The sequence below is a fragment of the Proteus sp. G2675 genome, from assembly GCF_963886535.1.
GTDB classification, from domain to species: domain Bacteria; phylum Pseudomonadota; class Gammaproteobacteria; order Enterobacterales; family Enterobacteriaceae; genus Proteus; species Proteus mirabilis.
Genome location: NZ_CAWPCB010000036.1, coordinates 115343 through 173013 on the forward strand (window position 1 = coordinate 115343; position 57671 = coordinate 173013).

52 protein-coding genes and 1 other RNA gene (2 of these 53 running past the window's edge) are annotated in these 57671 nt (G+C 37.7%); 27 read left to right on the forward strand and 26 right to left on the reverse strand.

Going from position 1 to position 57671, the window contains the following annotated elements:
* Positions 1-1306 carry the 5' portion of a bifunctional glutathionylspermidine amidase/synthase gene (gss, locus tag AACQ49_RS11535; protein WP_012367498.1) on the reverse strand. It extends 572 nt beyond the left edge of the window, so 1306 of the gene's 1878 nt are visible here — the first part of the coding sequence; the start codon lies at positions 1304-1306; its stop codon lies beyond the left edge, outside the window.
* A 590-nt stretch (positions 1307-1896) separates the two neighbouring features.
* Here gss and AACQ49_RS11540 point away from each other — a divergent pair.
* From AACQ49_RS11540 to efeB, 6 genes are all read left to right on the forward strand, one after another.
* Positions 1897-2193, forward strand: coding sequence for a helix-turn-helix domain-containing protein (locus AACQ49_RS11540; RefSeq protein ID WP_004245017.1), 297 nt, complete (start codon positions 1897-1899; stop codon positions 2191-2193).
* 305 nt (positions 2194-2498) lie between these two features.
* Positions 2499-3056, forward strand: coding sequence for an iron transporter (locus tag AACQ49_RS11545; protein ID WP_004245023.1), 558 nt, complete (start codon positions 2499-2501; stop codon positions 3054-3056).
* A 65-nt stretch (positions 3057-3121) separates the two neighbouring features.
* Positions 3122-3469 carry a cupredoxin domain-containing protein gene (locus AACQ49_RS11550; protein ID WP_004245024.1) on the forward strand — a complete coding sequence of 116 codons (348 nt, stop codon included), beginning with the start codon at positions 3122-3124 and terminating at the stop codon, positions 3467-3469.
* Between the two features lie 2 nt (positions 3470-3471).
* A complete protein-coding gene (locus AACQ49_RS11555; protein WP_074561597.1) occupies positions 3472-4308 on the forward strand; it encodes an FTR1 family iron permease in 837 nt (278 codons plus the stop codon).
* The gene (locus AACQ49_RS11560; RefSeq protein ID WP_004245026.1) at positions 4298-5221 is read left to right on the forward strand and encodes an EfeM/EfeO family lipoprotein; all 924 of its coding nucleotides are present in this window, start codon (positions 4298-4300) and stop codon (positions 5219-5221) included. Before AACQ49_RS11555 ends, AACQ49_RS11560 begins: the two co-directional genes overlap by 11 nt.
* The gene (efeB, locus tag AACQ49_RS11565) at positions 5208-6476 is read left to right on the forward strand and encodes an iron uptake transporter deferrochelatase/peroxidase subunit (RefSeq protein ID WP_004252520.1); all 1269 of its coding nucleotides are present in this window, start codon (positions 5208-5210) and stop codon (positions 6474-6476) included. The genes AACQ49_RS11560 and efeB overlap by 14 nt, the downstream gene beginning before the upstream one ends.
* Positions 6477-6540: 64 nt before the next feature.
* On the opposite strand, the gene AACQ49_RS11570 is transcribed toward efeB, so the two are convergent.
* Positions 6541-7230: a helix-turn-helix domain-containing protein gene (locus tag AACQ49_RS11570; RefSeq protein ID WP_004245028.1), complete on the reverse strand. Its 690-nt coding sequence runs from the start codon at positions 7228-7230 to the stop codon at positions 6541-6543.
* A 230-nt stretch (positions 7231-7460) separates the two neighbouring features.
* Between AACQ49_RS11570 and AACQ49_RS11575 the strand changes: the two genes are divergently transcribed.
* The 5 genes from AACQ49_RS11575 (at position 7461) to htpX (ending at position 12975) form a co-directional block, all read left to right on the forward strand.
* On the forward strand, positions 7461-9797 hold the full coding sequence (locus AACQ49_RS11575; RefSeq protein WP_036894256.1) for a molybdopterin-containing oxidoreductase family protein: 2337 nt from the start codon (positions 7461-7463) through the stop codon (positions 9795-9797).
* 2 nt (positions 9798-9799) lie between these two features.
* Positions 9800-10351, forward strand: a complete 552-nt coding sequence (locus AACQ49_RS11580) for a 4Fe-4S dicluster domain-containing protein (protein ID WP_161779051.1) — start codon at positions 9800-9802, stop codon at positions 10349-10351.
* A 2-nt stretch (positions 10352-10353) separates the two neighbouring features.
* On the forward strand, positions 10354-11166 hold the full coding sequence (locus AACQ49_RS11585) for a dimethyl sulfoxide reductase anchor subunit family protein (protein ID WP_004245031.1): 813 nt from the start codon (positions 10354-10356) through the stop codon (positions 11164-11166).
* 223 nt (positions 11167-11389) lie between these two features.
* Positions 11390-11950 carry a LemA family protein gene (locus tag AACQ49_RS11590; protein ID WP_004245032.1) on the forward strand — a complete coding sequence of 187 codons (561 nt, stop codon included), beginning with the start codon at positions 11390-11392 and terminating at the stop codon, positions 11948-11950.
* Between the two features lie 59 nt (positions 11951-12009).
* Positions 12010-12975, forward strand: coding sequence for a zinc metalloprotease HtpX (htpX, locus tag AACQ49_RS11595; protein ID WP_036894248.1), 966 nt, complete (start codon positions 12010-12012; stop codon positions 12973-12975).
* Between the two features lie 92 nt (positions 12976-13067).
* Here htpX and AACQ49_RS11600 read toward each other — a convergent pair whose 3' ends face one another.
* The 4 genes from AACQ49_RS11600 to AACQ49_RS11615 all read right to left on the reverse strand — a co-directional run bounded on the left by AACQ49_RS11600 (position 13068) and on the right by AACQ49_RS11615 (position 16465).
* Positions 13068-13250, reverse strand: a complete 183-nt coding sequence (locus AACQ49_RS11600) for a DUF2526 family protein (protein ID WP_004245034.1) — start codon at positions 13248-13250, stop codon at positions 13068-13070.
* An 87-nt stretch (positions 13251-13337) separates the two neighbouring features.
* Positions 13338-14567 carry an MFS transporter gene (locus AACQ49_RS11605; RefSeq protein WP_036894246.1) on the reverse strand — a complete coding sequence of 410 codons (1230 nt, stop codon included), beginning with the start codon at positions 14565-14567 and terminating at the stop codon, positions 13338-13340.
* A gap of 189 nt (positions 14568-14756) precedes the next feature.
* Entirely contained in the window at positions 14757-15527 is a 771-nt protein-coding gene (locus AACQ49_RS11610) for an ABC transporter permease (protein WP_004245036.1), read from the reverse strand.
* Positions 15524-16465: an ABC transporter ATP-binding protein gene (locus AACQ49_RS11615; RefSeq protein WP_004245037.1), complete on the reverse strand. Its 942-nt coding sequence runs from the start codon at positions 16463-16465 to the stop codon at positions 15524-15526. The genes AACQ49_RS11610 and AACQ49_RS11615 overlap by 4 nt, the downstream gene beginning before the upstream one ends.
* Before the next feature lie 848 nt (positions 16466-17313).
* On the opposite strand from AACQ49_RS11615, the gene can reads away from it, so the two are divergent.
* Positions 17314-17967, forward strand: coding sequence for a carbonate dehydratase (gene can / locus AACQ49_RS11620; RefSeq protein ID WP_004245038.1), 654 nt, complete (start codon positions 17314-17316; stop codon positions 17965-17967).
* A 56-nt stretch (positions 17968-18023) separates the two neighbouring features.
* Here the strand turns inward: can and hpt are convergent, their stop codons facing one another.
* Positions 18024-18566: a hypoxanthine phosphoribosyltransferase gene (hpt, locus tag AACQ49_RS11625; protein ID WP_004245039.1), complete on the reverse strand. Its 543-nt coding sequence runs from the start codon at positions 18564-18566 to the stop codon at positions 18024-18026.
* Positions 18567-18724: 158 nt separating this feature from the next.
* Entirely contained in the window at positions 18725-20305 is a 1581-nt protein-coding gene (gene cueO, locus AACQ49_RS11630) for a multicopper oxidase CueO (protein WP_129623421.1), read from the reverse strand.
* A gap of 212 nt (positions 20306-20517) precedes the next feature.
* On the opposite strand from cueO, the gene AACQ49_RS11635 reads away from it, so the two are divergent.
* Positions 20518-20868 carry a YacC family pilotin-like protein gene (locus AACQ49_RS11635; RefSeq protein ID WP_004247264.1) on the forward strand — a complete coding sequence of 117 codons (351 nt, stop codon included), beginning with the start codon at positions 20518-20520 and terminating at the stop codon, positions 20866-20868.
* A gap of 84 nt (positions 20869-20952) precedes the next feature.
* Here the strand turns inward: AACQ49_RS11635 and AACQ49_RS11640 are convergent, their stop codons facing one another.
* A complete protein-coding gene (locus tag AACQ49_RS11640; RefSeq protein ID WP_004245042.1) occupies positions 20953-21993 on the reverse strand; it encodes an AbrB family transcriptional regulator in 1041 nt (346 codons plus the stop codon).
* Positions 21994-22106: 113 nt separating this feature from the next.
* On the opposite strand from AACQ49_RS11640, the gene AACQ49_RS11645 reads away from it, so the two are divergent.
* Positions 22107-22517 (forward strand): GNAT family N-acetyltransferase, encoded by a 411-nt coding sequence (locus tag AACQ49_RS11645; RefSeq protein WP_004245043.1) that lies wholly within the window; start codon positions 22107-22109, stop codon positions 22515-22517.
* Positions 22518-22547: 30 nt separating this feature from the next.
* Here AACQ49_RS11645 and AACQ49_RS11650 read toward each other — a convergent pair whose 3' ends face one another.
* From AACQ49_RS11650 to AACQ49_RS11660, 3 genes are all read right to left on the reverse strand, one after another.
* The gene (locus AACQ49_RS11650) at positions 22548-24341 is read right to left on the reverse strand and encodes a hypothetical protein (protein ID WP_129623420.1); all 1794 of its coding nucleotides are present in this window, start codon (positions 24339-24341) and stop codon (positions 22548-22550) included.
* A gap of 213 nt (positions 24342-24554) precedes the next feature.
* A complete protein-coding gene (locus tag AACQ49_RS11655; RefSeq protein ID WP_004245045.1) occupies positions 24555-25187 on the reverse strand; it encodes a helix-turn-helix transcriptional regulator in 633 nt (210 codons plus the stop codon).
* A gap of 63 nt (positions 25188-25250) precedes the next feature.
* Entirely contained in the window at positions 25251-25886 is a 636-nt protein-coding gene (locus tag AACQ49_RS11660; RefSeq protein WP_004247259.1) for a TetR/AcrR family transcriptional regulator, read from the reverse strand.
* Between the two features lie 235 nt (positions 25887-26121).
* On the opposite strand from AACQ49_RS11660, the gene AACQ49_RS11665 reads away from it, so the two are divergent.
* Positions 26122-27333, forward strand: a complete 1212-nt coding sequence (locus AACQ49_RS11665; RefSeq protein WP_004247258.1) for a Tm-1-like ATP-binding domain-containing protein — start codon at positions 26122-26124, stop codon at positions 27331-27333.
* Positions 27334-27349: 16 nt separating this feature from the next.
* Positions 27350-28177: a phosphoenolpyruvate hydrolase family protein gene (locus AACQ49_RS11670; protein ID WP_004247257.1), complete on the forward strand. Its 828-nt coding sequence runs from the start codon at positions 27350-27352 to the stop codon at positions 28175-28177.
* A gap of 84 nt (positions 28178-28261) precedes the next feature.
* On the opposite strand, the gene AACQ49_RS11675 is transcribed toward AACQ49_RS11670, so the two are convergent.
* Positions 28262-29161, reverse strand: a complete 900-nt coding sequence (locus tag AACQ49_RS11675; RefSeq protein WP_074561592.1) for a diaminopimelate dehydrogenase — start codon at positions 29159-29161, stop codon at positions 28262-28264.
* A gap of 198 nt (positions 29162-29359) precedes the next feature.
* Between AACQ49_RS11675 and AACQ49_RS11680 the strand changes: the two genes are divergently transcribed.
* Positions 29360-30700 carry an MATE family efflux transporter gene (locus tag AACQ49_RS11680; RefSeq protein ID WP_017628280.1) on the forward strand — a complete coding sequence of 447 codons (1341 nt, stop codon included), beginning with the start codon at positions 29360-29362 and terminating at the stop codon, positions 30698-30700.
* A gap of 123 nt (positions 30701-30823) precedes the next feature.
* Here the strand turns inward: AACQ49_RS11680 and AACQ49_RS11685 are convergent, their stop codons facing one another.
* Positions 30824-31465, reverse strand: a complete 642-nt coding sequence (locus AACQ49_RS11685; protein WP_074561590.1) for a hypothetical protein — start codon at positions 31463-31465, stop codon at positions 30824-30826.
* 402 nt (positions 31466-31867) lie between these two features.
* Between AACQ49_RS11685 and pepT the strand changes: the two genes are divergently transcribed.
* The 3 genes from pepT to AACQ49_RS11700 all read left to right on the forward strand — a co-directional run bounded on the left by pepT (position 31868) and on the right by AACQ49_RS11700 (position 36426).
* Entirely contained in the window at positions 31868-33121 is a 1254-nt protein-coding gene (gene pepT, locus AACQ49_RS11690; protein ID WP_049199334.1) for a peptidase T, read from the forward strand.
* Entirely contained in the window at positions 33118-34485 is a 1368-nt protein-coding gene (gene dcuC, locus AACQ49_RS11695) for a C4-dicarboxylate transporter DcuC (protein ID WP_004245054.1), read from the forward strand. The genes pepT and dcuC overlap by 4 nt, the downstream gene beginning before the upstream one ends.
* Before the next feature lie 618 nt (positions 34486-35103).
* On the forward strand, positions 35104-36426 hold the full coding sequence (locus AACQ49_RS11700) for an L-cysteine desulfidase family protein (protein WP_004245055.1): 1323 nt from the start codon (positions 35104-35106) through the stop codon (positions 36424-36426).
* Positions 36427-36591: 165 nt separating this feature from the next.
* Here AACQ49_RS11700 and yjiA read toward each other — a convergent pair whose 3' ends face one another.
* The 7 genes from yjiA to apt form a co-directional block, all read right to left on the reverse strand.
* Positions 36592-37569, reverse strand: a complete 978-nt coding sequence (gene yjiA, locus AACQ49_RS11705) for a GTPase (protein ID WP_004252542.1) — start codon at positions 37567-37569, stop codon at positions 36592-36594.
* Between the two features lie 22 nt (positions 37570-37591).
* Positions 37592-37798 (reverse strand): YbdD/YjiX family protein, encoded by a 207-nt coding sequence (locus tag AACQ49_RS11710; RefSeq protein ID WP_004245057.1) that lies wholly within the window; start codon positions 37796-37798, stop codon positions 37592-37594.
* Positions 37799-37862: 64 nt separating this feature from the next.
* Complete coding sequence (locus AACQ49_RS11715) at positions 37863-40013, reverse strand: carbon starvation CstA family protein (RefSeq protein WP_004245058.1); 2151 nt, start codon at positions 40011-40013, stop codon at positions 37863-37865.
* Positions 40014-40463: 450 nt separating this feature from the next.
* On the reverse strand, positions 40464-41069 hold the full coding sequence (gene recR, locus AACQ49_RS11720) for a recombination mediator RecR (protein ID WP_004245059.1): 606 nt from the start codon (positions 41067-41069) through the stop codon (positions 40464-40466).
* Positions 41069-41398: a YbaB/EbfC family nucleoid-associated protein gene (locus AACQ49_RS11725; protein WP_004245060.1), complete on the reverse strand. Its 330-nt coding sequence runs from the start codon at positions 41396-41398 to the stop codon at positions 41069-41071. The genes recR and AACQ49_RS11725 overlap by 1 nt, the downstream gene beginning before the upstream one ends.
* 54 nt (positions 41399-41452) lie before the next feature.
* The gene (gene dnaX, locus AACQ49_RS11730; protein WP_004247250.1) at positions 41453-43429 is read right to left on the reverse strand and encodes a DNA polymerase III subunit gamma/tau; all 1977 of its coding nucleotides are present in this window, start codon (positions 43427-43429) and stop codon (positions 41453-41455) included.
* A gap of 227 nt (positions 43430-43656) precedes the next feature.
* On the reverse strand, positions 43657-44208 hold the full coding sequence (gene apt, locus AACQ49_RS11735; RefSeq protein WP_012367485.1) for an adenine phosphoribosyltransferase: 552 nt from the start codon (positions 44206-44208) through the stop codon (positions 43657-43659).
* 137 nt (positions 44209-44345) lie between these two features.
* Between apt and priC the strand changes: the two genes are divergently transcribed.
* Entirely contained in the window at positions 44346-44888 is a 543-nt protein-coding gene (priC, locus tag AACQ49_RS11740) for a primosomal replication protein PriC (RefSeq protein WP_004247249.1), read from the forward strand.
* Between the two features lie 11 nt (positions 44889-44899).
* Positions 44900-45055, forward strand: a complete 156-nt coding sequence (gene rsmS, locus AACQ49_RS11745; protein ID WP_004245067.1) for a pleiotropic regulatory protein RsmS — start codon at positions 44900-44902, stop codon at positions 45053-45055.
* Between the two features lie 12 nt (positions 45056-45067).
* Here rsmS and mscK read toward each other — a convergent pair whose 3' ends face one another.
* The 3 genes from mscK to acrR form a co-directional block, all read right to left on the reverse strand.
* Positions 45068-48496, reverse strand: a complete 3429-nt coding sequence (mscK, locus tag AACQ49_RS11750) for a mechanosensitive channel MscK (RefSeq protein ID WP_161779052.1) — start codon at positions 48494-48496, stop codon at positions 45068-45070.
* A 124-nt stretch (positions 48497-48620) separates the two neighbouring features.
* The gene (locus tag AACQ49_RS11755) at positions 48621-48974 is read right to left on the reverse strand and encodes a DsrE/DsrF/TusD sulfur relay family protein (RefSeq protein ID WP_004245069.1); all 354 of its coding nucleotides are present in this window, start codon (positions 48972-48974) and stop codon (positions 48621-48623) included.
* A gap of 28 nt (positions 48975-49002) precedes the next feature.
* Complete coding sequence (acrR, locus tag AACQ49_RS11760; RefSeq protein WP_004245070.1) at positions 49003-49647, reverse strand: multidrug efflux transporter transcriptional repressor AcrR; 645 nt, start codon at positions 49645-49647, stop codon at positions 49003-49005.
* A gap of 125 nt (positions 49648-49772) precedes the next feature.
* Between acrR and AACQ49_RS11765 the strand changes: the two genes are divergently transcribed.
* From AACQ49_RS11765 to AACQ49_RS11780, 4 genes are all read left to right on the forward strand, one after another.
* Positions 49773-50963, forward strand: a complete 1191-nt coding sequence (locus tag AACQ49_RS11765) for an efflux RND transporter periplasmic adaptor subunit (RefSeq protein WP_004247237.1) — start codon at positions 49773-49775, stop codon at positions 50961-50963.
* 14 nt (positions 50964-50977) lie between these two features.
* A complete protein-coding gene (locus AACQ49_RS11770; protein ID WP_004245072.1) occupies positions 50978-54136 on the forward strand; it encodes an efflux RND transporter permease subunit in 3159 nt (1052 codons plus the stop codon).
* A 657-nt stretch (positions 54137-54793) separates the two neighbouring features.
* Complete coding sequence (tomB, locus tag AACQ49_RS11775; RefSeq protein WP_004245073.1) at positions 54794-55156, forward strand: Hha toxicity modulator TomB; 363 nt, start codon at positions 54794-54796, stop codon at positions 55154-55156.
* Positions 55157-55201: 45 nt separating this feature from the next.
* Positions 55202-55405, forward strand: a complete 204-nt coding sequence (locus AACQ49_RS11780) for an HHA domain-containing protein (RefSeq protein ID WP_004245074.1) — start codon at positions 55202-55204, stop codon at positions 55403-55405.
* Between the two features lie 399 nt (positions 55406-55804).
* Here AACQ49_RS11780 and ffs read toward each other — a convergent pair.
* Positions 55805-55901, reverse strand: an RNA gene (gene ffs / locus AACQ49_RS11785) — signal recognition particle sRNA small type.
* A 295-nt stretch (positions 55902-56196) separates the two neighbouring features.
* Here ffs and tesB point away from each other — a divergent pair.
* On the forward strand, positions 56197-57072 hold the full coding sequence (gene tesB, locus AACQ49_RS11790; RefSeq protein ID WP_004245075.1) for an acyl-CoA thioesterase II: 876 nt from the start codon (positions 56197-56199) through the stop codon (positions 57070-57072).
* Between the two features lie 44 nt (positions 57073-57116).
* On the opposite strand, the gene amtB is transcribed toward tesB, so the two are convergent.
* Positions 57117-57671: the 3' portion of an ammonium transporter AmtB gene (amtB, locus tag AACQ49_RS11795; RefSeq protein ID WP_017827765.1), read on the reverse strand. Its footprint extends 744 nt past the window's final position; only the last 555 of its 1299 coding nucleotides appear in the window; its start codon lies off the right edge, out of view; its stop codon occupies positions 57117-57119.

Genomic DNA, 57671 nt, shown 5'->3' on the forward strand with positions numbered 1-57671 from the left:
CAATACGTTTATCACCATCAATTAACTGACCACGACTATTCCAATGCAGCTCTTTTAGTCCACGCAGAATTTTGCTGCTATAACCGGCTTTAGTCAGTGCTTGTTGCATAAAGCGAGCATGATAATCTTCTTCATTATCATCATCTTGAAGAATATGTACAAATGGCTTCGCATCACTGTGTTTCCAAGCATCTGATAACGCATCTAATAGACGTTCACCCGGGTTATAACCTGCTTTAATGCCACCCTGTTTAGCCCATTTTTCAATAATTAATCCGGCTTCAGTATGACAAGATGCAGAATCAGCGTTATATTCATACACCTTGATACCACGCTCATCCATACAAAAATCTAACCGTCCAGTGATCATTTGATGACGTCTATTTTGCCATGATAGGCGGATACGGGGCCATAACACTTCAGGGATCGCAAATAAACGCAGTAAATTATCGTCTTTCAGCACTTTTTCCGTTGCATGCAAATACATCAAATGCATTTCATTACTAGCACGTATAAGTTCATGCTCAGCACTTTCTGAAATGGTGAAATATTCATAGCTGTCTTGATTAATCGTATGACCGTGCTGTGCTAGCACATAGGCTTTTTCTAACGGATCGCTTTCATCTAGCCATTTTCCAGCAAATTGCCCCTTGTTGGCTAATTTGGCCTCATGAATAGCTAACAATTCAGGGGCAACTTTAGGTTGAGGTAAACTGTAGGCATTAGGTTCTGTTTGGATCATCCAACCTAGCAAGGTGGTATTATCAAAGGTATCTTCGATAAAATAGCCATTATCACTCACTTTAAGCGGTAACTCTCGTGTCCATTGTTGACCTCGCGGTAACCTAGTGTGGATCACATTTTGTTCTGCAATACGGATTTTATCTTCTAATACTTCGGTAATAACCGCCACATGACCGGTGACTTTAAACTCTCCCCCTTCTTGCCAAATAAGCAACGCTCCTACCGTCGGTGGCTGTTTGCTGCCATTTGCAAAAGCTTGCAAGGGTAAAATATCGTCATCAATCGTTCTCCGTAAGAAACGTAACGAGAAGATCTCATAGGCCATTCCCACATCAGTAAAAACAACCCCGTAATGTAAATAGAGAAAACGGCGTGCAAATTCAACACATTGCCACTTATGCCCCATATACTCATTACCAATATAACTACGGAATGAATCATTGGCGGCATAATCTTCTTTATCTATACTGCTGTAATCTGAAGAGTAAATCGCAACACCACCTGGTGCATAACCGAGTAATGTTCCAAATGGTTCATGACGAATGATCTCTTTTACATTCATAATCTCGACCTTGACGATAATTAGGTAATGACTCTGTAATACTTATAATCACCATGTATTATAAGTAACCATCTTAACGCTATCGTCTATCTGATGTGAATGTAAATTTATCAATTTAGATAAAGTAAAAATAATCGAGTTGATTCGATGACATAAAGCTGATTGCGGATTTGACCTGACAAAAAAACTCAAAAATAGTCTGTTATAAATAATATATAACGCCTATTTTTGAGTGTAATCAGTCAAAGAGGTGTTTATCATTTGTTATTCTCCTTTCTTATTTACTCCTTCTCAATCATAAATGCGAGTCTATATAAGTAGAAAAATTGCGTTTATACAATATATAGCACTCTCTATCAAAAAAATGCCGTTTTTCATTCTGCCAAAGTAATTTTTTTTAACATAGGATAAAAAATTAATTATCAATAATAATTTTGTGACTATAAATAATTTACTCAACTAACCGATAACAAAAAGTATGAATTTGACTCATTCAAGTAGGAGAGCTTGAGCTCGTTAAAATTCAGCTTAAAAAACATTGATATTTAATGAAATATTATCAGTAGTTGATAGGAGGAAAGAGGTCACCAATGTCAAAAGTTTATCCTATTTCTCAAATTATTGGACATAAAATTCGCCAACAGCGCCAACACTTGCGTTTATCCGCTAAAGCAGTGGCTGAAAGAGTCGGCGTTAGCCAACAGCAATTTTCACGCTATGAGAATGGGCTATGTAAAATTGATGTTGATATGCTCTTCCTTATTGCTAAAGAATTAAATGTTACACCAACCGCTTTTCTTCCTTCACCGCTAAATGAAGATCCTATCGCTTCTTCCAGCGCTGTCACCCAATCTAAGCTATTTTGGAGCGCACAGAGTCAAATTTAATGATCTAATATGGAAATCAGTGATTGCTTATCTTTGTCAGATAGTTAATAAGATTTCCATCCATTCTCTTTAACACTATGATTTTACTTAGTATTAAAAAGCAAACTTATTGAGTATATTTATCTGTCATTTCTTAATAACAAAATTTTTTCTTTTAAAAAAGAGTTAGTTAATCTTATTTTTATCCTTTCCCACTTCAAATTAAACGATATTTTTCTTACATAAGTTTCTGCTATTTTTGCTATAAATCATGTTAATCTTAATAAGAATAATAACAATTATCATTCAATACATAAGGATTAAACATGAACTCTCGTTATGTGCGTGCTCTCACGTTGTTATCATTAATTCCCACTTCTGTCTTCGCTCTTGAGTATCCCGTAGGTCAACCAATCATTAAAAATGGCATGGAAATTCAAGGTGTCTATCTACAACCTATCACGATGGACACAGAGGAAGGCCATCATGCAATGAAGCACCTACCTGCTGATAAAGCTGATATCCATTTAGAAGCAGATATTCATGCTGTTGAAGATAATCCGAATGGTTTTGCTGAAGGTGATTGGATCCCTTATCTCACTGTTGAATATACCGTGACTAAATTAGATGCACCGGAGAAAAAACAGCAGGGAACTTTTATGGCCATGGTCGCCAGTGATGGTCCTCATTATGGTGAAAACCTAAAATTAGATGGCAACGGCCAATATAACGTTACCTATAAAATTTACCCGCCTTCTTACAATAAAGATGTCGTTTTTGGTCGTCATATCGACAAAGAGACGGGGGTAGCCGCTTGGTTCGAGCCTTTTGAAGTGTCATGGGATTTTAACTATAGCGGTACTGGTCGTAAAGGCAGTTACTAATTAGCTTAATTATTGATAGCCCTGTGTATAGGGCTATCTCCTCTGTTTTGTTAAGTGAAATTTCAATGATTAAACATCTCTATCAATACACGCTATTACTGCTATTAATGATAGCAAGCTCTACTTTAGCCGCAGAAAAATACACCGTTGAATTAGAAATGAAAGAGGGGGAACTGATCCCTCGAGTTTTAAATGTTCCTGCTAAAACTCCTATACGGATCAAAATTCGCAATACTGGTAGTAGCCCCGTTGAATTTGAAAGCACTCAATTACGTAAAGAAAAAGTATTAGCGCCTGGGGCGAGTTCTGTCGTTGTGATTGCGCCTCTAAAACCTGGACGTTACACCTTCTTTGATGATTTTCATCTGTCTCACCCTCAAGGTGAAATCGTTGCGACTGAAAAGGCTGAATAAATATGGGACAAGTTCTATTTGTTGTTTGGCGAGAAAGTTTTGAAGCTCTGCTGGTGGTAGGGATCATTTATGCATGGATAAAACGCTCTCCTACCCCTAAACAAGGTATGAAATATCTCTGGGGAGGAGTAATAGTAGGAATACTACTCTCTATTCTTTTAGCTCTTAGCATTTATGGGGTATTTAGCTCCTTAGAAGATATCTGGCAATCTCTGTTTATGGTTATGATGGAAATCATTGCCTGCCTATTAATTGTTCAGATGGTCTATTGGATGAACAAACAAGGTAAATCACTAAAAGCCAATATCGAAAACGAATTGACACAAAAAACGCAACAACAAAGTGTCTGGGGGATTTTACTGATCATCGCCATTGCCATTGCGAGAGAAGGCAGCGAAGTGGTTGTTTTCCTATCAAGCCATATTATGGCTCTCACAGCACAAACCACGTTACCTTTCTTGATTGAAGTATTCATTGGCCTATTGATAGCTGGACTAACTCTATGGTTATTTTTGCTAACATCAAAAATGATTTCTTGGCGTAAATTCTTTGTTATTACCGGATTTTTACTGCTTTTCCTCGCCGTTTCCTTGCTATTAAAAGCAGTAGAAGAGATAGCTAATCTACTTATTGAAATGGATATTGAATTACCTGACTTTTTGATTTATCCACTATGGGATCTTAGCCATATTCTGGATGATTCAAGCATTTTTGGTAATTTCTTAGTTTCATTCTTTGCTTATCGCTCGCAACCCATTGGTTTAAGTGTTGTTACTTTTATTGTGTTTTGGTTGGTGGTCGCACTGTTATTTAAACAAGGGGATCGCCATGCCAAATAGCGCCCTATTGAAAGGTGATCATATTGTCATCTTGCTATTGATATCGCTATGCTCTTTTTCTGTTTCTGCAAAAAAAATCATTCAAGGCATTACTCAAGATAGTGAAAATATTGTTGTTGCTAAAGGGGATATTCCCACTCCTGAAAAATTTACAACCAATATTCTTAACTACCGGCAGAAAGCTGTTGATCAGTTGACCTTCGTTGAAACTGCATTAAAAAATGTCATTGTTAACAGTGAAAAAAATCAACTGACTGATGCCCAGCTCGCCTATCAACAAGCGCATTATCACTATGAGGTGATCCGCCCGATTATTGCATTGTTTGGCGCTACTGAACGCCTATTAAATAATCGGGCTGATTTCTTTCTTGAAAGAGAAAACTCGCCCCGTTTTAGTGGATTTCATTTGGTTGAATATCAACTCTTTAAATTAGAGGATATGCAATCGTCAGCCGAGTCAGCCAAGGCACTGTTAAGAGGCATTAGTGATCTAAAAAAACGCTTAGCGATTGAAGATATTCCCATTGCTAAATTAGTGCAATCTGCAGGTGATAGTTTAGAGCTGATTTTAACCGACAAATTAGCCGGTATTGAAAATCAATATGCAAAAAGTGATCTGGGGGATGGGTATGCCAATTTATACGGTTCACGCCTAATCATTGAGTCTCTATCTAACCATATTCCACTTCAGGAATATCAATCACTACGCAAACAGTATGACACTATTAGCAAACTATTTTTAAAATATCAGCGAGATGAAGAATTATTCCAGCCTTTAGATACGCTTTCTGATAGTGAGAAAGCAGTGCTCTTTGCACAAATAACACAATTAGCGGAGCAAGTTGCACAATTACGTAACGTGCTCAATATTGATGTCTATTATTACTATAAAGAAGCATATGGTGAAAAATAAAACTCTGTTTAAATCACTCCTCACAATCCCCGTTAACCACCATAAACGTACAACGTTAAAATGGTTAGGCGGTAGTTTACTGCTTGCCAGTATGGGCGCAAATGCCATCGAAAAAAGCAAGTGTTCACCAACACTTCGTTATCAACGTGCTATTAACTACTTAGGAAAACATCAAGCTGGGGTTATCACGCCAGAACAAAAGCATGCTTCATTTATTGCACTTGATTTAACAGTAACAACCCCTGAGGAAGTAGAAAAAATTTTCCGAACCTTAACACAGCGGATTGCTTTTTTAACACAATCTCGTGAACTTAAAGAAAGTCATAATCCTCACCTTCCCCCCGCAGGATCCGGTATTCTAGGTAGCCAATTATACCCTGATGAATTAACCATCACAGTGGCGTTAGGGGATAGTTTTTTTGATAATCGGTTTGGTTTTCAAGCTCATAAACCCAAACGCCTTGAAGCAATGAAACCCTTTCCCAACGATCGCTTAGATCCTAAATGGTGTGGCGGTGATCTGTTACTTCAGCTTTGTGCCAATAGTCAAGAAAGTATCATTTATGCATTAAGAGATATTTTAAAATATCTTTCTGGGCAAGTGCATGCACGATGGAAAATAGATGGTTTTCTACCTGCTCGTGATATTGATAATCAACAAACGCCAATTAATTTATTTGGTTTTAAAGATGGCACAGGTAATGCCCCTGCCACTGACACTCATTTAATGGATGATTTAGTGTGGATCACCGATAAACAAAATGAACCGCAGTGGTGCTTAGGAGGTAGCTATCAAGCGGTGAGACTTATTCGTTTTGCCTTGGAATTTTGGGATAGAACACCTCTTGAAGATCAGGAGAATAACTTTGGTCGTCATCGTGCAACAGGCGCGCCGATAGGAATGAAGCAAGAAATGGACTCACCTGAATTTGAGCAAGATCCTCATGGCGACAGGATACTCTTTGATTCCCATATGAGACGAGCAGAGCCCAGAACCCCCGAACGTTATAGTGCCAAACTGCGTCGTCGCAGTTATAGCTACTCATTAGGGCTAACACCGTCAGGGCAATTAGATATGGGGCTTGTCTTTGTCTCATTTCAGAATAACCTTAAAAAAGGCTTTATTGATACGCAAAAGCGTTTAAATGGTGAACCGTTAGAGCGCTATATAAAACCTTTTGGTGGGGGTTATTACTTCGTATTACCCGGCGTCACACAAGCAAGCGATATATTAGCTAAAGGACTATTTACTTAATTTTTGCTATTTTCAAATACGTTTACTTTTCCAGTAAACGTATTTGATAAAAATATTCGCAATATTAAGATAAAACATGGCGAATTTTTGCTTTTAATGCATTACCTAATTCTATTTGGTTTTCAGGTTTAATAAATCCCATGGTCAATGCAGCTGCGACCATTTCACCTTTCCTATTAAATACAGGACATGCAATAGATTGAGCCCCAGGAATACCTTCAGCGGGTTGTTGGCGAATAGCAAAACCTTGTTGATGTATACTGTTTTTTTGCTGTATTGATAAATCAGCATCAATTTCTAAATGACTAAAGACTGCATAAGTCGCGCCTGCCGCACTCAATTTATGTGGAACGGGTGTATTTGGCAGAAAATCAATATCGACATGTTTAAAACTACGATTATATCTCACTAAATAGAGCTTCTTACCTTGAGCAATAACAAGTCCTGTTGACATATTATGCTCATCTCTAAATTCACAAAGTCTTTGATTAATTTCATCAACTAAAGAGAGGTTTGTGTGTGTTGCCTCAGCTAGCATTATAATTTTGCTACCTAAACAATACTGCCCTCCTTCACTCTCTTGATAGAGCATGTCACTACGGCAAAGAGACACTAAATATTTATGTAGACGACTTTTTGATAGTGAGCATGCCTTAGCTATCTCAGAAGAGCGTGCAGCACCTCCTTGAGATGCTAAAAACTCTAAAATAGTCACTGCGATATCAACAGAGTTAACCCCTTGAGAATTCTGCATTTATTTCTCCACGCCTAAGCCGTTATTTATCTTTATTTATGACGATATTTGTTTGTTCTTTTTTTATTCATTTTTATAGTTATTCACACTAAAAATTTTATGAAAAATAAGAATATAAATCATTTTCTGTTGATTATCTTCTTTATTTATCCTTGAATGATCTAACTCAAATTTATTATTAATGAACTGAGTTTATATATAGTTAACATTGTTATGTGTGAGAATGTCCTATGTATAAAAATAAACAGTGGGAATTAGATAGAAGAACGCTATTAAAAGGAATGGGAGCTATTGGTTTGGCAGCTCTTTCCCCTAATGCGTTTAGCCTAGCTAATGAAAATAAACCCATATTTAACCAGAAAACTCGGATAAAATTATCTGAATATCAAACTTTTCAATCCACCTGTGCAATGGAATGTCTCCATTGTAACCTAACCGCTTTTACTCATCAGGGAAAACTAATCAAAATTGAAGCTACAGAAGGCTTTAATGTCAAATGTTGTTTACGAGGAATTAGCCGAACTAAATGGGTATATCATAAGGATAGACTCACTACACCTTTGCTACGTGTTGGCGAAAAAGGTAAGGCTGAGTTTAAACCTATTAGCTGGAATGACGCTTTAGATCTTATCGAAAAAAATATTCGAGAAACTATCGATAAATATGGCAACGAAGGGCTTTTTATTTCTACTCACGCTGGAAATATGGATTCCATCAAAAACGATATGGGTAAAGCCTTTTTCGACTATTTAGGCGGTTCTACAAAACAAGCCGGCTCTTTATGTTGCTCTGCGGTTACTGCAGCTATGATCCCTATGGTTGGCCTACGCTATGCAGATACGCGTGATACGGTAAAAGATAGCCGTTATATTCTATGTTGGGGCAATAACCCAGCAGTAACTATGCACGCCTACTTTAAAAATTATAATCAGGCTCGCCGTAATGGTGCCAGAATGGTAGTCATTGATCCGCGTTTTAATGAAACCGCAGCCAAAGCTGATGAGTGGATCCCCATTATTCCGGGTACCGATACCGCCCTTGCATTAGGAATGATCAAATTAATCATTGAAGAAAATCTTACAGATAAACCTTTTTTGCGTGCCCATACCGGAGCGGTGTATTTAGTCGATGAACAACAAAAACTACTACGTGATTCAGCTAATGATAAAGATAGCTATTTAGTCTTTGATACCCTAACTCAGCAAATTGTTCGCCATGATACCCCCAATATTGTACCGGCGTTAACTCATGATGAACTGCCAAATAAAATAAATTACACCACCGTTTTTGAACAAATCTATTGGCAAGCTAAACCCTGGACTATCGAAAAAACCAGTAAAGAAACAGATATTCCACAAGAGACTATTATTCGTTTAGCTCGAGACTACGCGACAATAAAGCCTGCAATGATTGTACAAAATATGTCTGGCGCACAACGCACTGAATTTGGTGCCTATGTTGCAGCAAGCCAGTTTTATCTTGCTCTATTAACCGGCAATATTGGTAAGAAAGGCGCGGGTATTTGTGATGCCGGTGGTGTGCGTCAGATGGCAAAATTTAATCCTATTATTCCCCCTGCACCAAATGTTAAACCCATTAATCCTATTCCTGTTGCAAAAGTGGGTGAATGGATAGTCAACGAAAGACCCCACCCGATTAATTTCTGGTGGATCATGACGATGGGGGTGATGACACAATTACCCAATACCAATATGGTACGTAAGGCGCTAAAAAAAGTTCCTTTTGTTGTTGTAGCCGATAATTTAATGTCATCAACAGCGCTTTATGCCGACTTAGTACTTCCAGTGACAACCATTTTTGAAGATACAAGTTTAATGGCCGGTGTGCGTAGCCAATATGTTCAATTAATGGAAAAAGCCGTTGAACCACCAGGAGAAGCAAAGCCTGATTATTGGATTTTTGCCCGTCTTGCTGAACGCTTTGGTTTCGGTGACGTATTTAATCAACCTATTGAGCACTATATTGATACTTGCCTCGCGGGATCGGGGATTACGCGGGAAATGCTAGAAAAAGGGCCTGTACGGCCAGTAGAAGGTGATTGGATCCCATTTAAAGACGGAATATTTCGTACATCAACCCAAAAAGCACATTTCTTTATTGAAGAATGGCAAGATAAAAACTACTCCCCTATAGTCACTTATTATCCAGTAAAGGAATCGACAACAGGCTCCCCTGAATTAGCAAAAAAATATCCGTTAATGGCTGTGCAACGTAAGCTAGCACGTAGTGTTCATTCAAGCCATGGGATGAATGAATGGATTTTAGAAGTACAGCGTAATCAACCCAATATTTTAATACATCCTAATGATGCGTTATCTCGTGGAATAAACAATGGTGATTGGGTGTTTGCTTTTAATGATAGAGGTGAACATAGAGCAATAGCCGTTGTCACCACACACATAAAACAAGGTGTTGTTTCTCTTGATAATGGTTGGTGGGAACAACAAGGGGGGAGTAGTAGCCATGTAACAAATGACCATGTTGAACCTTTAGGTAATGGTCATTGTTGTAACAGTACCCTAGTTAATGTGAGACGGGAGGCATAATCATGGCTAAAAAACAGTATGGTTTTCTGATTAATAGTAAAGATTGTTATGGCTGTCGCACTTGTTCGATGGCTTGTAAATCAGAAAATGTTACCCCTCCAGGAGTCTTGTGGCGTAGAGTACGCGAATTCAATGAAGATCTGCCCAATGCGCAAGCTTTTATCACTATGTCCTGTAATCATTGTGACGATCCACAATGCTTAAAAGTATGCCCTGCCGATACTTATACTAAGCGAGCTGATGGGATTGTGATACAGGATCATGACAAATGTATTGGTTGCCAAATGTGCATTATGGCATGCCCTTATAATGCGCCGGTTTACGATCCTGTAGAAGGGAAGACCAGTAAATGTAATATGTGTGCCGATAGAATAGACGAAGGCTTAAAACCTCGCTGTGTTGAATCTTGTCCAACTGGTGCCATTGAGTTTGGCGAAATTGAAGATTTGCTCCAAAAACATATCACAAATTGGGCATTATTAGAAAAACGTTATGGGGTTCCTGATCATACCATCAGTCATCCTAATATTGTCATTATTGGTATGGAGGATTAACCATGCATGATTATCAAATGCCTTTGGTTCTATTCACCGTAATGAGTCAATGGGGGATCGGTGCCGTACTTGCCTTATCTCTTTATCAATGGCAAACACAAAACTCCGCCATGTTAAGCCCCAAAGCGTTACGTACAACGATTGCCCTTATTTGGTTAATTGAAGTAATTGGTTCTTCTATGTCAATGGGACACCTAGGCGATCCTCTCGGCGCTTATCGCTCAGTACTTGGTATTGCTCACTCATGGTTAAGTCGTGAAGCTATTGCCTTTGTTATGTTAAACGGTTTAATTTCCCTCTGGGCATTAGCAAGTTGGCTACAACCAAATAAAATACGCCGTAATAGCCTACTAGGTCTGTTCTGTGGCCTTATTGGCTTACCCGTTATTTTAATAACAGCACAAATTTATTATCAAATGCAAACACATGCGTTATGGCATACCCCCGCAACACAAATAAGTTTTATTGGTACGGCCCTATTATTGGGTTTTGGCTCTGTTATTCCTTGGTTACAGTTGCAAGGTAAAAAAACCATTCATACATTGCATTTCGGTGCTTTTATCGGCTTACTGTTAGTATTGATGGGATTAGTAATACGAGTTCAAATTTCAGGTGCTAACGTAGCGAGCTTATTGTTATGGTGGCAAGTCATCGCCAGTTTAATAATAGGATGTGTTATTATCACACTATCTCGTAGCTCTTTGTTTACAAAGGCTTTAATATCAATTATTACTATTTTTATCCTTTTTAGCGGTGAAATCGCCGGCAGAATGCTATTTTATGGCAATGTGATGTCCCAATCACCTTGGTTTTAATTTTTATTTTCCCTAACATGAGTCCTATTTATTTTGCCCCAAATTTATTTGGGGCTTTTTTATACTTCAAACAACATTCTTTTTAAGATATTAAGTGACATATCAATATTCTTTTTCTCTTTGATGAAATAATCATCTAGCTATCTTGACTAATAATAGGCAAAATTAACATCAATGAGTTAGCTAAATTCCCTGTTTATTATTAGAAAAGAGAGCGCTTCACATGACTGGATTAATTATTACCATCGCGTTATTGGGTCTTATTTTTTATTATTACAACCGTATTATCTCTATGCGTGAAGCGGTTATCTCAAGTGAAACAGAAATATCGGTACAACTCGACCGTCGTGGTAAAGTGTTTGATAGCTTATTAGCTACAGTAAAAAAATATCTTAGTCATGAAGCCGATGTTTTTACTAAAATCACCGAATTAAGAGCTAAAACACAAAGTAGCAATAACCAAGAAGCAAAAGCGGCAGAAGATGAGCTATCAAAAATTGTTTCAAGTGGTGCGATTAATGTCGCTGTTGAAAACTATCCTGAACTAAAATCAGATACTATCATGGCTAATTTACAAGAAGAGATTGTCTCAACAGAAAATAAACTCTCTTTTGCTAAACGTGGCTATAACCGTACCTTAGAGCAATATCGTGCGTTTATCGCCTCTATCCCTGCGGTATTTATTGTGAAGATTTTTCCAAGTCTCGTGATTAATAAAGAATACTGGCGTCTTGATGAAACAGCGATTAAATCAGAAGAAGCGCGCCGTATTAACTTTGATTAACACCACGCACCATAGCTTATACATAAAATAATACGGTAGATATTATTGGAGAATAATAAATGGATTTCAGAAATGTACTGCGAAAAAATGCCATTCGCACTCGGTTTGTGATAGTCACCTATTTACTATTAATGCTAATGATCGGCTTATTAGTTGATAGCGCGATAGGTGCCAATCCTCATTTAAGTTTAATTGATAATATGCTGGCATTTCTGACATTCCAATCACTGCCTATTGCTTCATTGATTATTGTTGCCATTTCAATTGTGTTGCTGGTTATTGTTCACTTTAAAGGGCATAAAATCATGTTGACGGGCATGAAAGCACGACTAATTAATCCTGAAGAGCCATTAAATGCCCAAGAGCGACAATTATTAAATATTGTGGAAGAGCTTAGTTTAAGTGCGACTTTGGGTTATATCCCTAAGCTTTATATTTTAGATACACCAGAAGCCAATGCCTTTGCTGCCGGCTGGTCTGAAAAAAATGCCTTTATTGGTGTCACTCGTGGGTTATTAAATCAACTTAATCGCCAAGAAATACAAGCCGTATTAGCCCATGAAACAGGTCATATTATTCATGGTGATACCCGTTTAACGCTGTATGTGGGTATTTTAGCAAATGTTATTTTAACGGTAACAAATATCTTTGGTAGCCGCTTATATATAGCCTCTGGTAACCGTGGTGGTAAAAGTAATGATGCCGCCAGTAAAGCACGATTGATTTTAATTGTACTCAACGTTGTTTTACCCATTATTACTCAAGTGCTCTATTTCTATTTATCGCGGACACGTGAATATATGGCAGATGCGGCAGCGGTTGATCTCACCCAAGATAATCAATCAATGATCAATGCACTAAAGAAAATTGCAACACAACACGAAACTGAAAATTTTGAAGATGGCTCTACAGGACGAGCATATCGCAAAGCAGCCTTTATTTTTAATAAGGGAGACTCTCTTTTTTCAACCCATCCTTCGATTGAAAATAGAATAGCAGTGCTCGAAGGAAAAAAGACTTTTTAAACCAACAGATTAAAACAAAAGCGTTTATCCATTATTATGGAATAAATACATGAAATAAACGCTTTTTGATTATTCTATCATTATAAGGTTGCTTAGCGCTGTTTTTCACCATGATGAAAAATAGCCGTGCGTAGACGCTCTTGCTGTTCATAACGCTGAGCAAAAGCTATTGTGTTATCTTTACCTAATTCCACCAGCAATTCATTCATCGTTTGTATGCTAGCACTGGCAATGGCCTCATCAACCTGCTTAATCACTTCCTCATAATGAGACATAATTATTCCTCTTTTCCTATAAAATACTTATTAGCTATCATATAACAAGAAAGGAGACGTTCTGTATTTTTAGTCATAAAAAAGTGATTAAATGGAATTAAGTGGTCTATTTTTGGTTTCTTTACCTAATAACATAACCGCTAGTATCGCTATCACAATGGAAAGGCTAAAAATAAGAAAAATAGTGCTTATTTCAAATTGATATTGCACTAAATAGCCTACCATCAGTGGCCCTAATATTCCGCCAATACGGCCTATTGCCGTCGCCGTTCCAGCGCCTGTAGCTCGTATACCATCAGGATATTGTTCTGGGGTATAGGCATATAAAGCCCCCCACGCACCTAAATTAAAAAATGATAACAACATACCAAACACTAATAGTGTGGTTGTGGAATCGGCTACGCTAAAATAGTAAGCACTAATCGCAGTACCTGCTAAATAGGTGATTAACACAAATTTACGACCATAACGTTCAATAAACCATGCTGCGGTAAAATAGCCCGGTAACTGAGCGAGTGTCATGATCAACACATATTGAAAGCTTTTAATTAAACTAAAGCCTTTTAACATTGCGACACTCGGTAGCCATAAAAAAATGCCATAATAAGAGAACACCACACAAAACCATAATACCCACAACATCAGTGTTGAACGGCGATATTGAGGTGACCAAATCAATGCCATTGATTGGCGAAGAGATAAACGATTTTGTAATAATAACTGCGTGGAACTGGGTTCTGGTAACTTTGAACGCAAATAGAGTGCATAAACTGCGGGTAGTGCGCTCAATAACATAGCCATACGCCAGCCATAATCAGGAATAATAAAATACGCTATTAACGCGGCAATTAACCACCCTACCGCCCAAAAACTCTCTAATAAAACAACAATACGACCACGCTCATGAGCTTTAACACTTTCACTCACCAATGTAGAAGCAACGGGTAATTCTCCGCCTAAGCCCATACCAATAAAAAAGCGTAAAATTAATACCACCATTAAGGAGCTTGCTAATGCAGTTAAACCGCAACCAAGGCTAAATAGCAGCAACGTTAAGATAAATACCGGTTTACGACCTTTTCTATCGGCCATAATGCCAAAGACAAAAGCGCCTACGGCCATACCGATAGAATTAATACTGCCAATCCAACCTAATTGCGCTGCTGTTAATCCCCAATCTTCTTTTAACGCCGTTAATAAAAAGGCGAGAAGCCCCACATCCATTGCATCGAAAGTCCACCCCATTCCGGCAATACATAACAATTTACGACGAGAAAGTACCGTTGGTTCTTTTGCTGTTTCGCTTGCCACTGCCATGCTTCTATCCTTTACCATCCCAAAGTTATTTGTTTAGTATACTAAACAAAGAAATTAGACTTGTTAATAGCAAAAGACAAATTTAAATAAAATTTAACATAACTGAATGAAATTTAGCTAAAAAAAATCGGCATCTGTTGTTGCAGACACCGATTTTAATTTTTATTACCTTAAACACTAATTTGTAGATTAGCTTCTTAAACCGCGACCTTTTTCAATTAAGTACCAGGCTACGATATAAAACACGGCAATAAACAGGCATAGTACCGTGATTGTCACCGTTAATGACACATCAGTGATCCCTAAAAAACCATAACGGAAACCGCTTATCATATAAACAATCGGGTTTAATTTAGAAACACCTTGCCAAAATGCTGGTAATAAGGAGAGTGAATAAAACACACCACCTAAATAAGTTAATGGCGTTAAAACAAAGGTGGGAATAATACTAATATCATCAAAGGTTTTCGCAAAAATGGCATTCAACAATCCTGCGAGAGAAAAAACAATCGAGGTCATTAATAATGTCACCACAACCATTGTCCAAGAGTGTATCTCTAGTGGTACAAAAAATAGTGAAACCAGAGTGACCAATATCCCAACACAAATACCACGGGCGACACCACCACCCACAAATCCGGCAATAACAACATGGGTCGGTACTGGCGATACTAATAATTCTTCAATACTACGTTGGAATTTAGCGCCAAAAAATGAAGAGGAGACATTAGCATATGAGTTTGTGATCACCGCCATCATAATCAAGCCGGGAACAATAAACTGCATATAATCAACACCGCCCATATCACCAATACGCTTACCAATTAAGTTACCGAAAATAACAAAATAGAGCGACATCGTGATAACAGGAGGAATTAAAGTTTGTACCCAGATACGACCAAAACGGGTCACTTCTTTAATCCAAATCGTCTTGAGGGCTACCCAATACAACTGAATCATTCCCTCTCTCCTTTTTCTGTTTCTGTATGATCTTCATTAACTAAATGCACAAATAACTCTTCAAGGCGGTTAGCTTTATTACGCATACTTAAAACTTGAATACCTTGTGCATTGAGCTGAGCAAAAACCCCATTCAATCCTTGCTCTCTTTTCACATCAACTTCTAGTGTTGATGTATCGACTAAACGATATTGGTAATTTTGTAATTCAGGTAACGGACTTTTTGCCGCTAAGTCTAAAATAAAGGTTTCAGACTCTAATTTACTTAATAAACCTTTCATACTGGTGTTTTCAACCAGTTCACCACGCTGAATAATACCAATATTCCGACACAGCATTTCTGCTTCTTCAAGATAATGTGTGGTTAATATAATAGTGGTACCCTGTGCATTTAAATGTTGTAAAAACGTCCACATTGAACGACGTAATTCAATATCTACTCCCGCCGTTGGCTCATCGAGGATCAGCAATTTAGGCTCATGCATTAATGCACGCGCAATCATTAAACGCCGTTTCATTCCCCCAGATAAAAAACGTGCTCTATCATCTTTTTTCTCCCATAAATCTAATTGGGTTAAATATGTTTTTGCACGCTCTAATGCCACTTTTCGTGGTACACCATAGTAGCCAGCCTGATTAAGGACAATTTGTAATACGGTTTCAAAAGGGTTGAAATTGAATTCTTGTGGCACTAATCCGAGTTGTCTTTTAGCATTAACCATATCGGTATCAGTGTCATAGCCAAATACTTTGACTTTACCACTGCTCTTATTCACCAAAGAGCTGATAATCCCTATGGTGGTCGATTTTCCTGCACCATTAGGGCCTAATAGCGCATAAAAATCCCCCGCTTCTACGGTTAAATTAATTCCTTTAAGCGCTTTGACACCATTATGGTAAGTTTTCGTTAACTCGGTTAACTCCAATGCATAAGTCATAAGTGGAAATTACCTTTTATCAACTGCATTATTCAGCATTGACTGAGCTGAAATCAGAAATAGCTATTCAACTAAGCCTTACTCCCCTGAGTGCAAATCAGGATAGGTATAGAAAATGGGCTTAGTTCAATAGGATCAAAATGGAATAAGATATTCTAGAGAAAAATAAGACGTAAATAAACCGTTTTACAGATAATGCCTCAAACAGATAAATAAATTTTATTTAACTATTTTAATAGTCAACAGAGCGAACACTGCAATTACTGATCAATAAAAATGACGATTAATTGTAGCTATTTTCCAGTATTAATCTCAATAAAAAGCCAATAATAACTAAATGTTATTATTTAGCCTGTTTGATAGCAATAAATTTATTGGCCTTATTACTCAATCTAACTGATAGATATTATCATGCGCTTTATTACCTCCAATAATTTATCAATAAAAAACGGACAGATACCGTTAACAGGTTTTATCCTCATCATTCGCCAGCCCAAATAAACATTAATATTTTTTATGAAAAAATAATTACCCTCGATTATTCAAAATAAGAATAATCGAGTTAACAATCAGTTATCTTTTTATACATTTGATTTACATCAAATAATGTGTTGATAAATTCATTAAACAAATACTGTAAAAAGTTCTATCTTATTTGAAAGCAAAAATAGACAAGCAATTAACTGTCACTTGGCTCAAAAAAAGCCTTCTGATTCATTTAAAAGTAATGGTATAAAAATACCCTTTCTTTATTGAGCTTAAACATCCAACAATAACACTAAAGCTATTTCGTGTTGGCCTACTGTCAGCGCAAATGGTGGGAAACTGAATTTACAGGCAGTCACATCATGATGAGAAAAATTGAAGAACTGTTAGCCAACAATAAACAATGGTCAAGTTCTGTTACAGAAGAAAACCCGCAATTTTTTAAAGAGCTGAGTAAAGGCCAAAAACCTCATTTCTTATGGATTGGTTGTTCAGACAGCCGCGTCCCCGCTGAAAAATTAATTAATGCCGCCCCTGGTGATTTATTTGTACACCGCAATGTGGCAAACCTTGTGATCCACACCGACTTAAACTGTCTTTCTGTTATTCAATATGCCGTTGATGTCCTACAAGTTGAGCATATTATTGTTTGTGGTCATTATGGCTGTGGTGGTATTGAAGCTGCTATTGAAGGGACTGAACTGGGCTTAATTAATAACTGGTTACTGCATATCCGTGATATCTGGTATAAACATAGCTCCATGTTAGGTGAACTCGCACCACAAGATAGATTAAATTTACTCTGTGAACTTAACGTGATAGAACAAGTTTATAACCTTGGTCACTCAACTATTATGCAAGCCGCATGGAAACGTGGACAAAAAGTGATGATCCACGGTTGGGTTTACGGTTTAAACAATGGTGAATTACACGATTTAGACATCACCTCAGACAGTCGTGAAAAACTAGAACTCTCTTATCGCCAAGCTATTGCAAAATTAAGCCATCCACGTTGATTTTCTAATATTAAACCCGCCAAAGCGGGTTTAATATACGATATAAATCAACAAGATTATTCATCTAGTAGCGTTACGTGACCAATATAAGGTAGGTGACGATAACGTTGTGCATAATCAATGCCGTAACCTATAACAAACTTATCTTCAATAGAGTAGCCAATCCACTCTACTGGCACATCCACTTCACGACGTGATGGCTTATCAAGTAGCGTACAGATAGCAATAGAGGCAGGCTCACGTAAACTTAAAATCTCTTTAACACGATTTAAAGTATTACCTGAGTCAATAATATCTTCAACAATCAGAACATCTTTACCACGAATGTCTTCATCAAGATCTTTAATGATTTTAACGTCTCTTGTTGACGTCATTCCATTACCGTAACTTGATACTGTCATAAAATCGACTTCATGTGGCACTTCAATTTCACGACATAAATCCGCCATAAAAATAAAAGAGCCTTTTAATAAGCCAATTAAGACCAAATCGTGTTTTTCTTGACGAGAACGATAATGTTCTGTGATTTCACGACCTAATTCAGCAATACGCTGTTTGATCTCTTCTTCAGAGATCATGACATCAACAATATGTTTCATGATTTATTTCGATTGGGTTAACGGGGAAAGCAACCGATTGTACCAGAATTTCTATCATCATGCGACGTTGTCAATGAAGGAAAATAAGGGAATAAAATATTAGCTTTACTCCCTTTGCAAACTTTTATCGCTAATTTTGTTACTTATTACAGTAAAAATTATCGACTCACCGTAAAGCCCGCCATCATTCCTGTATCTTCATGTTCTAATAAGTGACAGTGAGCCATAAATGGGTGTTCCTTTGTCGCTAAATGGTCAAATTTTACAAGGATCTCGCTAATTTGCCCTTCCACTCTGACAATATCTTTCCAACCTTGGCGATGTTTTTCAGGTTTACGCCCATTTTCCGATAAAATACGAAACTGTGTTCCGTGAACATGGAATGGATGTAACATCATGTCGCCACGACCAGAAACCAGCCAGCGTTCATAAACCCCTTGTTTAACATCAAATGCAGGTTCGGTCATTGAGAATGGGATCCCATTGATGCTATTTGCATTATAAATATCAACATCCGCAGAGCCATGACCACAATTCATGCCGCCCCCCATCATGCCATTTCCATTGCCCTGACGCATATGACTCATACCGTGGTGAATTCCCGCTAACGCTTTATCACCGTAACGCTCCGTTAGCGCCATCATACCTTGCATATCTAAACGCATATCCATACGTAAATGTAATGAACGTGTCGCAATATGACTTAGTGATGGTAATGCAGGAATTAAGGCTAATTGATCAGGTAAAATACCCACCGCTTTTTCTGCTGAAGGCAGTAGACGTAATACAGGTAATACATTATCAAATGGCGCTAATACCATCCCCATTTGTCGGACAGGTAAAGTGACAATATCGAAATCACGTCCATCTGAGGTATCAACCAGTACTTCAAAACGCTCCCCCATTAAAATAGGGAGTTCTGTCACTTTGACTGGTTCCGCTAATAACCCACCATCGCTAGCAATTACATACATTGGTCGGCCATCACTGGTGGCTAAATTAAGACTACGTGCATTACAACCATTGAGGAAACGTAATCTAATCCAACCTTTTGGTACAATGTGTTGCGGTTGAATCGCACCATTAGTGAGCATCATGTCGCCAAACCAACCTACTGCAGCACTCATCACATCAAGTTGATAGTCAATTTGACCGTTACTGTCTAAGCGTTTGTCTTGTAAAATAACCGGTAAATCATCCACTCCCCAGCGGTGAGGTAACTTTCGCTTGGCCGTTTCGTCATCCTCGATGATCACTAATCCCCCTAACCCCATTGCCACCTGTTTTCCGGTGATCCCATGAGTATGGGGATGAAACCAACATGTCGACTCCGCTTGATCTGGCGTAAAAGTTACTGTTCGTGATTTACCCGGTGCGATAGTCGCTTGAGGACCTCCATCTTGTTCACCACTTATCTCAAGACCATGCCAATGCACCGTCGTAGTCTCTGGTAGCGTGTTATTGATCTCAATAGTAACAGGTTCACCACGTTTTAATTTTAATGCTGGGCCTAATAAGCTACCGTTATACCCCCAAGTAGTTGTACTTACTGTAGCAGTAAACTGGGAAACACCTTGTTGGATATTAAGAACAATCTTTTGTTGTTTGTCTGGGCTAATTTGAGGTGGAATAGCGAGTGAAGGCGTGTTAGTTTGGGCGAATGCGAGACGGCTCCAACTTGGTAATAGTGTGACGGCGCTTAATGTTGCCCCTAATTTTAAAAATTCACGACGTTGCATAATGTATTCCTTTGAATAAAATCAATTACTCTATATTTGTCATAATTAGGTAAATAAATTTATCGATAAACTATTGAGCAATGCTAAAGTCTCCCCTTACTGGAAGGTCAAATAGAAACCACACAAAGCAACGGGTCTTTGCAAAACTTTTAACTTAATTAAGTCAAATAACAAATCTTGTGAAATCATCACATATAGGAATGTCACCACTAATGAAAAAAATGTTCGCTTTGTTCTGCACTGTTATTCTTTCTTTTGCCACGCTTTTTTCTTCTAGTGCAAAAGCACTCACTTATACTCAAGCAGAAGACTTAGCTGATTTAACCGCGGTATACCTGTTTTTAAATAATGATTGTGGTTATGAGCAGATCTCAAAACAAAAAATAGAACGAGCGCTGATTATTTTTTCACAATCTCAGCAGTGGGATGTCTCTAATTATTCAATGCTCCCAATGAGCAAGCTTAATGAAGATAGTTATCAGGATTTAAAAAATATACAAATTGCTCATAACAAAAAATGTCAACTACTAGCCCAAAAATCACTTAGCTTACTAAACTATTAATTGTATAAAAAAGCCACTCTATCAAACTGATACAGTGGCTTTTCAATTTATTATATCTGTCGATATCTTACTGTTATTGCTATTTTACTCACGTTTTCTTTTCTGCTTTCGTTCACTGTAAAACAAGGCAATAGAAGGAATACTTTGAATGATCAACATGCGCAATATATGATTCGACATCACAAAAGCCGCATCGACATTCATAGTGATCGCGGCAAATGTCATTGCTTCCATACTTCCCGGTGCCCAAGCTAATACCAGCGTTGTCCAGGGAGCCCCTGTTAAATAAGCTGCGCTCAATGCAACGATCACCGTTAAAATAACGTTGATAATGACCACCTGCACAGAGGAAAAAGCATTTTTAATTAACGAAGCAAAAGGAAAAACCACAAAATGTGCGCCAATATTCATCCCAATTAACACCATACTGAGTTCATTTAATAGCATTGGAAAAGCAATCGGCTCACTGACAAAAGATTGTACCAATATTGCACTGCCTAATGATGTCAACATAAACGGTGCTGGAAAATGAATTTTCTGTAATAAAAGCCCAGATACTAGCCCTAACGCGACAATTAATAATAACCACATCGATGACAACAGTGTCATTTCAGGTAATGTAAACTCCGTAAGGGTTGCTTTATCTGAGCCAACAATAAATCCAGCCATAATAATCAATACGATTAAACGAATAGTATGAGAAATAACAATTTTTTGTGGTGGTGTTTTGGTATGATCTGTTAAAGCAAGAATAGCCGCCATCGCGCCAGGTACAGCGCCTAACATAGCCTCTTCTTTTGTCCAACCAATATGACGATGAAACCATAAGAAACTGACAACAAATTGAATGGCTAAACAAATAACGAGGATAATCAAAAGAAGCACTAAATTATCCGCACTCCCTAAATGTACTTGGTTAAACATCAATCCAACAGAGGTGCCTAAGGTCAGTTGGATAAAAGTCAGTGTATGCTTAGGAACAGAGAGCTGCCATTTAAAACGATAAGCAATAATAACCACGACGATTGGCCCAAACATCAACGCCATCGGTAGACCAGATAATGTTAATAACCCACCAATTAGTGCACAAAACAGAATTCCCGGTAGTTTTTTTAAAAATGACATGTTGTGTTATCCAGTTTTTTTAATTATGGTATCAATCCTATCACTGGTATAAATATTTAATAAACAAATAATGATAATTTAAATATTATTTTTATTAATATTAAGAGCTAATTATGTCATTAAAAATCACCACCGCCCCGACAACGAATGAAATCAACGAAATTTATGAAGGCTTATTAACACATAACCTTCAGTATATTCAGATGGAGCAATATACGCCCTTAGCCGTTTTTAAAGAGGAAAATGGTAAAAAAATTGGTGGGATCACTGGTGATATATTAGGTAATTGGCTACGTATTCGTTATCTATGGGTTGATAAGGCCTATCGTGGTAACAATATTGGTACAGAATTACTGCAAGCAATGGAAAATACAGCTAAAAAGAAAGGTGCCAAATATGCTGAGGTGGATACTTTTAGCTTTCAAGCCCTGCCTTTTTATCAAAAGCAGGGATTTGAAGTTTTTGGCACCTTAGAAAATTATCCGATTAGTGACAAAAAATATTATTTAAACAAAGTATTATAAATATTTTATACTATAAAATATTTATTTTCCTTATTCAGATGAGAACGCATAGTCGCTATCTATTATGTTAAATCCATCTACATTTAATTGTGTAAATACTTGATCTTCAATTAATTCAACAATATCAGCATATTTTATATCACCTTCTTTTAAATTACCCTTATTTATATTATCTTCATCTAGTTCTGTTTCTTCCTGAATATAAGTTAAATTATATATTCCTTTCCCTATTAATTTACCTTGTTCTATCTCTTTCAGAAGAGGAATTAAAGTATATATTTCTTTCGATTCTAATTTACCTAGTTCTAACCCTTTCAGAATAGAAATTAAAGTATATATTTCTTTCAATCCTAATTGACCTAGTTCTATCTTTTTCAGAATAGAAATTAAATTATATATTTCTTTCGATTCTAATTTACCTAGTTCCATCCCTTTCAGAATAGAAATTAAATTATATATTTCTTTCCATTCTAATTTATCTAGTTTCATCCCTTTCAGAATAGAAATTAAAGTATATATTCCGTCCCATTCTAATTTATCTAGTTCTATCCCTTTCATAGTAGAAATTAAAGTATATATTTCGTTATCTTCTAATTTACCTCGTTCTATCTCTTTCAGAATAGAAATTAAAGTATATGTTTCTTTTCCTCCTATATTATCTATTTCTATTTGTTCCAGAATAGAAGTTAAATCAGATATTTCATCACCTTTAACATATTTATTTAATTTTCCCTGAATAATTTCACTTACTTCAGAAAGATTACGTTCAGAATCTAACTTGACATTATTAGTACTATTAACTCCATCAAGATCATCATCATCCCACTCAAAATCCCCCACAAAATAAGCGACATTATCATCTGTTCTTTTATCTATTATTATTTCTTTACCACCATAAAACTTATTTATATATTCTTCAATCCAAATATTTTGCACTTTTTTAAGTGAATACTTATATACGCAATCAATATTCGCTTTATTAAGAATTTCACCCATTATACTTTCTTCATAAAGAATTTTATTCATTATTTCCCGTAACTGTACTGGAAATTCTTCTTTAAGATTCTCTACCTCTACCATAAGAGGAAGATTATATTTTGAAACACAGACTAGAAAATTTATTTTAGACAGAAATTTTTCTTTCTCCTTATTACTTGAAAAATTAGCTAGTATTCTTTCATTGCTATTTTTAAATCGAGTTTCATTATCATACCTTACCAACACTTCATTAAATATTTTTATAACATCTTCTTTTTTTATTCTTTCAACTCTTTCCTTAATAATATTTTTAAATTCATCCGCCAGATGATTATAATCTGTATTTGATGAATTTCGGCAAAAGGCCTCCGCTCGTTGTAACTCATTTAAATAATTGAAAAAACTATATCTATCTTTAAAACTTGAATTTTCATTCTCTATTAAAGAGAGAAAATGGTTTAGGTTATGATATTCAGCTGTAATTGTAACTATCTCATCTTTTTCCCTATCTACTGTATCTTTTTTTGTTAGTTTATTATTAAACTCATCCACCTTACACTTTAAATCTTTCACCTTAATCTTTAAATCAGTAAGTGTTTCAGTATATCTATTTAAATTTCCATCTCTATTACTTATTCCCATTCTACCGGTTTGGCTAATTGCAAAAAACATTGTAAATCGTTCCATCATATGAATAACTTTTTTTATAAAACTGGGCTTAGCCGTTGTATTAGAAATATCCTTTATGTTCTTTGCAAAAGTTACATAACATGATCCTAAATAATCTTTCTTAGTAGATAACTCTATTCCCTTATCAAATACATCAATACCATTAACTGTATTCATTTTATTGCCCTTACATTAATAAATTAACTGTTTATTTTATTCTTTTTATCAATTTATACTTACAAAAATAACACAGTAGTAATTAATTAATCATTTACAATAAAAATCACATTTAATTTAAAATAGAAATAAAAAAAGATATCAAAAATGATATCTTTTTTTAGTTTAATGATTTGTATTCCGCTGTAATTTAAAAAATAATTTATCGTTTAATCATTCTTTTAAATCGTTATACACTGTTGCTCTTGAAACACCGAGATATTGCGCAGTAATTTCCATCGCTTTGCGAAGTGAAAGGTAACCTTCATCCTGTAAACACAATAGCAATTCGCGTCGTTGATGCGGTTTCAATGCTCTTGGTGTCACTGAATAAGTCGCAGAAAATTCATCAATACGTTTTTTCAACGAATCTTCTGTTACTGAGCTAAAAGTTTCAATGATATGATTTCCCTCTTCAAGAGTCGAAAATTGATTTAATACCATTTGTAAACCTTTAATCATCGATATATCAATATTTAAACATAAAGCAGCAACATAATTGCCTTGTTTATCTTTAATACCAATCGATGTACTTTTAGCTGTTCTACCATCAGGAAACTGATTAGGATAGTTTGCAACAATTTGTGGAAAATCAGACGATTCAATCCTTGCCATACCTAGCTCAGTTGCTCTATCTCCCACTTTTCGACCTGATAGATTATTTTCAATAACCATAATGGTATTTTCACTATCGGTCAGATCATGAAGTACAACTTCACAAAAAGGCGATAATGTTTTACCAATGCCCTGTGCAATATATTTTAGTTGTTCTACCAGCCACTCTTGGTCTGCAGTTTTGTGTGACATAACGATCCTACAATAGCTAAAACGTAAATGATTTATACAATTTTAACCGATTTATTCAAATAATTAATCGTTATCTATCGGAAAATCTGACTTTGCCTGATTTAAAATAGCTTTAGCCATCCATTGGGTCATATCAATGACCTGCTGATCATCCATTTTCCAGATATCTTTCATTACTAAAAAAACTTCAGAACCATAAATAAGTGAGAAAGCTTTTATCACTTTATCCCACATTTCTTGCGGATAATGCGCTTTTAATGGTTCGATGACTTTAAGTAAGATCTCTTTACGATGACCACGAATAAATCGTTTTTCTGTATATTCGCTTGATTGCCGCTCTTTAGCCCACTGCTGTAATGAAACCTGCAATGCGCCACGCAACGCCCCTTCATGTTTAAACATTTGTGGATAAGCAAGATTGAGCAACGCAGTAATACGCTGTTGTGTATTATCTTCTGGAGTGGGCTGCCATGCAATGATCGGTGCTAAACTTGCATCAACAGTAGCACTAATTAAATCACTTTGAGTGGGAAAATAGCGATACGCCGTTGCCCTTGAAACACCAGCATGTGCTGCAAGCTCTGATACGGTAGGTAACATCCCTTGTTCAAAAAGTTGCAATGCCGTTGTCACCAATAATTGGTAGGTTCTTTTTCGAGTACCTGACATTGTATCTATTTCATTACGACTAAAACTCATAAAAATTCCTTCGCTATTACTCCACTTTTCGTGGCTACTATACTGATTTTAAGAACTATTCTTAATACGATTAAAGTTTACTTTAGGCGATTGAGTGTACCTAAGCGACATTTAAAAGAGAAAAAATAAAAATAATGAGACATGGGTCTCAAAATAATGCTATTATAAATGAAACTCAAGTCTCATTGTGATTATAATCTACACGTCAATAATCATAAAAGGTAAGGGAAGGCTTATGAAACAGTATGCTGGCTTCATTTATATTGCGACTACGCTTGATACTAAAAGCGCTGAAATTTTTTATGTCAGTGAATTAATAAAAAAAGCAGGCCTTCCTGTCAAAACCGTAGATTTGACAACCAAACCTACAGCATTAGAAAGAGAAGCTGACGTCACAGCTGCACAAGTTGCTAGTTACCATCCTGATGGAAAAAACGCCGTGTTTTGCGGTGACCGTGGAAAAGCTATCGCAGCAATGTCCGTCGCTTTTGAACGTTATTTAACCCACTGTGACGATGTCCTCGCTATTTTAGGATTAGGCGGCTCAGGGGGAACGGCATTGATTACACCAGCAATGCAATCTTTGCCCATTGGCGTACCTAAATTGATGGTATCGACTATGGCTTCCGGTGATATCTCCGGATATATCGGCGCTAGCGATATTTCAATGATGTACTCCGTAACAGATGTATCCGGCTTAAACCGTATCTCTCGTAAGGTATTGAGAAATGCGGCCAACCAAATTGCCGGCGCTGTTTATTTTTACCAAGAAGAAAATAGTGTTGATAAACCGGCTGTTGCATTAACAATGTTTGGTGTAACTACGCCTTGTATTCAACAACTGACTAAAAAACTTGAAAATAATTATGACTGTTTAGTTTTCCATGCGACAGGGAGTGGCGGTAAAGCCATGGAAAAACTGATAGACAGCCACTTACTTCATAGTGTTCTTGATCTAACAACAACCGAAGTATGTGATTATTTATTTGAGGGTGTCCTTGCTTGTGATGAAGATCGTTTTGGTGCCATCGCCCGCACTAAAACACCTTGTATCGTCTCTTGTGGCGCGTTGGATATGGTGAACTTTGGTCGCCCTGCTACCGTACCTGAGAAATATAAAGATCGTCATTTCTATCACCATAATTCGCAAGTCACCTTAATGCGTACAACACCAAGGGAAAATCGTCAAATGGGGATCTGGATCGCTGAAAAATTGAATCAGTGTGAAGGCCCACTGACGTTTATTTTTCCACAGGGCGGTTTTTCTGCTTTAGATATTGAAGGGGGGCCATTCTGGGATCCTCAAGCAAACCAAGCATTTTTTGATGCATTTATAACAACATTTAAAGAGACCGAGACTCGTCAATTAGTCATCAGTCCTTACCACATAAATTCTGCTGAATTTAATCAGCAAGTTTATGATTTACACCAGGAACTTATTTGCTAACCACGGAGAAAGAAGTATGACTTATTCACGTGAAGTATTACTCAAAAAATTTAATGACATGATCGCACGTAAAGAGCCTATTATTGGTGGCGGTGCGGGAACAGGTCTTTCCGCAAAATGCGAAGAAGCTGGCGGTATCGATCTGATTGTTATCTATAATTCAGGTCGTTATCGTATGGCGGGTCGTGGCTCTCTGGCAGGATTATTAGCCTATGGCAATGCCAATGAAATTGTTATGGATATGGCAAAAGAAGTATTGCCTGTTGTAAAACAGACACCTGTACTTGCCGGGGTTAATGGTACAGATCCATTCTGCAATTTTGATAAGTTTTTAGATGACGTTAAAGCCATCGGTTTTGCTGGCGTACAAAACTTCCCAACCGTTGGTTTAATTGATGGTAACTTCCGCGCTAACCTAGAAGAAACGGGTATGGGTTATGCTCTTGAAGTAGAGATGATCCGTAAAGCACATGAAAAAGGCTTACTCACAACACCTTATGTTTTTAGTCGTGAAGATGCCATTGCAATGACACAAGCTGGTGCAGATATTATTGTTCCTCATATGGGTTTAACCACTGGTGGCAATATTGGTGCAGAAACAGCCGTTACTTTAGATGATTGTGTCGCCCTTATTAACGATTGGGCAAAAGCAGCAAAATCCGTACGCTCTGACGTGATTGTACTTTGTCATGGTGGCCCTATAGCAACACCAAAAGATGCGCAATATATCCTTGATAACTGTCCTGATTGCCATGGTTTTTATGGCGCAAGTTCAATGGAACGTTTACCAACAGAAGTCGCTTTAACTGCAACAACAAAAGAGTTTAAAAATATTAAACGCTAATCTCAAATCATCAAGTTTGCCTAAGCGTTGATCCTATTGCCCACATCATGTGGGCAATATTTTATTTACAAGAAGCCTAACTGATTACACCAGTTTTGCGATTAATGTATTTAAATCCCCTGCTAAAAAATCAACGGGGGGAATTTCAATCACAGTATAGGCACCCGCTTGTTGTTTCATACTTGCTCTGGCTGCAGAAACCATAAATTGAGATGTTAATGCTGGATTATTAATATGCATAGCATATTCAAATAATTGATTGTGTGTTTTGCCTGACACCCCTTTATGGGTCATTTGTACTCCGTGACCAACATCTTTTAAGCTATCAACACTATCAACTTGTTTAATATGTGTTTCATCAGATGAGAAATAGCTGTCGGCCTTAATGGCTTGCTCAACCTGTGCAAAGTTAGCACCCGTTTCTAATTCAACATAAACCATACGCCGATGAACACCAGTACCTAATGGAATAGTCATTGATAGCGCATCTCTTACACCATCAATAGCTTTAGCGGCAACACTATGACCCATACTCATACCGGGACCAAAATTAGTGTAGGTAATACCTTTAGGTGCCATAGCTAACATTAAGGTACGAATAATAGAGTCTGAACCCGGATCCCAACCCGCTGAAATCACTGCAACACGGTTATGCTTTTTCGCCACCTCATCCAGTTCTGTTTTTAATGCAACGATATCACTGTGGACATCAAAACTATCAACGGTATTAATACCTAAGCTCAATATCGATTTAGCCAAATCTTTAATGGCTCTCGTTGGTGAACATAATAAAGCAACATCCACCTTACCTAAGCTTTTAATATCATTTGTTACTGTTATATTTCGCAGTTCATCTGGAATATTTTGACTATCACGGCGAACCACCCCCACTAACTCAAAATCAGGTGCTGCAAGTACTGCATCTAGTGCAAAGCGCCCAATATTGCCATAGCCCACAATAGCGATTTTTATTTTAGTATTCATTTATTTCCTTGTTCTCGTTGTTAATCATTATTGAATGATAATAATGTTTAATAATCAATGAATGAACCATATAAAAAGTTTTTTTGCTACTGGTTCATCAATTTAGCTATTCCCTTATTCATAAAGCATGTAAAATCGCTCCACTTTCCTCTGATTATATTTACAACACTATTTCACTCGTTTTTAAGAAGGTTTTCAATGCATCAATCTGATGTAGCGGATCGCTCACTTTTTTCCCTTAGCTGGCCTATTTTTATTGATATTTTTCTTCATCTTGCCACGCTATTGATTAACACTTACATGATAAGTCATGTCTCTACTGCCTATTTAGCTGCAATGGGCGTAGGTAACCAAGTTTTTGATCTTTTTATCACCATATTTAACTTTATTAGCGTGGGATGTAGCGTTGTTATTGCTCAATATTTAGGCGCCGGTAAGCGCGATAAAGCGAGTCAAGCTATTCATATTTCTATCGCCTTTAACTTTTTGCTGGGCTTTAGTAGTGCCATTATTATTCTCTTTTTTGGCTACAACATTCTAAATGTAATGAATACGCCAGAGCATTTAGTACAAGATGGCTATAACTATCTCCATATTTTGGGGATTTGTCTTATTCCTGAAGCAATTTCAATTATCTTAGCAGCCTGTTTGCGGGTTTATGGTAAATCGAAAGCGGCGATGTATGTGACGTTAATTGCCAATATTGTCACTGTTATCGGCAATATGATTGTACTATATGGTTTCTTTGGGCTTCCACAATACGGTTTAGTGGGTGTTGCATGGTCAACGGTTGTCGGTCGTATTATTGCCGTTATCTTATTATGTGGTCTTTTATTCTATGGATTAAGAATTAAATTCGATATAAGACTATTAGTGATTTGGTCTAAAAATATGTTAGCCAAAATTCTACATATTGGTTTACCTGCTGCAGGTGAAAACCTAGTGTGGATTTTACATTATATGACCGCCTCTGCTTTTATAGGCTTAATGGGAGAAGTTCCTCTCGCCGCACAAACACTCTATTTCCAACTATCATTATTCTTAATGTTATTTGGCATTGCGATTAGCATTGGTAATGAAATATTAGTCGGTCATTTAGTTGGTGCAAAACGATTTGATGATGCATTTACACGGGGTTTTAAAAGCCTAAAAGCAGGTGTGCTATTTACTATTGGCGTGGTGATTATTTATTGGTTTATGCGTGATCCTATTTTGTATTCTATCACCGAAGATCAACGCATTATCGACCAACTGTTGCCTTTATTTATTTTATCGGTCTTTTTGGAGCCTGGGCGTACATTTAATATTGTTATGGTTAATGCGTTACGTGCAGCCGGAGATGCCAAATTCCCACTCATTACAGCCGTTTGTTTTATGTGGGGAGTTGCTATTCCTATTGGCTATTTCCTTGGTATAAAAATGGAAATGGGTTTAATTGGGATTTGGATAGGTTTTCTTTGCGATGAGTGGCTACGAGGCTTAACAAATGCATGGCGTTGGCGCTCTCGTAAATGGCAAGCTAAGCGCTTAGATATTTGATGCTCTTTCAAGGCCTAATAATATTATTAGGCCTTGAGAAACTAGCTATAAATAAGTTAACTTGCTACATTATTCATTAATGATTTTAAATTTATTTAAGCTTTATAATTCATGCTTATCATTTTATTTATCGCCATTTTTTACAAGATTTTTATCTTTAGCCAGTGAACGACTAACCGTCTCATTTATACTATTTGATAAAAAATATTTATAATTATTAATATTCCCAAATTCAGATTTTATTTTTTCGTCTGAAGTTAATATGCTATCGATGATTGATGCTAAAAATTTATTTTTAATCTCAGTTAAAGACAAGTCATTAGTAGATGATAAAATACTTTTAGAGTGAGAATGTAACTCATCCTCAAATTGTATAATTTTTCCTTTCTCTAATGTAGGTTTTTCTTCTAAAACAGAGATAATATCATTAATGATTAAATTTATTATTTCATCAACTTTAAACTTTTTGTGTACTTTAGATAAATCTCCAAATTTATCATTATCATCTTTCATTGAGTGAGGCGTGTTTATTACTTTATTATCTGATTGTATATTTTCATTCTTTTTCATATTTTCAATATTAGAAATATGAACTTTAAATTCTGAATTATTTGAAGTTTTATGAAAAAATGGTTTTATAAAAGAGGATATTGTATTATAACAACTTAATATAGCTGATTTCAATTTTGTATTAAATTTATAATTCTCATTATTAATGCTTTTTAGCGATAATGGAGTGTTTTTAAAATAACTTTTAATTTGCATATCTGCTCCCTAATAGATTTAGCAGAATTAAATATTATACTTTCGCTAAATTCTATCAATAAGTAATTAATTTTTAGTTAATTACTCACCACTATCTTCACAAATAATTTTAAACATCAAAAATCACTAAAAAAATCAATAAATTACACTAGAAAAAACTTATTTTTGTTTTTTCTAAAAATAATTATACTTTAAAATATTTTCATAATTAAAAACAGTTTTTTAATAATGAAAAAACAAAAATTAAACATTGATTAACATTAAAATTTTCTTGTAAAAAAAATTATTTTTTTATAATTCTTTAATGCTTTTTTTGTGATAAAAGTAACTGTTGTTCATTCTCAATAATGAGACAACAGAATTTTATTAAATAAAATACAAAAAACACAACGGAGTCTAATCATGAACATTGTTGATCGGTTTATTTCTTACACCAAGGTGAATACTACAACAAATAGAGAAAATGGCGCAGCGGGGATTATGCCTTCATCGGAAGGTCAGCGAGTCCTCGCTTTACAATTAGTCGAAGAGTTAAAGGCGTTAGGTGTTGAAGATATCAAAATTCGCGATACTGCCATTGTTACCGCGACACTACCTTCTAACCTTGATTATGAGGTTCCTACCGTGGCTTTCTTTGGTCACTTAGATACCAGTGCAGAACAAACTAATGATACTAAAGCACAAATTTTACCTTATAAAGGTGGCGACCTTTGCTTAAACAAAGAACTTGAGATTTTTTTACGTCAAAGTGAATTCCCTGAATTAGAAAACTATATTGGTGACGATATCATCGTAACAGATGGTACTAGCTTATTAGGCGCTGACGACAAAGCGGCTATCGCCTCTATTATGGATATGTTGCAATATTTTAAACAACATCCAGAAGTCAAACACGGTACAGTTAAAATTGGTTTTGTACCCGATGAAGAGCAAGGTTTACGTGGTGCAAAAGCCTTTGATGTAACAGAATTCGGCGCAGACTTTGCTTATACCTTAGATTGTTGTGGTATTGGTGAACTTGTATATGAAAATTGGAATGCCGGTGATGTTGAAATAACCTTTATCGGAACCTCAGCACACCCTATGTCAGCAAAAGGTAAATTAAAAAATTCACTGTTAATGGCTCATAAATTTATTGCGATGTTACCGGGCGGTGAAGCACCAGAATATACTGAAGGTCGTGAAGGTTATTATTGGGTAAAACAACTGGCGGGTAATAGCGCACGTACTGTATTAAAAATGGATGTGCGTGATTTCACAGAAGCAGGCTACGCCCATCGTATGACATTTTTAAAACAACTTTCAGAGCAATGTGAAGCGTTATGGGGTGAAGGGACTGTTGTTTGTAAGCAAGCCGATCGTTATGCAAATGTCTTTAATAGTCTACAAGGTGAAAATCGATATCCTATCGATATTGCTATTGATGCTTATAAAGCCAATGGTATTACCCCTCGTCCAATCCCTATGCGGGGTGGCTATGATGGAGCAGCATTATCGCAAAAAGGATTACCTTGCCCTAATATTTTTACCGGGGCGCACAATTTCCACTCTATTTATGAATATCTTCCCGTTAAATCGCTTTATGCTGCCAGCGATGTATTGAAATCTGTCGTTAAGATCACCGCAGAGCGTTTTGCCCCCGGAGCTAAAGCATGATCCAAATTCTTGCGGTCTTAATTGTCGTTATTATTGTCGCTAGAATGATCTTAAAAGGATATAAAGCCGAGCCGGTTTTGTTAGTTGCTGGTTTAATCTTAATGGCACTAACAATGATATTTGGTTGGGGAGATATTCTGCCTAAAAATGTCAAAACAACCGGTATTAGCTGGCTAGATCCCTTTGAGGTTATGCGTGATCTCTTTAGTAGTCGTGCTGCAGATTTAGGTCTGATGATCATGGCACTCATGGGATTCGCCCATTATATGGATCATATTGGTGCTAATGAAGCTGTTGTACGTGTTGCAACTCGCCCATTGAAAAATATGCGCTCACCTTATGTGTTGTTATTTTTCTCTTTTTTACTCGCGAGTATTTTGCAACTTGCTATTCCATCAGCCACAGGATTGGCCGTTCTACTAATGGGTACCATGTTCCCCATTATGATAGGACTAGGTTTATCTCCAGCATCTGCTGCCGGTGTCATTGCAACTTCATTAGGCGTTGCTTACACGCCAACAGCGATTGATGCTATTCGAGGTGCAAAAGCGGTTGACTTAGGCGTGGTTGAGTATGTGCTTTACTACCAAGGTCCTGCGGCGATTGCAACTGTATTGGCTGTTGGTATTACCCATATCTTCTGGCAACGCCATTGTGATCGCAAAGCGGGCTTTGTACCCCAATTAGGAAAAATAGCAGAAGAAGCCAAAAGTGATAAAAATATCCCCGGCTTTTATGCCCTACTGCCAATGTTACCTATTATTATGGCAGTAAGTTCATCAAGCCTATTTGTTGAAGGTATTCACCTTGATGTCGTCACTATTGTATTAATTTCAATGGCAATTTGTATGCTGATTGAAACATTACGCTTACGTGATTTTAAATCAGTGTGTGCAGGCTTCCAACATTTTCTAAAGGGTATGGGTTCTGCATTTAGTAATGTTGTTGGGCTATTAGTCGCAGCGGGTGTTTTTGCTCATGGTATTAAAGTCAGTGGTGCAATAGACAGCCTGATCGTTATGGCGGAATCTGTTGGTCTACCACCATTTGCCATGGCATTAGTGTTCGCTATCGTGACATTGGCTGCCGCAATTATTATGGGCTCAGGTAATGCACCTTTCCTTGCATTCGTTGAACTTATTCCACAAATTGCCCATAGCATGGGGGTTAATCCAATTGCAATGATTTTACCTATGCAGCAGGCATCACATATGGGACGCGGCATGTCTCCTGTGGCTGGCGTGATCATTGCGGTTTCCAGTGGAGCTAAATTGCAACCCTTTGATGTGGTAAAAAGAACTGCTGTTCCTCTTATGGTTGGTTTTGTTTTCCACTGCGCCATTATTGCTATATTTTATTATTAAGTAACTCGCCTGAAGCATTTATTTGCTTCAGGTAATTACAAATATTCACCATCTAAAAATTAATAGTAACTATTTTATTGTTAATCATTTTAAATAAAAAATAGTAAAGAATATTTAAATTATTATTTTACTATTATCTACATCATGCAAAATAGATAAATATATTTATAAAAAAACCTCAGATTATTCTTATACCAAAGCTGCAAAAAGTCATAATATTCACTATGTTAAATAATGATTGTAAGTGATGCTATCATCATCACTGGCTGTTCATTTATTTAACTATTCTGAGTTAGCCCACATTAAGTATGATATTATACTAACAATAGAATGAGTCATTCATTCTATTGTTTTTTATTTATAATCATCAACTATCATTAAAGAAATTATTTTGTTCGATTTGAGACTATTACTGCTACATCAAATTCTTCAATAATCCTCACTTATTCAAGATAAAATATTACTAATTTAATATCTGTAAATAGTATTTTTTTCTCAAAATTTACACCCACTTAGGAAATTCAGAAAACATTTTCTCCAATAGATTCAGTATGATCAAAGCATCAAAATTACAATATAACGCCTTGAATTATTAAACTATTTATTGGACATAATGCAATGAAAGAACAATTATCTTCCTACTGGAAAATATTAATTGAAGCTGTTAAGCAACAAGTGAAGCCAGCTTTAGGTTGTACCGAACCCATTTCACTTGCATTAGCTGCTGCCACTGCAGCTCGTTATCTGCAACATAATATCACCCGTATTAGCGCAGAGGTTTCTCCTAACTTAATGAAAAACGGAATGGGAGTGACTGTACCGGGCACGGGTATGGTGGGATTATCCATTGCGGCTAGTTTAGGGGCTGTTGCTGGAGATAGTGAAGCAGGTCTAGAAGTATTAAAAAATGCCACACCAGAACAAGTTGAGTTGAGTAAAAATCTATTAAATTCAGGCATAGTCTGCGTATCAATAAAAAAAGCCTGCCAAGAGGTGCTTTACTCTGAGGTTACCGTTGAAGATGGTGAAAACAGTGCCACCGTCATTATTGCAGGTGATCATACTAATATTGTTAAAATTATCCATAATGGTCAGGTGGTGCTTGATAAATTATCATCACAATCTGAACAAACGGCCTCACCTTGCCAAATTAAGCAAGCCTTAACCAACACTAACACACGAGAAATCTATCAGTTTATTACTCAAGCTCCTGTAGAAGAAATTTCTTTTATTTTGCAATCGGCGCAATTAAATGACGCATTATCAAAAGAAGGCTTGAACAATACTTACGGTTTGCATATTGGTCAAACCTTACAACGCCAGCAACAACGTGGCTTGTTAGCTAAAGATCTGCTTTCTGAAATTATGATCCGCACTTCAGCGGCTTCTGATGCACGTATGGGCGGTGCCGTACTCCCCGCCATGAGTAACTCAGGTTCAGGAAATCAAGGTATTGCAGCTACAATGCCTGTTGTGGTGGTTGCTGAATATTTACAGGTTAGTGAAGAAAAAATGGCAAGAGCATTAATGCTTTCACATTTATTAGCCATTTATATTCACCACAAATTCCCGGCACTTTCCGCACTATGTGCCGCAACAACCGCATCAATGGGAGCTGCTGGTGCTATTGCGTGGCTAATGGAAGAACGCTATGAACCCATGGCAATGGCAATTAGTAGTATGATTGGCGATATTAGTGGCGTGATTTGTGATGGTGCCTCTAACAGTTGTGCGATGAAAGTGTCGACAGGAGCAAGTGCCGCTTATAAAGCGGTATTAATGGCGCTAGATGATACCTGCGTGACGGGTAATGACGGCATTGTCACTCATGATGTTGATATGACGATCGAGAATCTTTGTGCATTAGCTAGTCGAGCAATGCAACATACTGATGTACAAATTATTGAAATTATGGAATATAAAGCTGTTGCTAATGGCTAATTAGTATAAAAAAACACCCCATAATGGTTATTATGGGGTGAAACATAAGATCCCAGGAACAGGATCCTCCTCAAGTCCAGGAGCATGATTAATATTCGTTACTGCTATTTACTGCTTACTGCTATTACATCACTACCAACAAACACTTTTCTCAAACAATCGCTATTACTCATATTCTTTAGTGTTATGCATTAACGCATCGAAACTGGCTTTTATTTCTTCTTCTGGCAGATGAATACCAATAAAGACTAAGGTGCTTTGACGAGTTTCATTCTCTTGCCAAGGTCTATCCCAATCAGCGCTATATAATCGTTGCACTCCTTGGAATAACAACCGGTTAGGACTATCTTTAATATTTAATATCCCTTTATAACGTAATAGGTTATCGGCAAAGCTCAATAACAAAGACTCCATAACATCAGAGACTGCTTGTAACTCAACGGGATAATCAAAATTTAGTACAATAGACTGAATATCATCTTGTTTTTCTGGCTGAAAACGAAACAGGGGTTGCTTGACCTCTAAAGTATCATTCAACATAAAGCCTTTTACGTTAAATAATAGTGCTAAATCTATTTGCCCATTGATCACCGTATAGGTAGGCGCTCTAGCATTAATACGTCTTAAACGAGCAAGTAATTGTTGGCTCGCAGGTTGAATATCTGTTTTAGTTAATAGAATGCGATCCGCATAACCAATTTGAGATTGTGCAATAGCAAATTGATCTAACTGTTGCTGAGCATGGATTGTATCAACCAGTGTAATAATGCCATCTAATAAATAGCGTTGGCAGATCACTTCATGAGAAAAAAATGTTTGTGTGATAGGCCCCGGATCAGCCATCCCTGTACACTCAATCACTAGGCGATCAAACACAATGTCACCACGATCAAGACTATCGCAGAGATCGAGCAAAGTATCTTCAAGCTCATTCGATTTACTACAACAAATACAGCCATTGGTGAGTGTTTTTATTTGTGTTGCTCTATCACCAATAATTTCATCATCGATAGGCACTTCACCAAATTCATTTTCAATCACCGCAATTTTATAGCCATGCTCCTCATTGAGCATATGGCGTAAAAGCGTTGTTTTTCCCGATCCTAAAAAGCCAGTCAATATTGTTACTGCAATAGGTTCCATTATTTGTCTCCTTTACAGATTATTAGCAACAGCGGAAACCACCTTTACCATCACCGCCACCATAACGGGCTTCCTGACGTTCACGGAAAAACTCGTTATAGGTCATCACTGGTTTATCAGGATGGTTGTCCTTCATGTGCTGCACATAGTTATCATAATCAGGAATACCTATTAACATACGAGCGGCTTGTCCTAGATATTTTCCAGCTTGCCCTAAATTACCAAACATAAGTTTCTCCTAAGCCCCGCACTCATTAAGTGAGTGCGGGGGTTTTTAGCCTATTCGCCTAAGATTAATGACCTGAAGATATCTTCACATCTTTTGGCATAGGTACATATGGTGTTTCTTGTGCTGACTCTTTCGGATTTTTACGTGCTTTCATTGCGGTACGGATACCGTAGAAAATAATGCTGTAAACAACCACTAAGAACAGAATACTTAAACCTGCATTGGTGTAGTTATTAATCACAATGTGGTTCATATTGGTGATTTCTGCGGCAGTAAGATCTGCCCCACCGGCTAAGATTTTCGCTTTGTACTCATTAGCAAGATAGAAGAAACCTTCCATTTGCGGATCATTACTGAGCAGTTTTAATCCTAGCGCCCATGTTGTACAAATTAATAACCATACCGCAGGAATAACGGTTACCCAGATGTATTTCGTTCTCTTCATCTTGATTAAGATGACCGTACCTAAAACAAGTGCAACAGCCGCTAACATCTGATTGGAGATCCCAAACAGTGGCCATAAGCTCTTAACACCACCCAGTGGGTCAACAACACCTTGGTACAATAGATAACCCCATAAACCGACACAACCTGCTGTACCGATAACACCAGCAATAAAAGAGTCTGTTTTCTTCAAGTATGGGATAAAATTACCTAACAAGTCTTGCAGCATAAAACGACCAGAACGAGTTCCTGCATCTAATGCTGTTAAAATAAAGAGTGCTTCAAATAAGATCCCAAAGTGATACCAGAAGCCCATATCTGCCGCAGGTAAAATTTTATGGAACACCATAGCAATACCCACCGCTAATGTAGGTGCACCACCAGCACGATTAAGTACAGAAGGCTCACCTATATCTTTGGCAGTTTGTAAAATCTCATCAGGTGAGATAACAAAGCCCCATGAGCTAACTGTCGCAGCCGCGTGTACGGTGACATCTTTTAATTGATCCATAATCATTGCGGTATTTTCACCCCCTAATTCATGCAGATTTGGCATTGTAATACCTAATCCGGCAGGCGGTGTATTCATCGCAAAATAGAGACCTGGTTCAATAATAGAGGCAGCCACTAATGCCATGATCGCAACAAATGATTCCATTAACATTGCACCATAACCGATAAAACGCGCATCCATTTCATTGGCGATCAATTTAGGCGTTGTACCTGATGCAATCAGTGCGTGGAAACCAGAAACTGCACCACAAGCAATAGTAATAAATAAGAATGGGAATAGAGCCCCTTTCCATAATGGTCCTGTACCATCAATATATTGGGTCATCGCGGGCATTTTTAACTCAGGATTAAGAATAACAATCCCGATAGCTAAACCAACAATTACACCAATTTTTAGGAAAGTCGCTAAATAATCACGAGGGGCTAAAATCAGCCATACTGGTAGTAAAGCAGAGATAAACGCATAACCAATCAACCCAAAAGTAATAGTGGTGTCTTTAAAGGTTAATGCTGGTCCCCAGTAAGGATCACTCGCGATAACGCCACCAAACCAAATAGCGGCAATCAGTAAAACAATACCAATAACAGAAACTTCACCCACACGACCTGGGCGAATATAGCGCATATAGATCCCCATAAATAGGGCAATAGGTACTGTTGAACAGACGGTGAATACTCCCCAAGGACTTTCTGCTAATGCTTTCACTACAATCAGAGCTAGCACCGCAAGAATGATGATCATGATAAGGAAACAGCCGAACAGCGCGATAGTTCCCGGTACAGGCCCCATCTCTTTCTTTATCATCTCACCGAGAGAGTTACCATTACGGCGCGTCGAAATAAACAGCACCATAAAGTCTTGTACGGCTCCAGCAAGTACCACCCCAGCTAATAACCACAGTGTACCGGGTAAATAACCCATTTGGGCAGCCAATACTGGCCCGACAAGTGGTCCAGCACCCGCAATAGCGGCAAAGTGGTGACCAAAGAGGACATAACGATTAGTTGGAACATAGTTCAAACCATCATTATTAATTACTGAAGGAGTGGCTCGAGTAGGATCGAGCTTCATTACTTTTTGAGCAATATAAAGACTGTAATAACGATAAGCGACTAAGTAGACCGCAACAGAAGCAACAACTATCCATAATGCACTGACGTGTTCACCACGGCGTAGTGCAACCACTGACAGACAAAAAGCACCAATAATCCCGAGGATCACCCAAGGTATGTGCTTAAGAAATGTATTTTTGTTCATGAGACACCTTTTTTTCAGGCAAGACCGAACAGCCAAAGAGTAGTACGGGACAATTGATAATAATTTGAGCGAATATGAAAATAATGACCCGCAGTGACATCATATGAAGAATGTCTGATGAATAGTGTTATTAAATCGCTAAACGGTTATATAGTGAGTTAAGCGGTCTATTTTCTCAGTTGAGTGGTTTTACTGATGTTAAAAGGTATTTTTTTTGTGATCGAGATAACAAATTTATGACTATCAATAAGTTAGAAAACTATTAATTACATAAAAAATCTTTTTTATTATACAAAAAAGGGAGATTTAGATCACAAATAAGCAACAAATAGTCATTATTAATATAATTGAGGCAATATTAACAATATCAGTCAAGGTGACAGTAAAATCAAAAAAAAAGCACCTCATTATATTGATAACAAGGTGCTTTTTTATTAAATCTTTTGTGTATTAATAGTGGATCTTCTGGCGTCCCGCGATAGAGTGTGACAACGTGGTACCATCCACCATTTCTAATTCACCACCAACAGGCACGCCATGTGCTATTCTGCTAGCAGCAATATCATATTGAGCGCATATCTCAGCAATATAGTTTGCTGTAGCTTCACCTTCCACCGTAGGATTGGTGGCTAAAATCACTTCTGATATAGGCTCTTGGCTTAGACGCTCTTCAAGTCTATCTAAGCCAATATCCATGGGACCAATGCCATCTAGCGGAGATAGATGTCCCATTAACACAAAGTATCGACCTGCAAACTGCCCTGTCTGCTCGATAGCATGAATATCTGCCGGGCTTTCCACTACGCATATCTGACCATTTTGCTGACGTCGAGCATTAGCACAGATCGTACAACGCTCTTCTTCAGTAAATGTTCGACAATCACAACAGTGACCAATTTCAGACATTGCACGCGTTAATGCTTGTGCAAGTCGCATTCCTCCGCTTCTATCACGTTGAAGCAGATGAAAAGCCATTCGTTGCGCTGATTTTGGCCCGACGCCGGGTAAACAACGCAACGCTTCCATTAATGATTCAAGAAGAGGGCTAGTTTGCATTAGAATGGCATCTTAAAGCCTGGTGGCAATTGCATACCATTAGAGACTGATGCCATCTTCTCTTTTTGTGTCTCTTCAATGCGACGTGCAGCATCATTAAAGGCGGCAGCAATCAGATCTTCTAACATCTCTTTGTCATCTTCTAGCAGACTAGGATCTATTTCAACACGACGGCAATTATGAGCACCATTGATAGTGATCTTCACTAAGCCAGCACCAGATTCACCGGTGACTTCTAAGTTTGCGATCTCTTCTTGCATTTGCTGCATTTTTTCTTGCATCTGTTGGGCCTGTTTCATCAGATTGCCCAAACCACCTTTTCCGAACATAATTGTCTCTCTTTGTAAAAGCTACGCTGTATAGAAATATACAACATGTTGCGATTAAACAGGCCGGATACTCTCTTCATCCAATTCAGCATCAAAATAGTGCTGTAATGTCTGAATGGTTTTATCCGTAGTAATCGATTGACGCGCTAACGCCAACTTCTCTTCATAAATGGCTTGTCGCCATTCTAACGGCGTTTTAACCGTTAGATTATCATCTTCTATAATTGTGAGTGAAATTGCTTTTCCATGCAATTCACTTAGCGCATTTGTCAGTGTTCGTAGTGCATTTGCTGAATTTAAATGTTTCTGCTTACTACGTAAATGCAAAATGATCGTTTCTTCACCGACCGTCTCTTTATAGGCATTTAACGCTAACTGCTGCACTAACTTCGGCAATGGCATTTTAGCTATTTCCGCCGCCCACTCGTCCCGCTGTTGCGACTCTTGCGCAATTTTAGCGGCTAATTCAGGCGTTTTTTCATACTCAAGAACTTCTTTGATCTCTTTCGGTGAAGAGACCACGGGCTCAGTTACTTGTGCCTGTGGATTTTGTGGCTTCCATTGATAAGCTTCTTTTTTCTTTTTCTCGACTGCAACAGATGACCGTTTTTCATTAACCCTTTGCTGGCGTTTTTCACTGACGGCTGCTAGCCGCTCTAATGCACTAGCAGCCGGCTTAGCCTGTTTAGGCGTCGCCGGTTGAGGCTTTTTTGGTGGCGTTTCTTGCTCAGCTCCCCTTATGGCTTGCCGTGCTCTTAACAGTTGTGCCGCAGGGCTATTTCCTAATGCAGCACTGTTTTCTGGCGACGGTGATACTTTGGGTGTCGCCGTTGCCATATTGCTTCTCACTTGAGGCGCCGATGTTTCAACTCGCTGTTGATTCGGCTGTGATGCTAAAGGCAATGTTTGCGCTAAAGGAGCCGTAGGGATTTCATCAATGACAGTTTTAGGATGAAAAGCAAGCGCCCTGAGAAGGGTCATTTCTACACCCATACGTCTGTCTGGCGCATAAGCCAGCTCTTTTCGCCCAACTAATAAAGTTTGATAATAAAGTTGTAAATCTTGTGGCGACACTGATTTGGCTAATAAACGTAAACGCTCTTGTGTAAATTGCTCTTGGGGATTATTTTCACTCGGCAAAAGTTGTAACATCGCAATTTGATGTAATAATGAGAGCGTTTCGACTAAAAAGTTTTCCCAATCCGTTCCTCTTAAAGCAACCTCATTAACCAACGACATCACTTGTTGACCATCTGCTTTTACTAAAGCTTCAATCAGTGCTAATGGTTGTGCATCATCGATCGTGCCTAGCATACGACTAACGACTTCTGTACTTACAATACCTTCGCCACTCGCAATTGCTTGGTCGGTTAAGCTTAATGCGTCACGCATACTTCCATCTGCTGCACGGGCAATTAATTGGCGTGCTCGCACATCATTTTCAATGTGTTCTGCGGATAGTACTTTCTCAAGCTGTGTCGCTATTTGGTCAACATCAAGTGCCCGCAGGTGAAATTGCAAACAACGAGATAAGATAGTAACAGGTAGTTTTTGAGGATCTGTGGTAGCCAACAGGAATTTAACGTGTTCAGGTGGCTCTTCTAACGTTTTAAGTAACGCATTAAAACTATGACGAGAAAGCATATGCACTTCGTCAATAAGATAGACTTTAAAACGACCACGAGCCGGCGCATATTGAACATTATCGAGTAGCTCTCGTGTATCTTCAACTTTCGTTCTTGATGCCGCATCGATTTCTATTAAATCAACAAAACGCCCTTGCTCTATCTCAAGGCAATTAGCACATTTACCACAAGGTTTACTGGTTATGCCTGTTTCGCAATTCAGCCCTTTAGCAAATAGACGGGCGATCGTCGTTTTTCCAACACCGCGAGTGCCAGAAAAAAGATAAGCATGATGTAACCTTTGGTGATCAAGACCATTAGCCAATGCGGTCAAAACATGACGTTGACCGACAACATCGTTAAAAGTTTGTGGGCGCCACTTTCGGGCAAGTACCTGATAGCTCATTGATTCCGCTAAATATGAACAAGATTTATCTCTATGCTAACACAGGGATAGCCTATTGAGCGAGATCTGTAGGAAACAAATGAGATATTGATGAAATTATCCGCACACTTTAAAGCGGTGACTATTGTGCGGGCTCAATGTATTGGGTCATACATTTTGATACACCCGCACGATGATAGGTATTTACCAGCAAATGCATTAAGCATCTGATTGACACTAAAAAAGCATTAATGCCCTGGGAAATTAACTAATGTGAAGCTATGGATCCCTTCTTTTTCTAGACGCTCAATACCGCCTAAATCAGGTAAACAGATAATAAATGCAGCTTCTGTTACAGTTCCACCTAAACGACGAATAAGACGAGCAGTCGCTTCGATAGTACCACCAGTTGCTAATAAGTCATCAACCATTAATACTTTATCTTTATCCGTAATGCTGTCTTTATGGATCTCTAATGTATCTGTACCGTACTCTAGATCATAAGTTTCACTAAGCGTCTCACGAGGCAATTTACCTTTTTTACGCACTGGCACAAAACCCACACCTAAACGTAAAGCAACAGGGGCACCAAATAAGAACCCGCGGGCTTCGGTACCTACAACTTTAGTGATACCCTGACCTTGATAGTGCTCAACTAATAAATCAATCGTTGCCTGATATGCCGCGGGATTATCCAGTAATGTCGTAATATCACGGAATAAGATCCCTTCTTTAGGGTAATCAGGAATGGTTTCAATGCTGTCTTTAATAAATTGCAGTTGTTGCGCGTTAGCAGTCATAATCAGTGCCATAATAAAAAACGAAACGATAGAATCTATGCAATATGCCGTTAAAATGCAACAGAAAGCCAGTGAACAACTCTTTTTTGTTGCTTTAAGTCAATTCATGTTTTTAGCAAAACAGGTACAAAGCCCAAATGAAAAAAACAGATCCATTGAGTTTGTTTAAAAAACAGATCGACAATCTCGCCGAAACCTTAGCGCCAATTGCAAACAAAAAAATTGCAGCACCTTGCTTCGACACAGCACTATTTCACCACCGTAGTGATTCTCTTGGTGGTTATATGCAACAGATCCGCGATAATTTTACTCAGTTAATAACTTGTGTTGAGGCACAACGTAGCCAGCAAGTTAAGTTTCTGGCAACACAAATCCTACAACAAATTGAAGCATTAACTCGTGAATTATCGACACAAACACTAAGAAAGCAAGAAAACCAGCTTAGTCAACGCAAAAAAAGTGTCGATTTATACCAAAAACTTGCCCAACATCAGGATTACGAGCGCCGATTACAGTCGATGATCCAAGATAGAGAGCTTGCTTTAACTCAAGCACAAGGCTTTGTACGCCAACAAGAATTACAAAAAGAGATTGCTGCTCTTGAAAATCGCCTAGCGCGTTGTAAAAGTGCCCTAGTTTCTATAGAAAAGAGTATTGAACGACAAGAAGATAAATATTAATCGGAGCCATAATGGAATTAAAAGATGCCCCTAAATCAGTTCAGTTAGCGGTTGATTTGATTTACTTATTTGAAACCAATCATATTGATCCCAACACCGTACTTGAGGCACTGGAAATTGTGCGAGTTGATTATGAGAAAAAACGAGATAATCAAACCGCTAACTAAACATCTTACTATTTAATTAAATGGCGTATTCGCTTCAGGTGTTGAACCATCAAGAGGGCCTTTTTTTATTTCTTGCACTTCTTCCCCTTGTTTATTATGCAGATACACTTCTAATTGGTTAAACGCGATATTGATATCATTTTCATTGCAAAGTTTATCAATAGCGCGGTTGACTTCGTCGATAGCAGTATTTCTATCCCCAAGCGTTCTAACATAAAAACGTAATTCATGATTTAACGTGCTAGCCCCAAATTCGGTAAACAGCACCACAGGCTCTGGCTCAGTCATCACTTTGGGATTATCTTTTGCTGCTTTCATTAAAATGGTTTTCACTTTATCCAGATCAGAACCATAAGCAACACCGACTTGAATGATAATACGTGTGACAGTATCAGATAATGTCCAGTTGATCAGTCGTTCAGTCACAAAGGCTTTATTCGGGATAATAACCTCTTTGCGATCAAAGTCCGTTACCGTGGTTGCTCGGATACGAATACGACTCACTGTTCCAGAATAAGAGCCAATTGTCACCGTATCACCAATTCTGACCGGTCTTTCAAATAAGATAATTATCCCTGAAACAAAGTTAGCGAATATTTCTTGTAAACCAAACCCTAAACCAACCGTTAAGGCTGCCGCCAACCATTGTAGTTTTTCCCATGCTACGCCTAATATCCCCAGCGAAACAATTGTACCTATCGCAATAATAATATAGGTCAGAATAGTCGTAATGGCATAAGAAGCGCCTTGCTGTAATTTAATTCTTGAAAGAATAAGAACTTCGAGTAAACCCGGTAGGTTTCTTATCATAAACCAAGAGATAGCCATAATGGCAAAAGAGAGGAGTAAGTCAGCAACCGTCACTGCTTTAACCACATTACCTAACTCTGTAGGCAAATTATAATGCCAAAGCGTAATACCATCTAAGTAAGTAAAGATTGTAATAAAGTCAGACCAAATACCATAAAAACTGGAAGCAAAGATAATAAATAAGATCATTGTGGTTAATCTTAATGATTGTTGGTTTATCTGCTCCATATCCATCGGTGGCTCTTGGATTGGCTCGAGAGTGTTATCGTCCCCCTCTTTTTTCTCTTTAAGCATCGCTTGTCGGCGCTCTAGCGCTCGACGATACGCCAGTCGTCTTGCAGCAACAGTAAGGCCGCGTAAACTCGCGTGGTAAGCAATAAACCACAACATAAGTAGATATAAACTATCAATCCAACGATTGGCTAAACGTAGTGCGGTGTAATAATAACCAAAAATAACTAACCCCATTAAAAGTAAAGGCGAGAAAGTTAATAAGGTGATAACCACTGTTCTCACAACATGATTACCCTTTTCTTGCCACATTTCACGACAAAAAGGTAATGCACACAGACTAATAAAAAAGAGTGAAATAATTGTCACTAATTGACCAATCACATCGCCAACTAACAATAATGGGTTATTAATACCATAAGCGGAAAGTAAAATAATTGGCAACATGGGAAGCGATAAACGTAATAAACGTTTACGATTTTGTTGTACTCGCTCTAGGGGGATCTTAAAGTGATTAACGGCCACTCCATTATCCGACATTAAACGATAAGACCACTCAAACATCAGCCAAAATACCGCAAACTGCCAAGTAAAAGACCAGATAAACTCTTGTTGCACATTAAAGCTATTAATTAGCCAATATCCTATCGCTAACACAATACAAGAAAGGGGTAATGTTTTTAAGAAAACAATCCCTAAAGCCAATGGAGTATGTAACTGCGTATCTTTATTAAGCTTATTAATATCAGCACTTAATTTATCAAACTGCTTATCAAATTTTTTACGTTGCCAAATCAGTATTCTACTGAACAAAACTAGCGCAATCAGCACAGGATATGATTTTTTAGCCCCGGTCAACAGATTTTCATTTGACCAGTTGAGTTTAAAACTTTGAAATTCAGCCACTGCCTGATCTGGAAAGGTTGAGAACCAACTGAGGTTAATCGGTTTATTACTGCTTACCCAGAATATTTGTTGCGCTAAGGTGTTTTCTAATGAACTCACCACACTACGTAGCTGTTGCTGATCCATCTGTAAATTAATAGATTCAGAAATTTGGCTACCCAGTTGATTATTGAGCTTATCCAGTAGATCTCGTCGCGCATCAATCAGTTGTAATAATGCATTATGTAGCTCTTTTAGCTCATTTTTATCAGTAATTTCCGGATGTGTGGCTTGGTACTCTTGCATTAATTGGTCGATATAGAGATTCGGCTGAAAAATCTGATCTCTTTGTTTATTGATTTCAAACTGTTCTAAACGTAAGTCGGCAATTTTATCCGGTAACTTATTGATAAAGATATCATCAGGTAGCTCAATTTGCTCTTCAAATAGAATACGAGAGAGCAACAGACTCCCTTTCAATACATCAATTTGCTCTTTAAGATTGCGCTCTGATTGGATAGCTCTATCTAGGCGGTTTTTGACCATTAAACTATGGCGATTTAACTCATTATTATTTTGTGTAGTAATAATCAGCTTATCGCTGAGTTTTTTATTAATATCAGCTTGAGCTAAATAAAAAGCGTTATTTTTAATCGCCTGATTACTCAGCTCTGCCGTCTGCGCCTCTTTGGCAACCTCTTCTGAACTGTCTAAACGTTTATCACTTAAGATCTCTTGCAGTAGTTGAGCATGCTCTTGAGAGAGGTCAATATAGGCTGAACTATAATCACGCTGTAATTGTAATAAGCTTTGTAGCTGTACATTAGATTGCAGTGTTCGTTTTTGAAAACTGTTTTGTTGTTGCAAATAATATTGTTCTAATTGTAAAAGTTGCACAGAAGAAGATCGCATTTGAGCTTTATCTGCACTGCTTTTATTTAATGCAATTCGTATTTGTTGCAATCTTTCTGAGTTATTAAATAAAACAGATTGCGCCCTTTCTGGTTGCGTTTGTAAAACAATAAGCTCATTACTGTAATTAGCTAAATCTTCCTGTGCTTTCGCTAAGGATTGTAAAACCTCTTCTAATTGCGACTCTAAAGTTGCAAGCGGTAGGCTCTCTAAAGATTGACGGTAGTCCTCAACTTCTTTGTTCGCTATTTTCTGTTTTAATTGACTTAATTGATTTTGAATACTGCGTAGCTTTTCTGGTAATTGCTCTACTGTCTTATTATAGTCGTCTGCTTTTTTCTCTAATTGTTGAATATTATCAAGAAGTAGCAATGCCTGCTCTAGATCACCAATAGTGAGTTTATCTTCGGCACTTAAGTCACTACGTTTATTTAATAAATTAAGCTGGTTTTGAATACTTTCTTTGGTGGGTAAATTATTGCTGACAGTTTCTGCTTTAGCCGGGGTAAAAAGTATATTTCCTAACAAAACAAAGAAGATAGAGACAATAAATATTGTCGAAATAAAATGATTTAATCGAATAAAAACGTTAGATCCACGCATATTGAGCAACTTGTTCAATGAATATTGAAAAACTGCCTCTTAGTATAATCCAATTACTTGAAATTGGCAGTGTCATTAGAACAAGTCGCCTAGATGTTTCTCCCCTGAGAAAACAGAATATTGATCAGAAAGTCAAAATCTTATCCGCGTCGAGAGTCCATTGTGCTAAGTCCACCAATGTCCCAAGTTCAGCACCATCCACTAAAGGTAATTCACTGATACCACGAGTATCTGTACAGGTTTTGCATAACTTAACAGGGACGTTTTGTGCCGTTAAAATTTCTAACATTTGTTGGAGGTTGTAACCTTCTTTGGGTTGCTGATGAGCCAGTGCACCGGTTACCGCATCAGACATTAAAAAGATATTTAATTGCGTTTCTGGATGTTGCTCTTTTAAAGTAATAGATAAACGCAGTGCGTTAAATAATGATTCATTACCGTATGCTGCACCATTTGCAATCACTAATACTTTGCTCATGAACTTCTTCCTTATGTTTAAGAATAAATTAAGATAGCGCCGATATTCTCATATTTACGCTATGCTTAATCATATCAATAAAACTATCAACCAAATATTGACTTTCCTCTTTAATAGAAAAACTTTCTGGTGAAAATAACCAATTTTCAGCAAGCCCTGTCATCATAGCTCTTAACATAATCGCAGCTCTTCTTAAATCAAGGTTGGCTGGGAGTTGTTTTTTTTCGATACAGCGAGATAAAGATTGCTCTATTCTAGAGTAATCGGCTGCACATAATTCTCGGCGGATTTCAACAATTGGTGTCATTTCACCAACAAATTCGCACTTATGGAAATATATTTCTAGAAGTGCATTATGTTTCGGATCTTCGACAATTGATGTCAATATGTAAATAAGCAATTCTCTTAATACAAATAGTGGATCATCTGGATATTTTGATTGATACTCTAATTCTAATGATTCTATTTTTAAGTCGGTGAGTTCACACGCTTCAGTAAATAAATCCACTTTATTCTTAAAGTGCCAATATATTGCACCTCGAGTTACTCCGGCCTCGGTTGCAATATCTGAAAGTGATGTGGCAGAAACACCTTGCACAGTAAATAGCCTAAGTGCAGCATCAATAATCTGCTGTCTTGTCTCTTGTGCTTGGCGTTTAGTTTTTCGTGCCATTATTCCTCGATTTTGACTGAAGTTAATTTACATACATTCATGTATGTTTGTACTATACATCGCAATCATTCATCAACTTAATTATTTTTTATCCCGGGAAACAACTTTTGAATAGAGGTTTTCTTATGCGAAAAAACAGAGGGGTTTTGCCTCTGGCTCTGTTAGTGCTTTCAGGCAGCTTGGTTATTGCTGGATGTGGCGACAAAAATCAGTCTGCTGGAGGTCCACCTCCTGCTCCTGCTGTAGGTGTTGTTACATTAGATGCGAAACCACTGACTATCACAACAGACTTACCTGGTCGTACATCTGCTTATCGTATCGCAGAGGTTCGCCCTCAGGTTGGCGGCATCATCTTAAAACGCAATTACACCGAAGGTAGTTATGTAGAAGCAGGAACATCTTTGTACCAAATCGATCCTGCTATTTTTCAAGCTACATTAAACAGTGCTCAAGCTGATTTAGCAAAAGCGAAAGCGAATGCTGAAATTGCTCGCCTAACTGTAGAGCGCTATAAACCTCTACTCGGCACCAATTATGTCAGTAAACAAGATTTTGATACCGCAACATCTCAGTACGCTCAAGCTGTTGCTGCAGTAAAAGCAGCTGAAGCTACAGTGACTAATGCAAAAATTAATCTTGAATATACCAAAGTCACCGCACCAATTTCTGGCCGTTCAGGTAAATCAACGGTAACAGAAGGCGCATTAGTTGCACCTGGTCAGCAAGTGGCTTTAACAACCGTTCAGCAAATCGATCCGATTTATGTCGATGTGACACAATCGAGTGAAGATTATCTGAAATTAAAAAATGAAATTGAAAGTGGCATTGTTCGTCAAGAGCAAGGTAAACCTGTTGTTCACTTAACCTTAACTAATGGTCAATCCTATGCTCAAAAAGGTCATTTAGAATTTTCTGATGTGACTGTTGATGAATCCACAGGCTCTATCACTATGCGTGCAATCGTACCGAATCCAAATGGTGAATTACTGCCAGGTATGTTTGTTCGTACAAAATTAGAAAATGGTATTCGTCAAAATGCTATTTTGATCCCACAACAAGCTGTTATTCGTACTCCTCGTGGTGAAGCAACAACCATGGTCGTTAATAAAGACAACGTGGTTGAAGTGCGTACTATTGAAGTATCACAAGCAGTTGGTAATAAGTGGCTAGTGAATAGTGGTGTTCAGGTTGGTGACCGCGTTATCGTTTCGGGGCTACAAAAAGCAAAACCTGAAATGAAGGTTACGCCACAAGAAGAAAATTTAGATGCAACAGCATCAACTGAAAAATCTGAACCAGCGAAGGATCCTCAATAAGGAGTCGATGATCTATGCCTAAGTTTTTTATAGACAGACCAATATTTGCGTGGGTAATTGCCATAATTACCATGCTTGCTGGTCTTTTGGCACTCATCAAACTGCCTGTTGCACAATATCCAACGATTGCACCGCCAGCGATTTCCATCTCTGCGGTCTATCCAGGAGCTGATGCAACCACGGTACAGAATACTGTAACCCAAGTTATCGAACAGAATATGAATGGTATCGATAACATGGTTTATATGTCTTCAACCAGTGATTCTGCAGGTATGATGAATATCACGCTGACCTTTGAAGCTGGTACTGACCCTGATATTGCGCAAGTCCAAGTGCAAAATAAATTGCAATTGGCAATGCCTCTTTTACCTCAGGAAGTACAACAACAAGGGATTAGTGTCGATAAATCTTCTAGTTCATTCTTAATGGTTGCAGGTTTTATCTCTGGTGATGGCTCGATGTCACAAGATGACATCGCCGACTATGTAGGTGCAACAATTAAAGATCCATTAAGCCGTGTCACAGGGGTGGGTGAAACGCAGTTATTTGGTACACAATACGCAATGCGTATTTGGTTAGATCCAGATAAACTGGTGAAATATAACATGACCACACTTGATGTTATTAATGCGATTAAATCGCAAAATAACCAAGTGGCGGCAGGTCAATTAGGTGGTACGCCACCAGTGCCTGGTCAGCGTTTAAATGTATCTATCATTGCGCAAACTCGACTTAATACACCTGAGCAATTTGCTGATATTCTGATGAAAGTCAATCAAGACGGTTCACAGGTTAAGCTAAAAGATCTGGGTATTGTTGAGATGGGGGCTGAAAACTACAGCACGATTGCTCGCTTTAATGGCTTACCTGCAGCAGGTATTGGTATTAAACTGGCAACAGGTGCTAACGCCCTTGATACCGCAACAGCAGTACGTGCGGCACTGGCTGATATGGAGCCATTCTTCCCTTCTGGATTAGAGGTCGTTTATCCTTACGATACAACACCATTTGTTAAGATCTCTATTTTTGAAGTGGTTAAAACGCTCGTTGAAGCCATTATGCTGGTGTTTGTAGTCATGTATCTGTTCTTACAGAACTTCCGTGCTACATTAATCCCAACCATTGCTGTGCCCGTCGTATTATTAGGGACTTTCGCCATATTGTCCGCGTTTGGCTATTCGATAAACACCTTGACGATGTTCGCGATGGTACTAGCCATCGGTCTACTGGTTGATGATGCTATCGTTGTAGTAGAAAACGTTGAACGTGTGATGCAAGAGGAAGGACTGTCACCTAAAGAAGCGACACGTAAGTCTATGGGACAAATCCAAGGTGCATTGGTGGGTATTGCCCTCGTGTTATCTGCGGTATTTATTCCAATGGCATTCTTTGGTGGTTCAACGGGTGCGATTTACCGACAGTTCTCAGTTACTATTGTATCAGCGATGGTGCTGTCTGTTTTCGTGGCATTGATTTTAACCCCTGCACTTTGTGCGACATTGTTAAAACCAATCCCGAAAGGCAGCCATGGTGTACAAACAGGTTTCTTTGGTTGGTTTAACCGCGTTTTTGAAAAAAGTAGCCACCACTATACAGACAGTGTTTCTCGTACACTGCGAGGTACAGGTCGTTACTTACTGATCTACGTCTTACTTGTTGCTGCTATGGCAATTATGTTTGTGCGTTTACCGGCGTCTTTCTTACCAGAAGAAGACCAAGGGGTATTACTGACAATGGTTCAGTTGCCCGCTGGATCAACCCAAGAGCAAACTCAAGACGTATTAGCACAAGTCAATGACTACTTTAATACTAAAGAAAAAGATGTGGTTAAGTCGGTCTTTACCGTCAGCGGCTTTGGTTTTGGTGGTCAAGGTCAAAACATGGGGCTTGCTTTCGTCGTATTAAATGATTGGGATGAGCGTAAATCAGACCAAGACAAAGTCCCTGCTATTGTCGGTCGTGCTAACCAAGCTCTTTCTCAAATTAAAGAAGCCTTTGTTTACTCCTTTAATATTCCAGCGATTGTTGAGTTAGGCTCTGCAGGTGGTTTTGAATTCGAGTTAATCGATAATGCCAACCTGGGACACGAAAAACTCATGGAAGCAAGAAACCAATTGCTTGGAATGGCAGCACAAGAGCCACAAATGTTGACGGGTGTGCGTCCTAACGGTCAAGAAGATACCTCTCAGTATCGTCTTTATATCGACTTAGAAAAAGCACAAGCTCAAGGTGTTGCGGTCAGTGATATCTACTCAACATTAGGTACGATGTTTGGTGGTAGCTACGTTAACGACTTTATCGACCGTGGTCGTGTGAAGAAAGTTTACGTTCAAGCAGAATCACAATTCCGCATGTTGCCACAAGATATTGCTAATCTTTATGTTCGTAACAATGCGGGTCAGATGGTGCCTTTCTCATCCTTCATTGATACTAGTAAAGATCCTTGGTTATATGGCTCACCACGTTTAGAGCGTTATAATGGTTTACCAGCTGTCCAGATCCAAGGTAGTGCAACACCAGGACAAAGTAGTGGTGATGCAATGCTAATGATGGAACAACTCGCCAGCAAATTACCAAGTGGTATTGGCTACGAGTGGACGGGTATGTCATACCAAGAACGTCTATCAGGTAACCAAGCGCCAGCACTGTATACTATTTCATTAATTGTAGTATTCCTTTGTTTGGCGGCACTCTATGAGAGTTGGTCAGTGCCTTTCTCAGTTATGTTAGTCGTACCTTTAGGGGTCATTGGTGCATTAGCATTTACTACATTGAGAGGGCTTGAAAACGACGTTTACTTTAAGGTTGGGCTACTTACCACCATTGGGTTATCGGCGAAGAACGCCATATTGATTGTCGAATTCGCCAAAGACTTAATGGAAAAAGAGGGTAAAGGGCTAGTAGAAGCGACGTTAGACTCCGTTAGAATGCGTCTACGTCCAATTCTAATGACATCGTTAGCCTTTATGCTTGGGGTTATTCCTCTGGTATTAAGTAACGGTGCAGGCTCCGGTGCGCAAAACTCAGTAGGTACAGGGGTATTCGGTGGTATGATTGCCGCGACATCCCTTGCTATTTACTTTGTTCCTATTTTCTTCGTTGTGATCCGCAGAAGGTTTGCGAAGAAAAACGAAGACTTAGAGCACCCAAACTATCCGCACCAAACTAAGTAATCATTATGCTATACCACAGCCAACATAATTTGTTGGCTACCCATCAAAAAGGTCGCTTAGCGGCCTTTTTGTTTTATTTTAATTTTTCGTGTTAATCCCGCCCCTTTATATTGTTATCAATTAAAGAAAAACATATCCCTAATCAATAAATCAGTTTAATTTTTTTCTTATATATGACTTTTTGTCAAATTTAACGCACTATTTTTTATTAATATCAGCTTATCACCAAGACTATTTAGCGATATAAGACATTTTTAGCAAACAAATACTAGGATAATCATCAAGTTAATTATCCTTACTTTTACGCTTCTCAACTAAATTTTTACGAAAATAGACAAATTTCTATCGCTCAGATAGTGACTTATGCAATAATAGTGCTATATTAAGCGTACAGTACTTTTATTTTGTACACTTTTTCAACTTGCATTGAATGTAGTTTCGTATTTAAATACCTTTTTCAAATTACACCATTACTATGTAGAAATAATAAAAACAATTATTAAACATTATTGGTATATGAATAAAATATAAAGCTGCTGTTTATTTTAAGATTGTTTAATTAATTCATTACTGAATTAAGCCGCAAGCTTCATTAATAGCTAATTTATCAGTATTAATTATTAGTGTTTCTTTAGCATAATTCAGTCACAATAAGCTATGGACGAATATTCACCAGAAAAAATAGATTTAGCTGAATTGTCATTTTTATGTGAAGAGCTATTACAGCAAGCATTAAGCTCATTAGATAAAGGTACCGCAGTTTGGAACAATGATCTAAGTAGCACAAAAAGCGTTGACCTTAATGCCCTAATTGATCACATTATGGGCTTTAGTTGGCTGTTTAAGATAAAATATCCTGATAAACACGCTATTAACACTTTAATGGAAGAGTGCATAGAAGAGACTTATCGGTTATTCGGTAGTGACTCCATTTCCTACTCGGAATTGAATAATTGGAAAGAGTTAAACTATTCACTGTTAACGCTTATCGATAAAAATCCTAAAAGTTATATCAAGTAAATTAAATTACCTTTAGTTTTATTTAAATTATAGAGAAAAGACAACATGACTAAAACAGACTATCTAATGCGTTTAAGAAAATGCACCTCAATCGAAACCCTTGAAAGAGTGATTGAAAAGAACAAATATGAACTGACCGATGATGAGTTAGAGCTATTTTATTCAGCTGCAGACCATCGTTTAGCAGAGCTAACCATGAACAAACTTTATGACAAGATCCCAGCATCTGTTTGGAAATTTGTAAGATAATCGTATTAGCAAGTAACCATTAGTATCCTCTTATTTTTACTATCTCTTTATAGTAATTGGGTTAATAGTTCTTATTTTTAGGTATCGTTTTATTCATGCTTTTTTAATAAGTAAAATGATTACACACTATCATGCCGTGCTTATAACGGCATGACGGCATAATTCTTACAACTTCTCTTATTATTCATCTATAACGCGTAGGCGATAATAGGTGAAAGGCATTCTGTTTCTTATTAATTCACCAAACCCATATTGAGAGTAAATATAGTTAAAAAAACTATTAATTAAACAATATGTAAATAGAAATATGTTTAGATGCAAACGTTCAACGATACGATTACGATGAAGAAAGTAACTGGATAAAAAATAGCGGGATTGCAATGCAGAAATTGGGTGGGGCCTTGCCAGCGACATCCCGGCACACACGACACCTGCCATGGCTGCTTCCTTCCGGACCTGACCGAGTTAACAAGTTAGTGTTGCGGGAGAACCAACAAGACCCCATAGATTGTCTTATTGCTAAGACGATATGCATTATCTTTTAAAGCTATCCAAATAGCAAGGAAAGCCAGACCAAGTGCTGATAAATTACTCAATAAGGCCTTATGCTTTGCCAAATTCTTTCAATTTATGCCCTCTATTTAGCTAATATCGCGATTGCTCCCCTATCAAATAAGGTGTTACGGCATTTTTAGCAAAATATAAACAGCAGATTATTTTTTTATCCGATAGCGGATTGTATATAATCAAAACTATAAAACATAATCTATCCGATGATATATAGGTAAACTATGAGCCAGGCATTAAAAAAACTTATCAACTTAATGGAGCTTGAAAAAATAGAAGAAGGCCTATTTAGAGGTCAAAGTGAAGATTTAGGTTTACCACAAGTCTTTGGTGGACAAGTTGTTGGCCAAGCTCTTTATGCGGCAAAACAAACAATTGCTGATAATCGCTATGTTAATTCATTTCACAGCTATTTTTTACGACCTGGTGATAGCCATAAGCCTATTATTTACGATGTGGAATCTATCCGTGATGGTGGCTCATTTAGTACTCGTCGCGTCAGTGCTATCCAACAAGGTAAGCCTATTTTTTATATGACCGTCTCTTTCCAAGAGTTTGAAGAAGGCTTTGAACATCAAGATATGATGCCTGAAGTCCCTTTTCCAAATGACTTGATCTCTCAAGATGAGATATTGAAAAAACTTGCCCCAAAATTACCCGAACCTCTAAGAACACTCGCATTAAGAGAAACACCTTTTGAAGCACGCCCCGTGCAATATTTTAGCCCGTTTGGTTATGAGAAAGCACCTGCGGAACGTTATGTTTGGTATCGTAGTCGCGGAGAAATGCCATCTGATCCTTTCCTACACCAATACTTATTAGGTTATATCTCTGATTTTGATTTTTTACCCACCTCACTGCAACCTTATGGTTTAGGTTTTATGGATCCGAGTTTACAAGTGGCTACCATCGATCATTCCATGTGGTTCCATCGCCCATTTCGTGTTGATGACTGGTTACTTTATGCTATTGAAAGCCCATCAGCCTCAGGTGGCCGCGGATTTGTGAGAGGAAAAATGTTTAATATGAGTGGGCAACTAGTTGCCTCTTCTGTTCAAGAAGGTGTTATCCGTCAAAAACGAATAAAATCAAACAAATAACGCAGTGAGAATATTCCCCCCCTCAGTTGAGGGGGAATAGACCATTACTGCTCGTACGCTCTTTCGCCATGAGTGGTTATATCTAATCCATCATGCTCTTCTTCTTGTGAGACACGCAATCCCACTAGCTTATCGGCAATTTTAAAGGCAATGTAAGCCACAACACTTGACCAAATAAGCGTAATCACAACACTAAATAATTGAGTTAGCACTTGCTTACCTAACGTCATATGTTCGCTATAACCAATGCCCCCTAAAAATGAAGCCGTAAATATCCCCGTTAATAAACAGCCCGCAATACCACAAGTACCATGAATACCAAAAACATCACAGACATCATCTGCTTTTAACCAACGTTTAAGAACCACAACCCCCCAAAGCCCGATGATGCCAGCAATAATACCAATAACCAAAGCACCAATAGGGCCTACGGTTCCCGCGGCTGGGGTAATAGCAACTAATCCCGCAATACATCCTGAACAACTACCTAACATAGAAGGTTTCCTTCTCACTAGCCATTCAGCAAATGTCCACGCAAGAACTGCACCTGCGGTAGCTACAACTGTATTTAAAAACGCCAATGCAGCAATACCATTAGC

Bases quoted from the DNA above. Each gene is read 5' to 3' on its own strand.
- AACQ49_RS11660 (WP_004247259.1), bottom strand. From the start codon at position 25,886: ATGAGTTTTAGTCGTAATGAAATAGATACAATGTCAGGTACTCGAAAA.
- AACQ49_RS11670 (WP_004247257.1), top strand. From the start codon at position 27,350: ATGACTTATTCACGTGAAGTATTACTCAAAAAATTTAATGACATGATC.
- AACQ49_RS11545 (WP_004245023.1), top strand. From the start codon at position 2,499: ATGAACTCTCGTTATGTGCGTGCTCTCACGTTGTTATCATTAATTCCC.
- AACQ49_RS11710 (WP_004245057.1), bottom strand. From the start codon at position 37,798: ATGTTTGGTAATTTAGGGCAAGCTGGAAAATATCTAGGACAAGCCGCT.
- AACQ49_RS11560 (WP_004245026.1), top strand. From the start codon at position 4,298: ATGCCAAATAGCGCCCTATTGAAAGGTGATCATATTGTCATCTTGCTA.
- AACQ49_RS11780 (WP_004245074.1), top strand. From the start codon at position 55,202: ATGACTAAAACAGACTATCTAATGCGTTTAAGAAAATGCACCTCAATC.
- can (WP_004245038.1), top strand. From the start codon at position 17,314: ATGATGAGAAAAATTGAAGAACTGTTAGCCAACAATAAACAATGGTCA.
- efeB (WP_004252520.1), top strand. From the start codon at position 5,208: ATGGTGAAAAATAAAACTCTGTTTAAATCACTCCTCACAATCCCCGTT.
- tesB (WP_004245075.1), top strand. From the start codon at position 56,197: ATGAGCCAGGCATTAAAAAAACTTATCAACTTAATGGAGCTTGAAAAA.
- yjiA (WP_004252542.1), bottom strand. From the start codon at position 37,569: ATGGAACCTATTGCAGTAACAATATTGACTGGCTTTTTAGGATCGGGA.
- AACQ49_RS11610 (WP_004245036.1), bottom strand. From the start codon at position 15,527: ATGATTCAGTTGTATTGGGTAGCCCTCAAGACGATTTGGATTAAAGAA.
- recR (WP_004245059.1), bottom strand. From the start codon at position 41,069: ATGCAAACTAGCCCTCTTCTTGAATCATTAATGGAAGCGTTGCGTTGT.
- mscK (WP_161779052.1), bottom strand. From the start codon at position 48,496: ATGCGTGGATCTAACGTTTTTATTCGATTAAATCATTTTATTTCGACA.
- rsmS (WP_004245067.1), top strand. From the start codon at position 44,900: ATGGAATTAAAAGATGCCCCTAAATCAGTTCAGTTAGCGGTTGATTTG.
- cueO (WP_129623421.1), bottom strand. From the start codon at position 20,305: ATGCAACGTCGTGAATTTTTAAAATTAGGGGCAACATTAAGCGCCGTC.
- AACQ49_RS11615 (WP_004245037.1), bottom strand. From the start codon at position 16,465: ATGACTTATGCATTGGAGTTAACCGAGTTAACGAAAACTTACCATAAT.
- AACQ49_RS11570 (WP_004245028.1), bottom strand. From the start codon at position 7,230: ATGCAGAATTCTCAAGGGGTTAACTCTGTTGATATCGCAGTGACTATT.
- AACQ49_RS11585 (WP_004245031.1), top strand. From the start codon at position 10,354: ATGCATGATTATCAAATGCCTTTGGTTCTATTCACCGTAATGAGTCAA.
- AACQ49_RS11635 (WP_004247264.1), top strand. From the start codon at position 20,518: ATGAAAAAAATGTTCGCTTTGTTCTGCACTGTTATTCTTTCTTTTGCC.
- AACQ49_RS11645 (WP_004245043.1), top strand. From the start codon at position 22,107: ATGTCATTAAAAATCACCACCGCCCCGACAACGAATGAAATCAACGAA.
- acrR (WP_004245070.1), bottom strand. From the start codon at position 49,647: ATGGCACGAAAAACTAAACGCCAAGCACAAGAGACAAGACAGCAGATT.
- AACQ49_RS11600 (WP_004245034.1), bottom strand. From the start codon at position 13,250: ATGTCTCATTATGAGGAAGTGATTAAGCAGGTTGATGAGGCCATTGCC.
- priC (WP_004247249.1), top strand. From the start codon at position 44,346: ATGAAAAAAACAGATCCATTGAGTTTGTTTAAAAAACAGATCGACAAT.
- AACQ49_RS11765 (WP_004247237.1), top strand. From the start codon at position 49,773: ATGCGAAAAAACAGAGGGGTTTTGCCTCTGGCTCTGTTAGTGCTTTCA.
- AACQ49_RS11555 (WP_074561597.1), top strand. From the start codon at position 3,472: ATGGGACAAGTTCTATTTGTTGTTTGGCGAGAAAGTTTTGAAGCTCTG.
- AACQ49_RS11755 (WP_004245069.1), bottom strand. From the start codon at position 48,974: ATGAGCAAAGTATTAGTGATTGCAAATGGTGCAGCATACGGTAATGAA.
- dnaX (WP_004247250.1), bottom strand. From the start codon at position 43,429: ATGAGCTATCAGGTACTTGCCCGAAAGTGGCGCCCACAAACTTTTAAC.
- AACQ49_RS11540 (WP_004245017.1), top strand. From the start codon at position 1,897: ATGTCAAAAGTTTATCCTATTTCTCAAATTATTGGACATAAAATTCGC.
- AACQ49_RS11575 (WP_036894256.1), top strand. From the start codon at position 7,461: ATGTATAAAAATAAACAGTGGGAATTAGATAGAAGAACGCTATTAAAA.
- AACQ49_RS11725 (WP_004245060.1), bottom strand. From the start codon at position 41,398: ATGTTCGGAAAAGGTGGTTTGGGCAATCTGATGAAACAGGCCCAACAG.
- AACQ49_RS11655 (WP_004245045.1), bottom strand. From the start codon at position 25,187: ATGTCACACAAAACTGCAGACCAAGAGTGGCTGGTAGAACAACTAAAA.
- AACQ49_RS11605 (WP_036894246.1), bottom strand. From the start codon at position 14,567: ATGGCAGTGGCAAGCGAAACAGCAAAAGAACCAACGGTACTTTCTCGT.
- AACQ49_RS11665 (WP_004247258.1), top strand. From the start codon at position 26,122: ATGAAACAGTATGCTGGCTTCATTTATATTGCGACTACGCTTGATACT.
- htpX (WP_036894248.1), top strand. From the start codon at position 12,010: ATGGATTTCAGAAATGTACTGCGAAAAAATGCCATTCGCACTCGGTTT.
- hpt (WP_004245039.1), bottom strand. From the start codon at position 18,566: ATGAAACATATTGTTGATGTCATGATCTCTGAAGAAGAGATCAAACAG.
- AACQ49_RS11715 (WP_004245058.1), bottom strand. From the start codon at position 40,013: ATGAACAAAAATACATTTCTTAAGCACATACCTTGGGTGATCCTCGGG.
- AACQ49_RS11580 (WP_161779051.1), top strand. From the start codon at position 9,800: ATGGCTAAAAAACAGTATGGTTTTCTGATTAATAGTAAAGATTGTTAT.
- AACQ49_RS11680 (WP_017628280.1), top strand. From the start codon at position 29,360: ATGCATCAATCTGATGTAGCGGATCGCTCACTTTTTTCCCTTAGCTGG.
- AACQ49_RS11770 (WP_004245072.1), top strand. From the start codon at position 50,978: ATGCCTAAGTTTTTTATAGACAGACCAATATTTGCGTGGGTAATTGCC.
- apt (WP_012367485.1), bottom strand. From the start codon at position 44,208: ATGACTGCTAACGCGCAACAACTGCAATTTATTAAAGACAGCATTGAA.
- AACQ49_RS11650 (WP_129623420.1), bottom strand. From the start codon at position 24,341: ATGAATACAGTTAATGGTATTGATGTATTTGATAAGGGAATAGAGTTA.
- AACQ49_RS11640 (WP_004245042.1), bottom strand. From the start codon at position 21,993: ATGTCATTTTTAAAAAAACTACCGGGAATTCTGTTTTGTGCACTAATT.
- tomB (WP_004245073.1), top strand. From the start codon at position 54,794: ATGGACGAATATTCACCAGAAAAAATAGATTTAGCTGAATTGTCATTT.
- dcuC (WP_004245054.1), top strand. From the start codon at position 33,118: ATGATCCAAATTCTTGCGGTCTTAATTGTCGTTATTATTGTCGCTAGA.
- AACQ49_RS11675 (WP_074561592.1), bottom strand. From the start codon at position 29,161: ATGAATACTAAAATAAAAATCGCTATTGTGGGCTATGGCAATATTGGG.
- AACQ49_RS11685 (WP_074561590.1), bottom strand. From the start codon at position 31,465: ATGCAAATTAAAAGTTATTTTAAAAACACTCCATTATCGCTAAAAAGC.
- AACQ49_RS11550 (WP_004245024.1), top strand. From the start codon at position 3,122: ATGATTAAACATCTCTATCAATACACGCTATTACTGCTATTAATGATA.
- AACQ49_RS11700 (WP_004245055.1), top strand. From the start codon at position 35,104: ATGAAAGAACAATTATCTTCCTACTGGAAAATATTAATTGAAGCTGTT.
- pepT (WP_049199334.1), top strand. From the start codon at position 31,868: ATGAACATTGTTGATCGGTTTATTTCTTACACCAAGGTGAATACTACA.
- AACQ49_RS11590 (WP_004245032.1), top strand. From the start codon at position 11,390: ATGACTGGATTAATTATTACCATCGCGTTATTGGGTCTTATTTTTTAT.